Raw genomic sequence first — 56875 nt, 5'->3', positions numbered from 1 at the left:
GGCCAAGAACCCGCATCGTCCACTGAGCGTCGCCGAGATGCAGCGGCGTACAGCACTTGCCGCGTTCCTGGACACGTGCAGCGAGGATGCACTCATTGAGGAAGTGCTGCTGCCCCTCTTCCGGCAGCTGGGCTTTCACCGGATCACGGCGGCCGGGCACAGGGACAAGGCGCTGGAGTACGGCAAGGACATCTGGATGCGGTACACCCTGCCGACCCAGCACTTCCTGTACTTCGGCATCCAGGTGAAGCGCGGAAAGCTGGACGCCACGGGAAAGTCCAGGGCGGGCAATGCCAACATCGCCGAGATCCACAACCAGGCCCTGATGATGCTGGCGCACGAGATCTTCGACCCCGAGACCAACCGGCGCGTCCTCGTCGACCATGCGTTCATCGTGGCCGGCGGGGAGATAACCAAGGCTGCACGCAACTGGCTGGGCAACGCGTTGGACGCGGCGAAACGGAGCCAGATCATGTTCATGGATCGCGACGACATCCTGAACCAGTTCGTGGTGACCAACCTGCCGCTTCCCGTGGGTGTACCGCCAAATGTGATGCCCTCCGCAGGTCCAGCGGAAGCGCCATTCTGATGCGCTGATGCTGCGGCATCCGCCTGCCGGTCGGGCAGCGCTCTGGCCGGAAAGCGAGCGTGAGTCGCCGCGGAGCGGTTGTGAACGCGTCGCGCTGGTAAGGCCGTAGGAACGGGCTGCTATCCCGGATGGACCGACACTACCGAGAAGAGCCGCGGTTGCACGTCCGACGCGATCTTGGCGGCCTGGTCCATGTGGACGCGGGCCTCGGGGTTGTCGAGCATCGCCCTGTAGTGTCCCTCGCTCTCCCACTGGGCGTAGTTGACCACCCGCTCGCCGTCGAGGGAGGCGTGGAAGTTGGCGCAGACGAAGCCGGGTTGGTGCTTCATGGTCTCCTCCGTCGCGCGGGCGAGCAGCTCGATCAGCTCCTCCTGGCGGTCGGGGGAGACCGTGAACACGTTGATGAGGGTGGCCACAGAGCGGGTGGTGTCGACCTGAACGGTAACAGTCATGCAGTTACTACTCCCCTTACGGCTGTGGGGGTTGTCGCATTCGGCTGCGCATTCGCTCGAACGGAGGCGAGCCGCAAGACCGCAGTGGTAGGCGAGAGTTGCCGTTCCGGACTCTTGGACGTGCCGCGTACGGGCCGCCGCTTCGGGCCAGTTGCGCCGATCCGCCGCCCTTGCCGTTCAGGAGCCGCTTGACCAGTCGCGCGGTGTGTAGTGCCGCGCCAGCGGTGATGGCGGCCACCAGGCTCGCCTTGCCGTCGGAGTCTGTTCCGATCGCCAAGACACCAGGGCACTCGGCACGGCGGGCTCCGGGGACTACAGGGGCTGGTCGGCCAGGGCTCGGGCGGGATGGTGCGGGCCGAGGAAGACCGCGATGCCGTGGCCGTCGGGGGAGGGGTGGGTGGCCTGGGTCCAGCCCTGGCGACGGTAGAAGGCCATGGCCCGTGTCGACTTGAGGGAGGTGAGCAGCCAGGCGCGGCCGTCCGGCGCGTCCTCGGTCACCGCTCGCAGGAGGCCGGCCGCGATTCCGGTGCCACGGACGGTGGAACGGACGGCGAGTTCATCGATCTCACGGGCACCGCACAGCCACTCCTCGGTGCGACTCGGGCCCAGACCGGCGGCCGCTTGCGGATGGCAACGGTCGACCGGGAAGGGGGTGGGAGTGGCCCAGGCGGTCGCGAAACCCACGACGTCCGGCCCGTCGAAGGCGAGCGCTGCGGTGAACCCCGGACGCCGTACGTCCGAGCCGAGCCGTGCGACGAAGGCGTCCGCCCTTTCCTCGTCCTCGATCCAGGGCGGCGCGCAGAACGCGTCGGCGTAGACGGAGCGCAGGGCCGCGCTGTGTGGCAGGAGGGCGTCGTAAGGGACGACACGGATGTCCGTCACGCCGCCACCGCTCCGGCCGCGACTGGATGCAGGGCCGCGTACTCCAGCGGTGCCGACGGGTCGATCGACACGTCCAGCGGGGCCGGCTCGGCCCCGGCCCGTACGAGGAGGTCGCCGACGGCGGCGATCATCGCGCCGCTGTCCGTGCACAGGCTGAGCGGCGGCACCCGCAGCGTGATGCCGGCCGCCCGGCAGCGCTCCTCGGCCAGTGACCGCACCCTGGAGTTCGCGGCGACCCCGCCGACTACGACCAGCGTGCCGACCCCGTGCGCCCCACAGGCGGCGACGGCCTTGCGGGTCAGGACGTCGGCGACCGCCTCCTGCAGCGACGCGGCCCCGTCGTGGACGGGCAGCTCGCGGCCGGCGTGGGACTCGGCCCAGCGGGCCGCCGCCGTCTTCAGCCCGGAGAAGGAGAAGTCGTACGGCCCCGGGAGCGGGCGAGGGAAGGGGACGGCGCCAGGGTCGCCCTCGCGGGCGGCCCGGTCGATGGCCGGACCGCCGGGGTACGGCAGACCGAAGACCCGCGCGACCTTGTCGAAGCACTCTCCGGCGGCGTCGTCGAGGGTGTCGCCTAGGTGGGCGATCGGGTCGTGGGCCAGGTCGCGCACGAGGAGCAGCGAGGTGTGGCCCCCGGAGACGATCAGCACCATGCACGGGTCGGGCAGCGGCCCGTGCTCCAGTGTGTCGGCGGCGACATGACCGGCCAGGTGGTGCACGCCGTGGAGCGGGACGCCGAGTGCGTAGGCGATGCCCTTCGCCCCCGCGAGGCCCACTTGAAGGGCGCCGGACAGCCCCGGGCCCGTGGTCACGGCGACCGCCCCGATGTCGGAGAGCCGCAGCCCCGCCTGGTCCAGTGCCTGACGCACCACCGGGCGCAGGGCGTGCAGGTGGGCGCGGGAGGCGATCTCGGGCACCACTCCGCCGAAGCGGGCGTGCTCGTCCATGCTCGACGCCACGGCGTGCCCGAGCAGGCGCCCGTCCCGGACGAGCCCCGCCCCGGTCTCGTCACACGACGACTCGATCCCGAGCACGATCGGAGAGCCCATGCCCTCCCCTTCCTGCGACATCTACGTTATTGCGAACAGTGTGCAATAAGATCCGACCGGATGTGAACCCGGACTCGGTTGCACGGGTGATCGCTTAGTAGAGTGCGCCCCTGTCGCACCCCTGAACTTCGAGGTAGCCAGCAGTGATCCCCGCCCGACAAGGCCCGCCCTCCGTCGTCACGGTCGTCGGGACAGGAGCCGACGGCTGGTCGGGTCTGGCCGAACCCTCCCGAGCGGAACTGCGCCGTGCCGATGTTCTCATCGGGGGTCCGCGCCAGCTGGACCTGCTGCCCACCGAGTGCGCCGGCGAGCGCGTCGCCTGGCCCTCACCCCTGCGCCCCGCCGTCTCCCGCCTGCTCGCCGCTCACGCAGGCCGCCGTATCGCCGTCCTGGCCAGCGGTGACCCGATGTTCTACGGCATCGGACGCACGCTCGCCGAAGAGGTCGACGCACTGCGCGTCCTTCCTCACCCGTCGTCCGTGTCCTATGCCTCCGCCCGGCTGGGCTGGCCGCTGGAGGACGTCGAGGTCGTCACCCTGGTGGGTCGCCCCACCGCCCGCCTCGCCGCCGCCCTGCACGACGGCCGGCGACTCCTCGTCCTCAGCGCCGACGCGACCACTCCCGGGGAGGTCGCCGAGCTCCTGAGCGACCGTGGCTTCGGGCCCAGCCGGATGCGGGTCCTGGAACAACTCGGTGGCGACCGGGAGCGTGTGACCGCCGAGACCACTGCCGACGACTGGGCGCGGACCCAGCGGTCCGGCGATCCCCTCAACATCGTGGCCGTCGAATGCCGCCGGGCACCGGACGCCCTGCGACTCGGTGCGGTGCCGGGCCTGCCCGACGAGGCGTACGAGCACGACGGGCAGCTCACCAAGAGACACATCCGGGCCGCCACGCTCGGCGCGCTCGCCCCCGCTCCCGGCGAACTCCTGTGGGACGTCGGTGGCGGGTCGGGCTCGATCGCCATCGAGTGGATGCGCACCCACCCGTCGTGCCGGGCCGTCACCGTCGAACGCGACCCGGTACGTGCCGAACGCATCCTCCGTAACGCAGAGCGGCTCGGCGTGCCGGGACTTCGGGTGGTCACCGGTGCCGCTCCGGGCGCGCTGCCCGAACTCCCCGCGCCTCACGCCGTGTTCGTGGGCGGGGGACTTACCGCCCGCGGTCTCCTCGACGCCTGCTGGGCGGCCCTGCCGCCCGGCGGGCGGCTCGTCGCCAACACGGTCACGCTGGAGTCCGAGGCGCTGCTCGCCGACGCTCACCGCCGCCACGGTGGTGAGTTGGTGCGGCTCGCGGTGGCGCATGCCGTGCCCGTGGGCGGCTTCACCGGCTGGCGGCAGGCCATGCCGGTCACCCAGTGGTCCGTGCAGAAGACCCCCAACCCTCCTCCAGGAGCAGACAGATGACCGTGTACTTCATCGGCGCCGGCCCCGGCGCCGCCGACCTGATCACAGTGCGCGGCGCCCGGACGCTCGCCGCCTGCCAGGTCTGCCTGTACGCGGGCAGCCTCGTCCCGCGCGAACTGCTGGCCGAGTGCCCGCCGGACGCACGCCTGGTGGACACCGCCCAGCTCGACCTGGACGAGATCACCGCCGAGTTGCTCCGCGCCCACCAGGAGGGGCACGACGTGGCCCGGCTGCACTCGGGCGACCCGTCCGTGTTCAGCGCGGTCGCCGAGCAGATGCGACGGCTCGACGCGGCCGGGATCCCCTACGAGGTCGTCCCCGGCGTCCCCGCCTTCGCCGCCGCGGCCGCCTCCCTCAAGCGGGAGCTGACCGTGCCCACCGTCGGCCAGACCGTCATCCTCACCCGTCTCGCCAACCGCGCCACCGCCATGCCGGAAGGCGAGGACCTGGCCACTCTGGGCCGCAGCGGCGCGCTGATCGTGCTGCACCTGGCCGCCAAGTACGTGGACCGCGTGGTGGAGGAACTCCTCCCGCACTACGGCGCCGACTGCCCTGCCGCGGTCGTGGCCTACGCCTCCCGCCCCGACGAGCTCGTCATCCGGGGCATCCTGGAGGAGATCGCCCAGAAGGTGAAGGAGGCTGGTGTCCTGCGTACCGCGGTCATCATGGTGGGGCGGACGCTCGGAGCGGAACAGTTCCGTGACAGCCACCTGTACTCGCCGGAGCGGGAGCGTCATGGCTGCTGAGGAGGTGACCCCCGTCCTGTGGGGGAGGGACGCCGCCGAAACTGTCAGGTGATACGCACGTCTGGGCTTCACTCAGCAGTGGGAGCACCGCTTCGAGCCGGGACTCCCCGCTCCCACCGAGGTCGCCCGAGGCCGGATACGCGTCTTCCTCTCGGAGCACGAAGGCGACGCGCGGCCGGACACCTTGGTGTACCTGAGGGTCGCCGATATGGACGCCGTGGCCGCCGAGTTCGGGGTCCGTATCGAGGAGGCGCCGAGGGGGCGCGAGCTGGAACTCCGCGACCCCGACGGGAACCGCATCAGGGTGGGGCCGGCCGACGAGTGACCGGCGGGCCCGGTGCCTCGGCGCGGGTGAATCAGGCCACCGTACTGCGGCCCACGACCGTCCCCGCACGGTCGATGCAGATGACGTCCACCGCGACGGGCGCGCCGCGCAGCACGGCCAGCGCCTCATCGCGGGCCGCCCTCGCCACCAGGTCGCCGAGCGGTACCCCGGCGGCCTGGCACAGCTGGAGCGCGGCGAGCCCTGTGTTCGCGTCGGCCACGACGGCAGCCAGCGTCTCGTCCGCGCCGCCCCGCCCGGCCAGTTCGGCCAGGAAGCCCTTGTCGACCTGCGAGCGGCCGGAGTGCAGGTCCAGGTGCCCTGCCGCGAGCTTGGACAGCTTGGCGAAGCCACCGCAGATCGTGAGGCGGTCCACCGGGTGCCGGCGGATGTACTTCAGCACCGCGCCCGCGAAGTCCCCCATGTCGAGCAGGGCGTCCTCGGGCAGGCCGTACTCCGCAACGACCGTCTTCTCGGACGTCGACCCAGTGCACCCGGCGACATGGGTCCGTCCGGCCGCGCGGGCCACGTCCACGCCCCGCCGGATGGAGTCGATCCAGGCCGAGCAGGAGTACGGCACGACGATGCCCGTGGTGCCGAGGATGGACAGGCCGCCCAGGATGCCGAGCCGTGGGTTCCAGGTGGAGCGGGCTATCTCCTCGCCGTGGTCGACGGAGACGCTGATCTCCACATCTCCGCTGCCGCCGTGCCGGGCGGCCACTTCGGCGACGTGCTCGCTCATCATGCGACGGGGCACGGGATTGACCGCCGCCTCACCGACGGGCAGTGGAAGGCCGGGCCTGGTGATCGTCCCCACGCCGGGTCCGGCCTTGAAGACGACGCCGCTGCCTGTGGGCAGCCGTCGGACCGTCGCCCGGACCAGTGCGCCGTGCGTGACGTCGGGATCGTCTCCCGCGTCCTTCACGATCCCCGCCATGGCGGAACCTTCGGTCAGCTCCTCCGCGGCCAGCGCGAAGGACGGTGTCTGCCCCCTGGGCAGCGTGATCGTCACCGGGTCGGGAAACTCACCGGTCAGCAGGGCGGTGTACGCGGCCGTCGTGGCCGCCGTCGCACAGGCCCCCGTGGTCCAGCCGTGCCTCAGCCCCGTGTGCTCCAGCTGGGCGCGGCGACCGCCCTTCACCGGACCGGAACCATGCGCCCCGCCCGCCTGCACCAAGTCTCGACCCTCACTGCCACTCATGAACGGACCCACACCCTCATGCACGTACTGATCCTCGGCGGAACCACGGAAGCCCGCCGCCTTGCCGAACTCCTCCACGGCACTCCGGGGCTGAAGTTGACCAACTCCCTTGCCGGACGCGTCGCCAATCCCAGGCTGCCCCCGGGCGAGACCCGCGTCGGAGGCTTCGGCGGGGCCGAAGGGCTGGCGGCGTGGCTGAGCGAGCAGACGGTCGACGTGATCGTCGACGCCACCCATCCCTTCGCCGGGAAGATCAGCTTCAACGCGGCACAGGCCGCTGCCGCAACCCATGTTCCCCTGCTCGCCCTGCGCCGGCCCGGCTGGGTCCCCGTCGAGGGCGACCGGTGGTACGAAGTGGGTTCACTGGAGGAAGCGGCACGGGCGCTGCCCGCACTCGGCCGTCGTATCTTCCTCACCACCGGGCGCATGGGCCTGGCCGCCTTCGCGGACCTTGACGACCTGTGGTTTCTCGTACGATCCGTCGACGCCCCCGAGCCACCCCATCCGGCCCGCATGGAGGTACTGCTCGACCGTGGCCCCTTCACCCTTGACGGGGAGCGAGAGCTGCTGCGGCGCCACCGCATCGACGTCGTGGTCACGAAGGACAGCGGCGGGGCGGCCACGGCGCCGAAACTGACGGCTGCCCGCGAGGCGAGGTTGCCTGTCTTCGTGGTCCGCAGACCACCCGTTCCCAAGGGAGTGACCGTCTTCCCGGATCCCGAGAAGGCGGCCCAGTGGGTCCGCGAGCACCTTGAGCAGGGAGTTTTTCCGGCCATTGACTGAAACCTGGCGCCGTCTTTACTGCGGCTGTCTTGTAGCTGCAACCAAGTCGCAGAAACCTGGAAGGCGCGGCTGAAAACAGCCGCTCGCCGAGAAGTAAGGGTCACGCTCCATGACCACCGCTCCTGATTCCGCTTCCGCCAGGCCGGCCGCTCCGGCCACCGGCCGCGGCATCTCGTGGCACCGCATCCGCACGTCAATGACCCGCAAGGAATGGGTGAGCGTCGGCGGAATGGCCGCGTTCATCCTGGTGCTGCATGTCATCGGCTGGTTCACGCTCGTGGCGATCGTCGCCCCGGAGCACTACAGCCTCGGCACGAAGACCTTCGGCATAGGCATCGGAGTCACCGCGTACACCCTGGGCATGCGGCACGCCTTCGACGCCGACCACATCGCCGCCATCGACAACACGACCCGCAAGCTGATGAACGAGGGCCAGCGCCCGATGTCGGTCGGCTTCTGGTTCTCCCTGGGGCACTCGTCGATCGTCTTCGCGCTCGCTTTCCTGCTGTCTCTCGGAGTCAAAGCGCTGGCAGGCCCGGTCGAGAACGACAACTCCACGCTGCACAGCATCACCGGCTGGATCGGTACGACCGTCTCGGGCACCTTCCTCTACGTCATCGCGATCATCAATCTGGTGATCATGGTGGGCATCTGGAAGGTGTTCCGGCAGATGCGCACCGGCCACTTCGACGAGGCGGCCCTGGAGGAGCAGCTCAACAACCGCGGCTTCATGAACCGCCTCCTTGGCCGCCTGATGAAGTCGATCACCAAGCCCTGGCAGATGTACCCCCTGGGCCTGCTTTTCGGTCTCGGCTTCGACACCGCCACCGAGATCGCGCTCCTCGTCCTCGCCGGCTCGGGCGCCGCCTCCGGCCTGCCCTGGTACGCCATCCTGTGCCTGCCGATCCTGTTCGCGGCCGGCATGTCCCTGCTGGACACCATCGACGGCTCGTTCATGAACTTCGCCTACGGCTGGGCGTTCTCCAAGCCGGTCCGCAAGGTCTACTACAACCTCACCATCACCGGCCTGTCCGTCGCCGTCGCCCTGATCATCGGCACCGTCGAACTTCTCGGTCTGGTAGCCGAGAAGGCGGACCTGCACGGCGCGTTCTGGGACTGGATCTCCGGACTCGACCTCAACATCATCGGCTACGTCATCGTCGGCCTGTTCTTCGCCACCTGGGCCGTCGCCCTGGTGGTGTGGAAGGTCGGCCGCATAGAGGAGAAGTGGACGGCGGGGCTGGCCCAGCCGGCCACGGCTCAGGAGCACGGCGAGTAGAGCAGGAGGCTGTGCCGCCCGCACGGCGCGGCACCGCTCACCTCACGCCTCCGGATACCGGCGCGGCGTCCAGACGATCTCCTCGCCGTCTCCGCGCCGCACCACCTGGGTCTGCGAGGAACCGACCAGCAGGATGGTGCGCATGTCGATCTCGGCGGGATCCAGCTCACCCAGCCGCACGATCCGCACCCGCTCACCCGGGCCGCCGACGTCCCGGGCTACCACCACCGGAGTGCCGGGCGCCCGGTACTCCAGCAGCAGCTCCTGCGCCTTGCCCACCTGCCAGGTCCGGCTGCGCGAGCCCGGGTTGTACAGGGCGAGCACCAGGTCCGCCGAGGCCGCTGCCCGCAGTCGCTCCGCAATGACCTCCCACGGCTTGAGCCGGTCGGAGAGGGAGAGGGCGGCGTAGTCGTGTCCGAGCGGGGCGCCGGCCCGTGCCGCGGCAGCGTTGGCGGCGGTCACGCCCGGCAGTACGCGCACCGGCACATCCAGGTACTCGGGCTGCGACGCCACCTCCAGCACGGCGGTGGCCATCGCGAACACCCCCGGGTCGCCACCGGAGACCACGGCCACCCGCCGGCCCTTCCGCGCCAGTTGCAGCGCGAACTCGGCGCGCTCGGCCTCGACGCGGTTGTCCGAGCCGTGCCGGGCCTGGCCCGCCCGCTCGGGCACCCGGTCCAGGTAGGTGGCGTAGCCGACCAGATCGTCGGCGGCGGCCAGCGCGCCCCGCGTCTCGGGTGTCAGCCACAGCGGACCGGCCGGCCCCGTCCCGACCACCACCACCTCGCCCCGCTCACGTACAGGCCGCTCGGCGTCCACCTGACTGGGCAGCACGGCCACCGAGAAGTACGGCACCGACTCGGCGTCCACGTCGGCCAGTTCGGAGACGCGCTCCTTGCTCATGGTGGCCCGTTCCACATAACGGGCCTCGGCCAGGCGTCCCGAAGTCTGCAGCGCGCGGCGCACCTTGGGGAAGGTGCGGCCGAGCTTCATCACCACCGCGGCGTCCGTCGTGGCCAGGCGGGCGGTCAGCTCCTCCTCGGGCAGGGTGCCCGGCAGGATCGTCAGCACCTCCTCGCCCTCGGCGAGCGGTGCGCCCAGGCGGGCCGCGGCGGCCGACACGGAGGTGACGCCGGGGATGACCTCGGTGTCGTAGCGGTCGACGAGCCGCTTGTGCATGTGCATGTAGGAGCCGTAGAAGAGCGGATCGCCCTCGGCGAGTACGGCCACGGTGCGCCCGGCGTCGAGGTGGGCTGCGAGTCTGGCCGATGCCTCGGCGTAGAACTCTTCCATGGCGCCCTTGTAGCCGCCGGGGTGATCGGTGGTCTCCGTCGTGACCGGGTAGACCAGTGCTTCCTCGATGTGGTCTTCGCGGATGTGCTTGGCCGCGATCGACCGGGCGATGGACCGCCCGTGCCGGGCGCTGTGGTACGCGACCACGTCCGCCCCTGCGATGACCTCGACGGCCCGTACGGTCATCAGGGAGGGATCACCGGGGCCCAGGCCGACCCCGTACAGCTTGCCGCTCACTCTTCCTCGCTCGCGATCGCGTTGAGTGCGGCGGCCGCGATGGCGCTGCCACCGCGCCGGCCGCGGACCACCAGGTACTCCAGCCCGGAAGGATGCGCGGCCAGGGCGTCCTTGGACTCGGCCGCGCCGACGAAGCCGACCGGGACGCCGATGACGGCGGCGGGCCGGGGCGCGCCCTCCTTGATCATCTCCAGGAGGCGGAAGAGGGCGGTGGGGGCGTTGCCGACGGCGACGACCGCGCCCTCCAGCCGGTCCCGCCACAGCTCCAGCGCCGCGGCGCTGCGCGTGGTGCCCAGCTGCGCGGCCAGCTCCGGGACGGCCGGGTCGGACAGGGTGCACAGCACGTCGTTCCCGGCGGGCAGCCGTTTGCGGGTCACGCCGCTGGCCACCATCTGCACGTCGCAGAGGATCGGGGCCCCGGCACGCAGGGCCTCGCGGGCCCGGTCCACCACCGCTGGCGCGTAGGCCAGATCCTCGACCAGGTCGACCATCCCGCAGGCGTGGATCATGCGTACCGCGACCTGGCTGACATCGGCGGGCAGACCCGCGAGATCCGCCTCGGCCCGGATGGTGGCGAAGGACTGGCGGTAGATCGCCGCACCGTCCTTCTCGTAGACGTGGGTGGTCACGGTGCTCTTCTCACTGCTCTCGGTCGTCGTGCGGGTCATGAGGTGATCGCCGCCAGGGCGGCGCCTATCCGGGAAGGGTCTGCTGCGAAGGCGGTTCGCGTCTCCCTGCCCGCCGGGGCGACCGACAGGCGGTAACCGCCATCCGGGGTCGCGAGCACGTCGACGTGCTCACCACTCGGGTGTCCGCAGCGCCGTGCACACCCGGAGTAGTACAGGGGGAGGGCGGGGCGGCCCGTCGCTTCGAGTGTGCGCGCCGCGTCAGCCCGGACGTCGGCGTGTGCCTTGGCGCATCTGGGACGGCCGATGCAGGCGCCGACGCGGAGCCAGGGGGACGCGGGGTCGGTGACCAGGCCGGCTGCACGGAGACGCTCGAGCGACTCGGAGACTCGTGCAGCGGTGGCGCCCACGGTGGGGACGACGACGCCACGCCAGGGGGTCAGCCGCAGCTCAATGTCCGCGACCATCGTCAATGCCTCCCACTGGAGGGCCGAGAGCCGCCCCAAGGGAACGTGCGCGGACAGGGCTTCGCCCACGACTCCCGGGGGCGGCCCGTCGGCCGAACCGACCGGCTCGGGACCTTCATCGTGCGCGATGCCCGCGGCCGTCAGCCGATCACGTATCAGGCGGTCCAGCTCGCCTTCCGGCAGGGGGAGTTCTGAGACCCTCCAGGTGCGTGCCGTGTGCGACCGCGCGGCCTGAAGGAAGGTCTCGGCCGCCACCAGTGCTGCGAGCGGCGCGTCATCGACGGCCACGCGGACCGACCCGGGGGTGAGCCACGCCGCGCCGTCCCCTATCGCGCGCACCGTGACGTCGGCGCCGAGGCCGGCCACGTCACCGCGTCCGTCGTCCAGAGCGAACAGGAACCGACCCGACAGACGCCGGGCGGCATCGCTTCCGCACAACGCGGCGTCCAGGGCCGTCAGCCAGGGCCGCACGTCCCGCACGCCTTCGCCGTCCAGGCCGGACAGGGGCGAGGCGACGATGTTGCGCACCCGCTCGTGCTCCCGTGAGGGAAGCAGACCGGCCGCGTCCAACGCCTCCGCCAACTCCCCGCCACACCCGGCTGCCAGGCCGCGCAGCTGCACGTTGCCACGCGACGTCAGGTGCAGGTCGCCGTCGCCCAGCCGCCGGGCGACGCGGCCGAGTGCCGCCGCCTGCCCGAGCGTCAGGACTCCACCGGGAAGCCGGACACGGGCAAGGGCCCCGTCGTCCGCCGTGTGCAGGCGCAGCGCTCCGGGGCAGGCGTCACCGCGCTCCCGTGAGGCCGTGGTGGCCTGGGGCGTTGGAGGAAGGGCTGCCGTGGGCATGGCGGTGAGCATACCTACGATCATGGGCGATGTATGCCCCGCGCTGTTCCAGTGACCCTTACTATGCTTCCCAGTGGATCACCCGGTCCACGAACCGCCATCACGGCGACAGGAGAGGAAGCCGGTGCGAATCCGGCGCGGTCCCGCCACTGTGATCTCGGCCTCCCCAGGCCGGGTGAGCCAGGAACTCCCTTCCCCCGTCCTCGGCTTGGTCCGAGGGGGAGACCCATTCCGACACCGCCCGGGGCGCGGACCCCGAGGAAGGCCAGGCGACGCATGCCCACTCCGTCCGGGGAGCGAGTCCCACCCGCCCACGAGATCCTGCTCCTGTCGACGTCCGACACGGACCTGCTCAGCGCCCGCGCGGCCGACGGCCCGGTCGGCTACCGCTTCGCCAACCCCGCCCGCCTTCTCCTGGACGACCTCCCGGCCCTCCTCGACGGCGCGGACCTGGTCGTCGTACGCCTCCTCGGCGGTATCCGCGCATGGCAGGACGGCATCGACCTGCTGCTCGCCGACGGCCGCCCGCTGATCGTCCTGACCGGTGAACAAGCCCCCGACGCCCAGCTGATGGCCGCCTCCACCGTCCCGGTCGGCATCGCCGCGGAAGCCCATGCCTATCTCGCCCATGGCGGCCCCGCCAACCTCGAACAGCTCGCTCGGTTCCTGTCGGACACCGTCCTTCTCACCGGCCACGGCTTCGACGCGCCGGCACCCGCTCCGACCTGGGGCCCACTGGAGCGCCCAGACCGGACGGCCGAGGGCCCGACCATCGCCGTGCTCTACTACCGCGCCCACCACATGAGCGGCAACACCGCCTTCATCCATGCACTCTGCGACGCCATCGAGGACGCGGGCGGCCGACCGCTCCCGCTGTACGTCGCCTCCCTGCGCGCCCCCGAGCCGGAGCTGATCGCCGAACTTGGGGCCGCCGACGCCCTCGTCACGACGGTCCTGGCTGCGGGAGGCACCAAGCCGGCCGAGGCATCGGCCGGCGGCGACGACGAGTCCTGGGACGCGGGCGCGCTCACCTCGCTCGACGTCCCCATCCTCCAGGCCCTGTGCCTGACCGGGTCCCGCACCACCTGGGAGGAGAACGACGAGGGCGTCTCCCCGCTGGACGCGGCCAGCCAGATCGCGGTCCCCGAGTTCGACGGCCGCCTGATCACCGTGCCGTTCTCCTTCAAGGAGATCGACGCCGACGGCCTGCCGGCCTACGTCGCCGATCCCGAACGTGCGGCCCGGGTCGCCGGAACCGCCGTACGCCACGCGCGCCTGCGCCACATTCCGCCGGCCCGGAAGCGGCTGGCCCTCGTCCTGTCGGCGTACCCGACCAAGCACTCCCGGATCGGCAACGCCGTCGGCCTGGACACTCCCGCCAGCGCCGTCGCCCTGCTCAGGCGCCTTCGCGAGGAGGGTTACGACTTCGGCTCCGACCCGGACATTCCCGGCCTGGCTTCCGGTGACGGCGACGAACTCATCCGCGCGCTGATCGAGGCGGGCGGCCACGACCAGGACTGGCTCACCGAGGAGCAGCTGGCCCGCAACCCGATCAGGATCCCGGCCGCCGACTACCGGCGCTGGTTCGCCACGCTCCCCGAAGAGCTGCGGACGGCGGTGGAGGAGTACTGGGGCCCGGCGCCCGGCGAGATGTTCGTCGACCACAGCCGCAACAAGGAGGGCGACATCGTCCTCGCGGCACTGCGCTTCGGCAACCTGCTCATCCTCATCCAGCCCCCGCGCGGCTTCGGCGAGAACCCCATCGCCATCTACCACGACCCGGACCTCCCGCCGTCCCACCACTACCTGGCCGCCTACCGCTGGATCGCCGCTCCGCAGACGGAGGGTGGCTTCGGCGCCGACGCGATGATCCACCTCGGCAAGCACGGAAACCTGGAGTGGCTGCCCGGCAAGAACGCCGGCCTGTCCGCCGCCTGCGCACCGGACGCAGCCCTCGGAGACCTGCCCCTGATCTATCCCTTCCTGGTCAACGACCCCGGCGAGGGCACCCAGGCCAAGCGCCGCGTCCACGCCACCCTCGTCGACCACCTCGTCCCGCCGATGGCCCGGGCCGACTCCTACGGCGACATCGCGCGCCTGGAGCAACTCCTCGACGAGTACGCGCAGATCTCCTCGATGGACCCGGCCAAGCTGCCCGCCATCCGAGCCCAGATCTGGACCCTCATCCAGGCGGCGAAGCTGGACCACGACCTCGGCTTGGACGACCGCCCCGACGACGACGGCTTCGACGACTTCCTCCTCCACGTCGACGGCTGGCTCTGCGAGGTCAAGGACGCCCAGATCCGCGACGGCCTCCACGTCCTCGGTACCCCGCCCACCGGCGCCGACCGCGTCAACCTCATCCTCGCCATTCTCCGCGCCCGCCAGATCTGGGGCGGCGCCAAGGCCCTTCCCGGCCTGCGCGAAGCCCTCGGCCTGGACGAGTCCGCCGCGACCCGCACGAGCGCAGACGCCGCCGAAGAGCAGGCCCGCGCCCTGGTCCAGGCAATGGAGGACGCGGACTGGGACCCAGCCGCCGTACCCACCGAGCACGGCGAACAGGTCCGCGCCGTACTGGACTTCGCAGCCCGCGAAGTCGTCCCGCGCCTGGCGGCGACCACCGCCGAACTCGACCACACCGTCCACGCGCTGGCCGGCGGCTTCGTCCCGGCGGGTCCGTCCGGCTCACCGTTGCGCGGCCTGGTAAACGTCCTGCCGACGGGGCGCAACTTCTACTCCGTCGACCCCAAGGCCGTCCCCTCCCGCCTCGCCTGGGAGACCGGCCAGGCCCTCGCCGAGTCCCTCCTGCAGCGCTACCGCGCGGACAACGGCGACTGGCCCACCTCCGTCGGCCTGTCCCTGTGGGGCACCAGCGCCATGCGCACCGCGGGCGACGACGTGGCCGAAGCCCTCGCCCTGCTCGGCATCCGCCCCGTCTGGGACGACGCCTCTCGCCGTGTGACCGGCTTGGAGCCCATCCCGTACGAGGAGCTGGGCCGCCCTCGTATCGACGTCACCCTGCGCATCTCGGGCTTCTTCCGCGACGCCTTCCCGCACACCATCGGCCTCCTGGACGACGCCGTGCGCCTGGCCGCCGCCCTGGATGAACCGGGCGAGACCAACCACGTCCGCACCCACGTACAGGCCGATCTGGCGGCCCACGGTGACGAACGCCGCGCCACCACCCGCATCTTCGGCTCCCGCCCCGGAACGTACGGTGCCGGCCTGCTGCAGCTCATCGACTCCCGCGACTGGCGCACCGACGCCGACCTCGCCGAGGTCTACACCGTCTGGGGCGGCTACGCCTACGGCCGCGAACTCGACGGCCGCCCGGCCCGCAAGGAGATGGAGACGGCCTACAAGCGGATCGCAGTCGCGGCCAAGAACACCGACACCCGCGAGCACGACATCGCCGACTCCGACGACTACTTCCAGTACCACGGCGGCATGGTGGCCACCGTCCGGGCCCTGCGCGGCGCGGCCCCCGAGGCGTACATCGGGGACTCCACCCGCCCCGAGACGGTCCGCACCCGCACGCTGGTGGAGGAGACTTCCCGCGTCTTCCGCGCCCGCGTCGTCAACCCGAAGTGGATCGACGCCATGCGCCGCCACGGCTACAAGGGCGCCTTCGAACTCGCCGCGACGGTCGACTACTTGTTCGGCTATGACGCCACGACCGGCGTCGTCGCCGACTGGATGTACGACAAGCTCACCGAGACGTACGTCCTGGACCCGGTCAACCGGGAATTCCTCCAACAGGCGAATCCCTGGGCCCTGCACGGCATCGCGGAGCGGCTGCTGGAGGCGGAGTCGCGGGGGATGTGGGCGAAACCCGACCCGGCGGTCCTGGACGAACTCCGGCAGGTGTACCTGGAGACGGAGGGCAACCTGGAGGGCGACGCATGAGCCCGCCCCTTATTGCGAACGACTCGCAATAAGGGCTAGATTCGATGAAGGTCGGCCGGCTGGGGTGCTGAAGCGGTACCCCGCCATCGGCCGGGTGCGGGACGTCGTCATGCCTTGACAGCGTCCGTTCCGACGGCGGCGTCCCGTACCCGTGACGGAAACACGCTTACGCGCTGCATCGCGAACACCGGCCGTACAGCAGCAGCGAGCCTCCTGCACCGGCATGCAGTCCGGTCAGTTCGGTGATCCGTTCCACGGCTTCACTCATCTGAGCGATCGCAACATCCTGTACGCGGCCACACTCCTCACACACGACGTGATGGTGCGGGACGGAACTGACGCCGTAGCGCTTGGGGCCCGGGCCGAGCACGGCGTGCGCCAGGCCCACCTCCGTGAAGATCTCCAGGGTCCGATAGACGGTCGCCTGATCGAACGGCAGACCCATCTCCTGCAGTTGAGCGCAGACTTCGGCGGTGGACACATGCTGCCCGGACGCGGACAGCAGCCTCAAGGTGCACAGCCTGCTCGCGGTGCAGCGCAGGCCGTGGCGTCGCAGCAGTGCCGAGTGGTCCGGTGTCGCCGCGCCGTGCTGTGCCGACGGCGGGGTCATGGTCACGTGTCTGCCTTCCTTGCCGCCGTCGAGAAGTCCGGATCACCGGCTGCCGCCCCCGGTCGGCGGCGCGACATGGGGGAGGGGGTCCTAGGTCCAACGCATGATCGCAAGGTACCGTTCTTACTGCTAGCGTGCACTTGCATACGACTCGCAATAACGTCGGAGGACGTTGGACATGGCGCTTTACACGCTCCCGGAACTTCCGTACGACTACTCGGCGCTCGCCCCGGTCATCAGCCCGGAGATCATCGAGCTGCACCACGACAAGCACCACGCGGCGTACGTGAAGGGTGCGAACGACACCCTGGAGCAGCTGGCCGAGGCGCGGGACAAGGAGTCGTGGGGCTCGATCAACGGCCTGGAGAAGAACCTGGCCTTCCACCTCTCCGGCCACATCCTGCACAGCATCTACTGGCAGAACATGACCGGCCCGAAGGACGGCGGCGGCGAGCCGCTGGCCCAGGACGGTGTGGGTGACCTGGCTGACGCGATCACCGAGTCCTTCGGCTCCTTCGCCGGCTTCAAGGCCCAGCTGACCAAGGCCGCCGCCACCACGCAGGGCTCCGGCTGGGGCGTCCTCGCCTACGAGCCGCTCAGCGGCCGCCTGATCGTCGAGCAGGTCTACGACCACCAGGGCAACGTCGGCCAGGGCTCCACCCCGATCCTGGTCTTCGACGCCTGGGAGCACGCCTTCTACCTCCAGTACAAGAACCAGAAGGTCGACTTCATCGACGCGATGTGGGCCGTCGTCAACTGGCAGGACGTTGCCCGGCGTTACGCCGCCGCCAAGGAGCGCGGCGACAGCCTGCTGCTCAAGCCGTGACGCCGTAGCCGCGTCGCACAGACGTCCTGCTCGTGATCGTCTTCTCACCCTTCACGGCGGGCGGTACAAGGGAAGGCTCCCGCAGGCCCGATGCCTGCGGGAGCCTTCCTGTTGCTGAGGCCGTGGGGGGCTGTGGTGCGGGCTCAGGCGGTGGTGAACCGCAGCTCGGGCCGTTCCCAGGGGACCACCCGCACCTCGGTCAGGCCGGCGGCCCGGGCCTTGCGGATCATGTGCTCGATGAGGAGCCGGCGGACGCCTCTGCCCTGAACGTCGTCGGCCACGAACGCCAGCTCCAGCTCCGGGGGCTGTTCCAGCAGGGCGTAGAAGCCCTGGAGGCGTTCGGCCGTGTCGACGGCCATGAAAACCCGGTGTCTGGCGATGTAGTCGGGGGTGACCCGGTAGCCGGAGATGATCGATGCGTACGGTCCCCGGTAGGCGCCGGAGTTCTGGATCAGGCTGGTGAGGCGGTCTGCGTCCTGCGCGACGGCGCGCTTGATGGTCGTGGACTGCATCCGTTTACTCCTGGACCTCTGCGGCGGTCAGTTTCTTCCAGTGGACGGTGCGATCGCACCAGCGGTCCAGGAGCACCTGGTCGTGGCCGACGGCCAGCAGTCCGGCGCCGGTGGCGGTGCGGTACTCCTCGACTGCTGCCACCAGCGCGGCGGCGGTGGAGGCATCCAGCATCGCGGTCATCTCGTCGCAGATCAGCCAGCGCGGACGCAGGACGAGAGCGCGGGCGAGGCAGGCGCGTTGGAGTTGGCCGTCGCTGACCTCGTGGGGGCGGCGGTCCATAAGGTCGGGTGTGAGGCCGACGGCCGGAGCCAAATCGGCCAGGCGCTCTGGTATTTCGTCGCGGCGGCCGGTGGCGCGCAGGGGCTCGGCGATCAGGTCGGTGAGCCGCAGCCGGGGGTCGGCGGAGAGACGGGGCTGCTGGAAGACCACGCCGATGGCGGTGCGCTGGGTGCGTGGGGCACGGTAGCGCCAGCCGCGTACGGGTTCACCGTCGAGGGTTACGGTGCCGGCCTCGGGGCGGTGGAGCAGAGCCGCGACCCGGGCGAGGGTGGACTTGCCGCAGCCGCTGGGCCCCAGCAGGCCGACGCTCTCGCCGGGGGCGAGGGCCAGGGTGGCGTTGCGGACGACGGGGGCTTCTCTGCCGTATCCGGCGGTGATGTCGTGCAGTTCAAGCACGGAGGTCCTCCGGTACGTGCGGGTGGTGGCAGGCGATGCCGTCGGCCTGCTGGGGCAGTGTGGTGCAGGCGTGGGTGGCCTGCTCGCAGCGTGGGGCGAAGGCGCAGCCGTCGGGAAGATTGCCGAGTTCGGGCGGCATGCCGGGGATCGGGGTGAAGGCGCGGTGGGGGAGGGCCTGGAGGAGACCGCGGCTGTAGGGGTGGCGGGGACCCGGGATGCCGAAGAAGGCTTTTGCTTCGGTGAGTTCGACGATCCGGCCCGCGTACATCACGGCCACGCGATCGGCGATGCGCTCGGCGGCGGCCAGGTCGTGGGTGATCACGAGCAGGCCCCGATGGCCGGTGTCGGCGTGGCGGCGCAGTTCGTCCACGGTGTGGTCGACCAGGTCGCGGTCGAGGCCGGTGGTGGGTTCGTCGGCCAGGAGCAGGGGTGCGTCGCCGACGAGGGCGAGGGCGGTGGCGGCGCGCTGGGCCAGGCCGCCGGAGAGTTCGTGCGGATGGCGGTCGAGGTGGCCGGCAGGAAAGGCGGCACGTTCTGCGGCTGCCTCGGCCGCGGATCGTACGGCTGCCCGTCCTCGCGCGTCGGTCAACGCGGCCACGGTTTCTTCCAGTTGGGAGCGGACGGTGCGCACGGGCGTGAGGTGCGCGGCGGGGCTCTGCGGGATGAGGCCGATCAGGCGGCCCCGTACCGTCCGCGCCAGCGTGCGTTCGTCGGCGGCGAGCAGGTCCAGGTCGCCGAGGCGGGCCTGGCCCGCGGCCTGGGCGTTGGCGGGCAGCAGACCGAGCAGGGCGGAGGCCAGGACCGACTTGCCGCAGCCGCTCTCGCCGATCAGGACGAGACACTCGCCGGCCGCCACGTCGAAGTGCGCGTCGGTGACGGCGGCGATCCGCCGTCCGCCCGGCATGAGGAAGCGCACGGACAGCCCTCGTACCGAGAGGACCGGGGTTCGGGCGGTCACAGCATCAGCTCCGATCGGCGGCGGGGGTTGATCCGTTCCCGCCAGGCTCCGGCGAGCCCGGCGATGGCGAGGGTGGGGATGATGATGAACAGGCCGGGGAAGAGGGTCGGCCACCACTGCCCGGCGAGCAGCGAGCCCCGCGCGCCCTGGATGAGGTTGCCCAGGCTGGCCATGTGGGTGGGCAGGCCGAGGCCGAGGAAGGACAGCGCGGACTCGTGCCACATGGCGTGCGGCACCATCAGGACGGCGGCCAGCGCGGCCTGGGGCAGCACGGCGGGCAGCAGATGCCGTACCGCCACCCGCCACCGGGAGGCGCCACCGGAGACGGCTGCGTCGATGTAGGGGCGGGCGCGCAGGGACAGCACCTCGGCGCGGACGATCCGGGCGGTGGACAGCCAGTGGGTGAGCGCCACCGACACGACCACCGGCCACACCCCGGGCCGGAACATGGCCACGATGAAGATGCCCAGCAGCAGGTGCGGTACGGAGGAGAACGTGTCGACGACCCGCATGAGACCGCGGTCGGCCCAGCCGCCCAGCGCCCCGGCGATCGCCCCGACGGCCGTGCCGATCACCGTCGCCGTGAGCGCCGCCGCGACCCCGACCAGGAGGGACACCCGCAGGCCGTAGACACAGCGCAGGAGCAGATCCCGGCCGAGATCGTCGGTACCGAAGGGGTGCGACCAACTCGGCGGCAGCAGTTTCGAGGACAGGTCGACGGCCTGCTGGTCGAGGTGGACCAGAGGCGGGACGAGGAGCACGGCCAGTACGATTCCGGCCACCAAGACGACGGAGACGCGTACGCGCACCGCCCGAGTGGAGCGGCGACTGGTGCCGTAGGACCGCCAGGCGGGATCCGCCGTGGCCGTGGGTTCACATGTCACTGAACTTCACCCTCGGGTCGAACAGGCCGTACAGCAGGTCGGCGAGGAGGTTGCCGACGAGCACCGCGGCGGTGGCGAGCGTGGTGAGCGCGGCGAGCAGCGGGAAGTCGACGGCGGTGGCCGCCTCCACGGTGGCCGCCGCGATGCCCGGCCAGCTGAAGACGCTCTCCACCAGCAGGGCACCGGTGATGAGTTCGGGCACCCGGGAGCCGACCAGGGTGAGGACCGGCAGCAGGCCGGAACGCAGGGCATGGCCGAGCAGGACCGTTCGCTCGCTCAACCCCCGTGCGCGGGCGCCGCGTACAGGGTCCTCGGCGAGTGCGTCGCCGACGCCCTGACGGACGTACAGGGTGAACCAGGGCAGCTGGGAGACGGCGAGCACCCCGGCCGGCAGCACGAGGTGACTGGCTACCTGATGGGCTGTGACCTGCTCGCTCGCGGTGTCGGTCAGACCGCCGGCCGGGAGCACTCCAAGTTGGAGGGCGAACAGCCAGACGGCCAGGAGGGCCAGCCAGAAGACCGGCGCCGCCTCCAGCGAGTAAGCCACCGAGGTGATCATCCGGTCGAGCGCGGATCCGGGACGGCGGGCGGCCAGCACACCCAGCACCGTGCCCGCCAGCACGGCCACCACGAACGCGACCGCGCACAACAGCGAGGACCACACGAGGCGTTCGCCGATGACGTCGGCCACCGGCTGTCTCAGCACGCTGGACTGGCCGAGGTCGCCCGTGAGGGCCGCGGTCAGCCAGTGCCACCAGCGGGAGGTGAACGGCTGGTCCACGCCCAGGTTCTCGCGCAGCCGCTCCAGCGTTTCGGCGTCGGCGCCGAGGGCGGCCGTGCCGGCGTATGCCTTGACCGGGTCGAAGGGGGAGGCGGCGGCGATCGCGAAGACGCCGAAGGTCACGACGAGCAGGATCGGGACGGCAAACAGCAGCCGCCGCCCCGCCAGTCGTGCCATCGCTCCCCAGGGAAGGGAGGGCCTCACTTCTTCGGCTGCCAGGCTTCGAGGTTCCACCACGGGCCGGAGGCGAAGCCGTGCTCGTGCGGCTCGACCTGCGTGGTCAGGCCCTCCCAGCGGTCGGCGAGGACGTACACGTGGTCGATGTGGGTGAGGAAGGTGTAGCCGGGGTTCTTCACCAGTTCGCGCTGCAGGCTGTCGTAGGCGGCCTTGCGGGCCGTCGTGTCCGAGCTGTGGCGGCCAGTGTCGAGAGCCTTGTCCACGACCGGGTCGTCGTAGCGGGCCATGTTGTTGAATCCGTCGCCGGCGAGGGAGGAGTGCAGCAGCGTGTAGAGGCCGTAGTCCGGGTCGCCGCTGCTGCCGAAGCCGGCCAGGACCGCGTCCGTCTTCATCCGCGGCTCGATCACCTCCCAGGTGGCGCTCTCCACCTTCACCTCGATACCGGCCTTCTTGGCGTCGGAGGCGTAGGCGAGGGCGTGGTCCTGGCGGACCTTGTCACCGGAGGGGTAGAGGAGGGTGAACGAGGCCCGCTGTCCGTCCTTGGCACGGATGCCGCCCTCGCCGCTCTTCCAGCCCGCCTCATCCAGGATGCGCCTGGCCTTGGTGAGGTCCTGCTTGCGCTCGATGCCCTTGGCGAACCAGGGGTCGTCGACCGGCAGCGGCCCGTACGCCGGACGCCCGGCGCCGTCGAGGATCTTGTCGACCATGGCCTGCCGGTCCACGGCCGCGTCCAGGGCCTGGCGGATGGCGCGGTCGCCGGTGACCTGGTTCTCCTGAGGAAGGGTGACCGTGCGGAAGTCGTACGTCTTCGCGTCGTACGTCTTCTTCGACTTGTCGTTCTTGAAGGTGGCGGCGAGGTTGGGCGGCAGGATCGCGCCGTCGAGGTCGCCGGACCGCAGCCGGGTGGCCCGCACGTCGTCGTCCTCGATGATCGCCATGGTCACTTTCTTCACCTTCGGTGCACCGCCCCAGTAGTTGGGGTTGGCCTTGAAGGTGAGCTTCTCGCCCCTGCTCCAGGAGGCGAGCAGATAGGGGCCGGTGCCGATCGGCTTGGTGTTGAAGGAGCCGGTGTTGGGGTCCTGCTTGCCCGCGACGTGTTCGGGGACGATGGGCAGCACCGTACGCCCGGCGAAGGGGGCGTACGGGTACTTGAGGGTGAAGACCACCTTGTCGTCACCCGCTGCCCGCACGTCCTTGATGGCGTCCAGTTCGCTGCGGTTGGTGTTGTTGGTCTTCGCGTCGAGGATCGTGTCGTACGTGAAGACGACGTCGGCGGAGGTCAGCGGCTTGCCGTCGGAGAACTTCACGCCGTCGCGCAGGGTGTAGGTGTAGGTGAGGCCGTCGGCGGTGACACCGGGCAGGGCTTTCGCCAGCGCCGGTCTCAACTTCAAGCCGGCGTCCCGGGCCAGCAGACCGTCGAAAATCTTCGAGTTGCCGTCCTTGCCGTAACCGAGCAGCGGGCTGAGCGTGTCCGGCTCGGAGGCCACGCCGATCACGACGGAGTCGGCCGCCTCGCCGCCTCCCGTGCCGTTGCCGGGGGCCGAGCAGGCGGCGACACCCGTGAGTATCGCCGCAGCGGCGGCTGTCCGTATCCGTCGGACCGTCATGGACCTCACACCCTTATTGCTGATCAATAGCTGTTGCATGCTAATCGCAATAAGGGCTACCCGGGTCGGTGGGCGGACAGTCCGCCGCGGTGTCAGGCCGTGGAGACCTCCTGGCGCACCTCTCGGTGGTGCATGCTCCGGATCCGGGCCGGGTGGGTCAGCACGGGCTGGAGCTGGTCATGGCCCTCTGCTCGCACTTCGAGGTGCACCGCGAGCCGGTCGGCAAGCGCGTGATGGCGGCGGTGATGCCGGCCGACGACGCCCTCGGAGACACGGCCGGCCGCCCGGGCTGACGACGCTGACCAGGAGGAGAGGGTGACGCGGCCGGTTGACGCTCCGGTGACCGATCGGTCCGGGCAACGTTGGGCTGGGCGGAGGACGGGCACCGGCGCTCCGAGGTCCCCGGCTTGCTTCCTGCTGTCGCGCCTGGGCCATGGCAGACGTCCCTTGGCCGTCACCGGCCCGGTAACCGGCCAAGGGCGTCGCAGATCAGGCGGCTTCGTCTGTGCCCCTGCATCTGGTGAATGGCCGCCAGGACGGCCGATCCGGATCGGCGATCGGTGATAGGCACGACGCGGAGGGCGCGGTGGGAGGATTGCTCGAGTGATGGCAAGAACCCCCGATATCGAGAAGGCCGTCGAGGTGCTGCGCACCGGCGGCCTGGTAGCCCTCCCGACCGAAACCGTCTACGGTCTGGGCGCCAACGCCGAAGATCCCGTCGCCGTTGCGCGCATCTTCCAGGTCAAAGGGCGGCCGCCGTCCCATCCGCTGATCGTCCACATCGACGGCGCGGAGCACCTGGACGACTGGGTCCAGGAGGTGCCCGCCACCGCGCGCCTGCTGGCCGAGCACTTCTGGCCGGGACCGCTGACGCTGGTCCTGCGGCGCGGCCGACGGGTGCCGCTCGAAGCGACCGGCGGATTGGAGACGGTGGCCGTGCGCGTCCCCGACCACCCCGTGGCCCTGGCGCTGCTGTCGGCCTTCGGTGGCGGTGTCACCGCTCCGTCCGCCAACCGCTTCGGCTCGGTCAGCCCCACCACCGCGAACCACGTCCGGGCGGAGCTCGGTGATGCCGTCGACTTCGTGCTGGACGGCGGCCCCTGCGAGGTGGGTGTCGAGTCGACCATCGTCGACGCCACGGGCGACATCCCGAGCATCCTGCGGCCCGGCGGGGTGACCCGCGAGGACCTCGAAGCGGTGCTGAAGTGCCCGATCACGGTCCCTTCGACGAGCCAGGTCCGGGTGCCGGGCCAGCATCCGTCGCACTACGCGCCCCGGGCGCGGGTCGTCCTCGTCGAACCGGAGAAGGTCGTCGCTGAAGCGGAGCTCGCCCAAGAGCTGGGCCACCAGGTCGGCGTCTTCCTTCCGCCCTCCCTCACCGACGCCCCCGTGAAGGTGCACGCCGTGGTGGCCCTTCCCGCCTCGACGGCAGCCTACGCGCGCGGGCTGTACGGGTTCCTGCGCGAACTCGACCAGCGAGGGTGCGACCTCATCATCGCGTCCTTGCCGACGGAGGAGGGGCTGGGACTGGCGATCGCCAACCGGCTGCGCCGCGCCGCCGGGCCCCGGCCCACGGTGTGACCAGCACCCACGCCGCTCGGTGTTCCCGTCGGCGCGACCAATCCTGACGGCGCCCGTGGAGTCCCTTCCGGCCGCGGCACATTCCCGGGCAGCCGCGGCCGGGTGGTCAGGAAGCGGTGGCGACGTGCGTGTCGAGGCCGCGGGCCGCGACGAGCTGCGCGCTGCCGTCGGCCAGCCGGTAGCACAGGCCCACCACGGCGGCCTGGCCGGCGGCCACCTTCTCGGCGAGGACGCGAGAGCGGTCGAGCAGCAGGTCGACGGTGTGCCTTACGTGCTCGGCGAGGACCTCCTGTGGCTCCACCCGTCCGGCGGCTCGCGCCGCCAGCACGCTGGGGGTCACCCGCTCGACCACATCCCGGATGTAGCCGGCCGGGGCCATGCCGTCCTCCAGCGCGGCGCACGCCGCGCCGACCGCCCCGCACGAGTCATGGCCGAGCACCACGACCAGCGGGCAGTCCAGCACGTCAACGCCGTACTCGATGCTGCCCAGCACTTCCGCCCCCACCACGTGGCCGGCGGTGCGCACCACGAACAGGTCGCCCAGGCCGCGGTCGAAGATGATTTCTGCGGCCAGCCGGGAGTCGGAACACCCGAACAGCACGGCAAAGGGCTGCTGGCCCGGGGCGATCTCGGCGCGGCGGGTGGCGTCCTGGTTCGGGTGCTCGGGGGCGTTGGTGACGAAGCGCTGGTTACCGGCCAGCAGCAGTTCGAACGCTTCCGAGGGCGTCGGAGTGGGGATATCGCTCATGGCCCGCAGCCTACGAGACGGCACCAGCCGTCGCACCGCCTGATCGCCTCGGTCGTCGCCGGGGCGGCCGATCCCGGCGCCTTGGGCATCATCCCCGGCCGCGACGCCAGGGCGGCCTCGGCCCGGGTCCCCGGCACCACCCAGTCGCCACGCCTCCTGCGGCCAGCTGCCGCAACGCCTGGTTCGACTGCCGGCTGGCTTCACCGGACGAGTTCGCTGCGACCATGGACCGTTCAGGACTGCCCTGAGTTCGTGCCATGGCCGACGAAGGACAGCCGGTAAGGCGGGGGCAATGACTGGCCGTCAATGCCGGTCACTAGTGGGCGACTAGCCAAACCATCGTCAGCCTGCCCAGGCCAGGTTGAGCGCTGGTTCGGAAGAAGCCATCCGACAGTGATCGAGTCATGCCGTTGTGCCGAGATCAATGGGACGGTTACGCAGTGCCGTCCCGCACGGGGGTCTGACTCATGAGATCTATGACCGAAGTGTCCAGTCACGGACCTGTCGACTGCCGTTGCGGGATGCTGCCTGCCACCGAGCCACAGGGCGTGTCCCTATAGGGGCCTTGCCGAGTTTCAGGCGCCATCACGGTTCAGACCGCCCGAGCAGGCCGGTGCCATTCACCCAGCACGTCACCACGCGGGAGGCGAACCACCATGACGACCAGACAACGCAGCATCCCCTCCAGTACGGATCCTCCCGTGCGGAGCGAGGTCGTGCTGGGCGTGGACACGCACGGTGAGGTGCACGTCGCCGCCGTGATGTCCCCGCTGGGGAAGATTCTGGGCACCGAGACCTTTCCGGCCACGGCGGCTGGCTACTGTCGGCTCCTCGTGTGGGCCCGCAGGCGGGGGACCGTGCGCCGGGCCGGCGTGGAGGGCACCGGCACCTTCGGCGCGGGCCTGTCCCGCTACCTGCTGGCGCAGCAGGTCGAGGTGTACGAAGTGAACCGCCCCGACCGCTCGGCCCGCCGGCTGCTGGGGAAGTCGGACCCGCTCGATGCCCAGGCCGCAGCGCGAGCCGTGCTCAGCGGTCGCGCCCGGGCCCGGGCCAAGTCCGGCGACGGTCCGGTGCACAGCGCCCGGCTGTTGAAACTCGCCAAGGACTCCGCAGTCAAAGCCCGTACCCAGGCGATCAACCAGCTCAAAGCTGTCCTGGTCATCGCCGATCCCGCACTGCGGGAACGACTGTCCAGCCTGGGCAACCGCGAGCTGTTCCGCACCTGCGCACGCCTCGGCCTACCCGCCGGTGGGGGAGACGAGGACGCGGTGGCCCAGGCCACCCACCTGACGTTGCGCATGCTCGCCGAGCGCATCGAACAGCTCACCGAGCAGATCAATGAGCTGAACCAACGCCTGACCCGGCTCGTCGAACACCACGCCCCACAACTGCTCGTACCCGTGGGCATCGGCCCGGACAGCGCCGTCACCCTGCTGATCACCATGGGAGACAACCCCGAGCGACTGAACACCGAGGCATCCTTTGCTGCCCTTTGCGGAGTCAGCCCCATCGAGTACTCCTCCGGCCGTCGGAGCACGCGCCGGCTCAACTACGGCGGCGACCGACAGGCCAACGCCGCCCTGCACCGCATCGTCTTCACCCGCCTGCGCCACGACCCGCGCACCCAGGCGTACTTCGAACGCCGCACCCAGGAGGGCAAGACCCGACGCGAGATCATCCGATGCCTGAAGCGATACGCCGCCCGCGAGGTCTTCAACCTGGTCAGACCGGTATCCAGCGTCCCCCTGTTATAGGGGCGTCCGTGAGACGTGAGAGGGTCTGGGGCGTGAGTGAGACACCACCGAACACCCTGCAATACCGCTTTGACGGGCCAGAAGACGCTCCGGTCCTGATCTTGGGTCCCTCACTGGGTACCACATGGCACATGTGGGACCGCCAGGTGCCCGAACTGGCCGAGCAATGGCGCATCTTCCGCTTCGACCTGCCCGGTCACGGCGGCGCCCCGGCCCACCCGGCGGGCTCCGTCGCCGACCTGGCCGCGCGGCTGCTGGCCACCCTCGACGCGCTCGGCGTGCAGCGTTTCGGCTACGCGGGCTGCGCGCTCGGCGGCGCGGTCGGCGTGGAGCTGGCCCTGCGCCACCCCGAGCGGGTCGCCTCGCTCGCGCTGATCGCGGCCTCGCCGCGGTTCGGCACGGCGGACGAGTTCCGGCAGCGAGGCGTCATCGTCCGCACCAACGGCCTCGACCCCATCGCCCGCACCTCGCCCGACCGCTGGTTCACCACCGGCTTCGCGGCGGCCCAGCCCGCGATCACCGACTGGGCCGTGCAGATGGTGCGCACCACCGACCCCGGCTGCTACATCGCGGCCTGCGAGGCGCTCGCCTCGTTCGACGTGCGCGCCGAACTCGGCCAGGTCGGCGTGCCGACCCTGGTCCTCGTCGGCTCGGACGACCAGGTCACCGGACCGGCCGAGGCACGCACCCTGGTGGCCGGCATCCCGGACGCCCGCCTCGCCGTCGTCCCCGGCGCCTCCCACCTGGTGCCCGTGGAGCAGCCCGCCGCCGTCACCGACCTGCTGGTCCGGCACTTCTCCACCGCCTGGCAGCCCGCCTACGACCACAGCACGGGCCAGACCGCCGTCCCCGGCGTCTCCCTCCGGCAGATCCCGGCGGCGCCCCCGCAGGCCGCGCCCATCGCCGAGATCGCGCCCGCGCCCGTGGTGGCGCCCCCGCAGGAGACGGGCCGCCCCGACCCCTACGACGCGGGGCTGAAGGTGCGCCGCGAGGTGCTCGGCGACGCCCACGTGGACCGGGCCCTCTCGCAGGCCGACGACTTCTCGGGCGACTTCCAGGAGTTCATCACCCGCTACGCCTGGGGCGAGATCTGGGACCGCCCCGGCCTCGACCGGCGGTACCGCTCCTGCGTCACGCTCACCGCGCTGGTCGCCGGCGGCCACCTGGACGAGCTGGCCTTCCACATCCGCGCCGCGCTGCGCAACGGCCTCACCCCCGACGAGATCAAGGAGGTCCTGCTCCAGGCGGCGGTCTACTGCGGCGTACCGGCGGCGAACAGCGCCTTCCGGGTGGCGCAGCAGGTCATCCGCGAGGAGACGACGCCCACCGAATGAGCGCCGGGTCCGCCGGAGGCAGGATGGACCCATGACGCCCACGACGCCCATGAAGCTCACCAAGAAGTCGCACGCCTGCGTCCGCCTGGAGAAGGACGGACGCACGCTCGTCATCGACCCGGGCGCCTTCACCGAGGAGGACGCCGCGCTCGGCGCGGACGTCCTCCTCGTCACGCACGAGCACCCCGACCACTTCGACGAGGCCCGGCTGCGGGCGGCCATGGAGGCCGGCCCGGGCACCGAGATCTGGACCCTGAGGTCCGTCGCGGAGAAGCTCGCGGCCGCCTTCCCGGGCCGCGTCCACACCGTCGGCCACGGCGACACCTTCACCGCCGCCGGCTTCGACGTCCAGGTCCACGGCGAACTGCACGCCGTGATCCACCCGGACCTCCCGCGGGTCACCAACGTCGGCTACCTGATCGACGGCGGCCGCGTCTTCCACCCCGGAGACGCGCTCACCGTCCCCGGCCACCGGGTGGAGACCCTCCTGGCCCCGGTCCAGGCCCCCTGGAACAAGATCTCCGAGGTCATCGAGTACGTCCGCGAGGTGGGGCCGCGGCGGGTCTACGACATCCACGACGCCCTCCTCACCGACCTCGCCCGCCCCCTCTACGACACCCACCTCGGCAACCTGGGCGGCGCGCCGCACGGCCGGCTGGCGTCCGGGGCCTCCGCGGAGCTCTGAGGACGGCGTTGTCACAGGCTCCGGGTAGGTTGTGAGGCATGCGCATCGCGACCTGGAACGTCAACTCGATCACCGCCCGCCTGCCGAGGCTCCTGGCCTGGCTGGAGAGCAGCGGCACCGACGTGCTCTGCCTCCAGGAGGCCAAGGTCGCCGAGGAGCAGTTCCCGGTCGACCAGCTGCGCGAGCTGGGCTACGAGGCGGCGGTCCACGCCACCGGCCGGTGGAACGGCGTGGCGGTGCTCTCCCGCGTCGGCCTGGAGGACGTCGTCAAGGGCCTGCCCGGCGACCCCGGCTACGAGGGCGCCCCGGAGCCCCGCGCGATCTCCGCGACCTGCGGCCCGGTCCGCGTCTGGTCGGTCTACGTGCCGAACGGCCGCGAGGTGGACCACCCCCACTACGCCTACAAGCTCCAGTGGTTCGAGGCCCTCAAGGCCGCCGTCGCCGGTGACGCGGCGGGCAGCCGCCCGTTCGCCGTGCTGGGCGACTACAACGTGGCGCCGACGGACGACGACGTCTTCGACCCGGCCGCCTTCGAGGGGGCCACCCACGTCACCCCCGCCGAGCGCGCCGCCCTCGCCTCCCTGCGCGAGGCGGGCCTGGCGGACGTGGTCCCGCGCCCCCTGAAGTACGAGCACCCCTTCACCTACTGGGACTACCGCCAGCTCTGCTTCCCCAAGAACCGCGGCATGCGCATCGACCTGGTGTACGGCAACGCGCCCTTCGCCAAGGCCGTGCAGGACGCCTACGTCGACCGTGAGGAGCGCAAGGGCAAGGGCGCCTCGGACCACGCGCCGGTCGTCGTCGACCTGGAGGTGTAGTCCGTACGTCCGTACTCCCGGCGGGGCCCCGCCCGTTGACGTGCGGACCGCCGCGGCGGCCCGCGCGCCTGTGGTGTGCGTGGCGGTACGAATGTCAGGCTGGTGCCATGGAGATCCCCTTTCTTGGCAAATGGCGCAAGAGGCGTGACCCTGCCGTCGGTGTGGCGGTGTTCCCCGAGGACGGGGACGGACCGGGCGGCTACGGCGATCTCCTGGCCGAATGCGAGCTGCTGCGCTCCCTGGCGGGACGGGAGGGCGCGGCGCTCGACGACACCGCCGCCTCCCTGGAGACGCTCGACCAACTGGTGCCGCGCTGGCGCGACGACGACGAACTCCTGCCCTGGCTCGGCAACGACGCCGGGCTGTACCTCGGCACGGTCGTGGTGCGCACCGTGCCCGGCGCCGGCTGGCGGATCCGCCCCGACGGCCGCCCGGTGGTCCGTCTCGCCTCCGGCCGCGAGATCGACGTCGTCTCCGACGGCCAGGCCTGGGCCGCCCACGGCGTCCCCGAACTGTCCCAGGTGTACGCCGAGGTCGCCGAGGCCTGACCGCCTGACCGTCTGCCCCCCGTCCCGGACCGGCGGTGCGCCCACGGCCCGCATGCGGCAGGCGCGGACCGGGTGAGGCCCGTTCACGGTGCGGCTCCCCGGCCCGGCACATCCTCGCGCCCCCGACGACCGCCCCGGTGACCGCCACCGCCCCCGGACGGCTGCCGCCTGGCACCCACCACCCCGGACGGCTGCCGCGGTCCCCGTTCGCCGGCCGTTCCCTTGCCAGGAACCTCGGCTAGCATGGTCCGTTCATCCCCGCGGTCGGACGCGCGCCGCACCGCACCGGGGATGTGCAGGGCGCTCACCTCGGCCGTGGCCGCGGCGGGGGTGCTGCCGCCGGGTGGGAGCCCCCACGGCCCTTCGGCCGCGGGGGCAGTGGTCCACAGAGCTCCATCCGTCCGGCCGCGCGGCCGGAGATCACTGCTCGCGCAGGGGAACGACCCGATGGACGGGGCGTTCCCGGCGGGGAGAAGGTCAGCCGTGCGCCGGACGGGTCGTGCTCGAAGAGCACGGGCCGACGACCGGCGATCCGGCGAACCGGAGGATTCAGGACGCCCGGTGGGACGGCCGTGCGGCGGTCGCCTGGGGCGGTAGTGGTGTCTGGGCCGGCCGTGTCACGTCCGCGACCAGTTCGACCACGTCCGGGCCGTACGCCTGCGAGTTGACGACCTTCAGCAGCAGCACGAAGGAGCTGTCGCCGTGCTTGCGGTGCAGCCGCTCGTGGTGGCGGGCGAGGTAGCGGGTCGCGGCCTGGTTGGTGATCGCGCGCTGCCCGCAGAACAGGAACACCGGCCGTGTCTCGTGCCGCTGGCCCACGGTGAGCCGGGCCAGCAGCACGTACTCGGTGACGCCCGGCTCCATGCGGTAGCGCTCGCCGCCGATCTGGAACGCGCCCCGGTCGGGACCCGGTTCGGGATCGACGTTGACCCGTACGCCGGGCAGCATCGCCGCCATGTGCGCCGTCATCCGCCGGTTGGAGCCGGGACCGCCCACACAGAACTCGGTGCGCTCACCGAAGCCCTGATGGACCGTGTCCTGCGTGACCACCTGGACGTTCGCGCCGCAGTCCTTGACCAGCGCGGAGAGTTCCAGGAGGGCGAAGACGTCGAAGCGGTGGACCGCCGGTTCGGCGGTGGCCGGATCCCGGTTGACGACCAGCAGCGACTCCGAGTTGTCCGGCAGCCCGAAGAACGCCTGCTTGCGCCGCAGCTTCCGCTTCCACAGGTAGGTACGGGCCACCCAGCCGAGCGCGGCGCTGATACCGGCCGCGACCACACCGAGGACGATGTTGCGCACGTCGTCATTCATGGGCGCGCATGCTAGCGGGCGAACGCAAACCCGTGTTCGACACGTGCTGCCACGCGCTCCTGACGGGGCGTCGGTGGGTGGCATAGGCTGCGCGGACGGACCCGGACTGGAGGTACGGATGCGTCGCCCTGTCGCGCGGAAGCTGTCGGTCCTGGCGGTCTCTGCCGCCGTCGTGTCGGTGGGGGCGACCGCCCCACCGACCGCACCGGACACGCCGGTCGAGAAGACCCCGGTCGCCGTCGGCTACGGCGGCGCCGTCGCCAGCGTCGACGCGGACGCCTCCGCGGCCGGCATCGAGGTACTGCGCAAGGGCGGCAACGCCGTCGACGCGGCCGTCGCCACCGCCGCCGCCCTCGGTGTCACCGAGCCGTACTCCGCCGGCATCGGCGGAGGCGGCTACTTCGTCTACTACGACGCCAAGTCCCGTACGGTGCACACGATCGACGGCCGGGAGACCGCCCCGCTCACCGCCGACGCGGACCTCTTCCTGGAGAACGGCAAGCCCCTCGCCTTCGCCGACGCCGTCAGCAGCGGCCTGGGCGTGGGCACCCCTGGCACGCCCGCCACCTGGGCGACCGCCCTCGACAAGTGGGGCAGCAGGAAGCTCGGCACGGTGCTGGCGCCCGCCGAGCGCCTCGCCCGCGACGGCTTCACCGTCGACGACACCTTCCGCACCCAGACCGCCGCCAACGAGACCCGCTTCCGCTACTTCCCGGACACCGCCGACCTCTTCCTGCCCGACGGACAGCTTCCGGTCGTCGGCTCGACGTTCAAGAACCCCGACCTCGCCCGTACCTACGCGGAGCTGGCGAAGAAGGGCGTGGGCGCCCTGTACCGGGGGGACATCGCCGACGACATCGTCGACACCGTCAACCACCCGCCGGTCGACCCGGCCTCCGGCTGGAACGCCCGCCCCGGCGCGCTGTCGGAGAAGGACCTCGCCGCCTACCGCGCCAAGCTCCAGGCGCCCACCAGGACCACCTACCGCGGCCTCGGCGTCTACTCCATCGCGCCCTCCTCCTCCGGCGGCACGACCGTCGGCGAGGCACTCAACATCCTGGAGCGGACGGACCTGTCGAAGGCCAGCGAGACCCAGTACCTGCACCGCTTCATCGAGGCCAGCCGCATCGCGTTCGCCGACCGCGGGCGCTGGGTCGGCGACCCCGCCTTCGAGGACGTACCGACGAAGGAACTGCTGTCGCAGCGCTACGCCGACTCGCGGGCCTGCCTGATCCGCGACGACGCGGTCCTCACCAGCCCGGTCGCACCCGGCGACCCGCGCGACCCGGCGGCCTGCACCACCGGCGGGACGGCCGCGCCGACGACGTACGAGGGCGAGAACACCACCCATCTGACGGTGGCCGACAAGTGGGGGAACGTCGTCTCCTACACCCTGACCATCGAGCAGACCGGCGGCAGCGGCATCACCGTCCCCGGGCGCGGCTTCCTCCTCAACAACGAGCTCACGGACTTCTCCTTCGCCCCGGCCAACCCGGCCGTCCACGACCCGAACCTGCCCGGCCCGGGCAAGCGGCCGCGGTCGTCGATCTCACCGACGATCGTCCTCGACCGGAACGACAGGCCGGTGGTGGCGCTCGGCTCGCCCGGCGGCGCGACCATCATCACCACCGTGCTCCAGACCCTCACCGGGTTCCTCGACCGGGGCCTGCCGCTCGTCGACGCCATCGCCGCGCCCCGCGCCAGCCAGCGCAACGCGGCCCAGACCGAACTCGAACCGGGCCTGTACGGGAGCGGGACGGCGCAAGCCCTCGAGGCGCTCGGGCACTCCTTCAAGCCGAACGCGGAGATCGGCGCGGCCACCGGCGTGCAGCGGCTGCCCGACGGCAGGTGGCTGGCGGCCGCCGAGACGGTACGGCGCGGTGGCGGCTCGGCGCAGGTGGTGCGCCCCGCCTCATAGCGCGCCCCGCCTCGTAGCGCCCCCCGCCTCACAGCTCCGGCGGGGGGACGTCCGCCGTGGGGACGGGCGGCGGCGGGGTGCGGAACGCCAGCCGTCCGCCCTCGACGTCCACGCTCACCCGGTCGCCCTCCCGCACCCGCCCGTCGAGCAGCAGCCGGGACAGCTCGTTGTCGACCTCGCGCTGGATGGTGCGGCGCAGCGGACGAGCGCCGTACTCGGGCTGGTAGCCGCGCTCGGCGAGCCAGTCGACGGCCGCGTCCGTGAACTCGACCGTGATGCCCTGCGCGCGCAGCAGCCGGCGGGTCTGCCCCAGCAGCAGATCCGTGATCTCCCTCAGCTGATCACCGGTCAGCTGGCGGAAGACGACGATCTCGTCGATGCGGTTGAGGAACTCCGGCCGGAAGTGCTCGCGCAGCGGCCGCAGGATCTGCTCCCGCCGCGCCACCTCGTCGGCGTCCGTGCCGCCCGACCCGAAACCGATGCCGGCACCGCGCCGGGTGATGACCTCCGACCCCAGGTTGCTGGTCATCACGATGACCGTGTTGGCGAAGTCGACCGTGCGGCCCTGGGAGTCGGTGAGCCGGCCGTCGTCGAGCACCTGGAGCAGGATGTTGAAGACGTCCGGGTGCGCCTTCTCCACCTCGTCGAGCAGCAGCAGCGAGTACGGGTGCCGGCGCACGACCTCGGTGAGCTGGCCCGCCTCCTCGTGGCCGACGTAGCCGGGCGGGGCGCCGACCAGCCGGCTGACGGTGTGCCGCTCCTGGTACTCGCTCATGTCGAGGCGCACCATGCGCTCCTCGCTGCCGAACAGCGCCTCGGCGAGGGCGCGGGCCAGCTCCGTCTTGCCGACGCCGGTCGGGCCGAGGAAGAGGAAGCTGCCGATCGGCCGGTCCGGGCTCGCGAGACCGGCGCGGGAGCGCAGCACCGCGTCGGAGACGACCCGCACGGCCTGGTCCTGGCCGACGACCCGCTCGTGCAGATGCTCCTCCAGACCCAGCAGCCGCTCCTTCTCCTCCTGGGTGAGGCTGGCGACGGGGATGCCGGTCTGCCGGGACACCACCTCGGCGACGGCCCCCGCGGTGACCTCCAGGTCCAGTCCCTCGTCCGCCTCGCCGCCGCCGGCCGCGTCCTCGATCCGCTGCCTCAGCTCGACGATCCGGTCCCGCAACTGGGTGGCCTGCTCGTACTGCTCGTCCGTGACCGCCTGGTCCTTGTCCCGGACGAGCTGCTCGACCTCGCGCTCCATGGCGCGCACGTCCGTGCCCTTCGTCCGGGCGCCGAGACGGACCCGGGCGCCGGCCTGGTCGATCAGGTCGATGGCCTTGTCCGGCAGCCGCCGGTCGGTGAGGTACCGGTCGGACAGCTCCACGGCCGCGACCAGCGCCTCGTCGGTGTAGCGGACCTGGTGGTGGGCCTCGTAGCGGTCCCGCAGCCCGCGCAGGATCTCGATCGTGTCCGGCACCGACGGTTCGGGCACCAGGATCGGCTGGAAGCGGCGGGCCAGCGCCGCGTCCTTCTCGATCCGCCGGAACTCCTCCAGCGTCGTCGCGCCCACGATGTGCAGCTCGCCGCGGGCCAGCGGCGGCTTGAGGATGTTGCCCGCGTCCAGGGAACCGCCCTCCCCGCCTCCGCCGGCGCCGACGACGGTGTGCAGTTCGTCGATGAAGACGATCAGCCGGTCGGAGTGGGTGCGGATCTCGTCGACGATGGTGTTCAGGCGTTCCTCGAAGTCGCCCCGGTAGCGGGTGCCGGCGACCACGCCGGTCAGGTCCAGGGCGACGACCCGGCGCGCGGTGAGGACGTCGGGCACGTCGCCGTCGGCGATGCGCTGGGCGAGCCCCTCCACGACGGCGGTCTTGCCGACACCCGCGTCGCCGATCAGCACCGGGTTGTTCTTGCCGCGCCGGGAGAGCACCTCGATGGTCTGCTCGATCTCGTCGTCGCGTCCGATCACCGGGTCGATACGGCCCTGGCGGGCCAGGTCGGTGAGGTCACGCCCGTACTTGTCCAGCGTGGGCGTGCCGGTGGGCCGGGGCCGCTCCGCCCGGTCCTGCGGGGCGTCGGGGGCCTCCGTCGCACCGCCCGAGGGCGCGAACCGGGCCGCGTTGAGGATGTGGCCGGCCGCGGAGTCCGGGTTCGCCGCGAGGGCGCTCAGCACGTGCTCCGGACCGATGTGGCCCGCGCCGCGCGACCGGGCCAGGTCGTGGGCGTCCAGCAGGGCGCGCTTGGCGGCCGGGGTGAGGGACAGCGAGGTGAGCGCCGGCGACTCGCCCGGCGGGTGCTGGGCCGGGCCCGACCGCTCGTCGATCTCCGTCGCGAGGGAGTCGGGGTCGGCGCCGGCCCGGCTCAGCAGCGTGCGCGTCGGCTCCGTCACGAGGGCCGCGCGCAGCAGGTGCTCGGTGTCCAGATCGCGGCTGCCGTGCTCGGCGGCGTACTGCGCCGCGCCGCGGACCAGGTCCCTGGCCGGCTGGCTGAGGAGCTGGCCGATGTTGATCTGGCGGGGGCCGGGGCGGGGCCCGCCGAAGAAGCGGGCCAGGAATTCACCGAAGGGGTCGTTGTAGCCCTCCGGGCTGGTGAAGCCGCTGGTCATGGCGTTCCGTTCCATCGACTGCACTGCCGGTGCGACGGGTGCCCCTGCCGTGCGGTGCTAACCCTGCGAGGTGGGTGGGGACACCGTGTCCACCTTGTCACGGTCGTTGGTGGGCAGCACGTTGTGCCGGGTGGTCCGGGTGGTCGCCCCCAGTCCCCCCGGCGCCCTTCCAGGGCGCCGTCCTACCGCCGCTCGGTGAGGACGCGCGGGCCCGACTCCGTGATCGCCACCGTGTGTTCCGCGTGGGCCGCCCTCGAACCGTCGTTCGTCCTGAGGGTCCAGCCGTCGGGGGCCTCGTGGTAGCCGTCCGTGCCGCCGGCGATGACCATGGGCTCGATCGCCAGGACCAGGCCGGGGCGCAGCCGGAAGCCCCGGCCCGGCCGGCCCTCGTTGGGCACCGGCGGGTCCTCGTGCATCCGGCGGCCGATGCCGTGCCCGCCGAAGCCGTCCGGGATGCCGTAGCCGGCGGCCCGGCAGACCGCGCCGACGGCATGGGCGATGTCGCCGATGCGGTGGCCCACGACGGCCGCCTCGATGCCGGCCGCGAGGGCCCGTTCGGCGGTCTCGATCAGCCGCAGGTCCGCCGGACGCGGCCGGCCCACGGTGAAGCTGATCGCCGAGTCGCCGGCCCAGCCGCCGAGCTGTGCGCCGCAGTCGATCGAGACCAGGTCGCCGTCGCGCAGCCGGTAGCCGTCGGGGATGCCGTGGACGATCGCCTCGTTCACGGACGCGCAGATCACCGCCGGGAACGGGGTGGGAGCGAAGGACGGCCGGTAGCCGAGGAACGGTGAGGCCGCCCCCGCGGCGCGCAGCACGTCGCGCGCCACCTCGTCCAGCTCCAGCAGGGAGACCCCCACGTCGGCGGCGTCCCGCACGGCCGTCAGCGCACGCGCGACCACCTGTCCCGCCTCGTACATGGCATCGATCGATGTGTCCGTCTTCAGCTCCACCATGCCAATTACTATACCGGTATTAGAATGACGGCATGGTGCGCACCCCGTTGACCCCCGAAGAGCGCGAACGCGGCGAGCGGCTCGGCGGCCTCCTCCGTGAGGCCCGAGGCGGCCGCAGCATGACCGAGATCGCGGCGGTCGCCGGCATCTCCGCCGAGACCCTCCGCAAGATCGAGACCGGCCGGGCCCCGACCCCGGCCTTCTTCACGGTCGCCGCCCTGGCCCGGGCCCTCGGGCTGTCCCTGGACGAGCTGGCGGAGCGGTGCGCGCTCGTGCCGGTGTGAGGCGGGAGGGAGGGGAGTCCCGCCCCTCCCGCGTCGTCCCGGAAAACTCCCCGTAGCCGCGCCGTAACACAACTGGTGTTTTCTACGGACCGTGATGTTGCGGTCGCACGGGAGGTGGACGATGGCTCCGGATCGGCTCCCGGCCCCGGTGCGGGAGTTCGCGGACTACCTGGACGGCCTCCTGGGGCGCCTGGACCAGGGCGCCGGCTGGTGCGCGGTGTTCTGGCAGCGCGACCCGGACGGCATGCGAGCCTGTCTCGACGGGCACGAGGTGCCGCCGTGGGACGTCGTCGAGGCGCTGCTCCAGGACCTGGCCGCGGAGTACGGCACACCGGCCGCCGCCCAGGACGCGGAACGGGCCCGGCCTCTGCACCTCGCCGCCCTCGTCGCCCACGACGACCGGCCCGGAGGCCGCGACGCCCTGGAGGGCCGGCTCGACGTCATGCTGCGCGAACAGCGCCACGCGGTCGAGCACCAGGCCGAACTGGGCCGTCTGCTGGCCGCCGCGGCCGACCGCGACGAGGCCGACGCCCTCCGCCTCGACCTCGCCTGGGCCCACGACGACCACGAGCGGGCCACCGCCCGCTGCGCCGAACTGCGGTACCGGATCGCGGAGGCCGACCGGCGAGCGGAGGACGGACGGCGCGCGGAGGACGCGCGGACGCCGCACCCGCACCCGGCGCGCCGGACCGCCGCCGGCCCCGCCCCGAGCGCCACGGCGTCCGCGTACGCCGATGCCCCGATCGGTACGGCGCCGACGTACGCCGATGCCGTGAGCGCCACGGCGCCCACGTACACCGACGTCCTGACCGCCACGCCGTCCGCGTACGCCGACTCCCCGGGCGCCCCGGCGCCCACCACGTACACCGACGGCCCGACCGCCTCCGCCGCACCCGCACCCGCCCCCGATCCCGTCCCCGCGCCCACCCCCAAGCAGCGCAAGCGCAGGCGGGGCAGTGCCCGTTTCGCCGGTCTGGTGGAGGAGGAGACCGCCGGTCCCGTCGTCGTACCGCCCGCCGCCGAACCCGCGCCGTCCGCGTTCGCCACGTCCCCGTCCGCCGTGCCGGCCGCGTCCCCGTACGCCGCGCGCCGCGCCCCACGCGGGGCGCGCTTCGCCGGGGCCGCCGGGGCCGCCGAGGCCGTGGCGGAGCGGCCGGAGCCGGGGGGCGAGGCGTGGGCCGAGCCGGGGGACGCGGTGGCGCGGCGGGAGAGCGCCGAGGCGGTGGACCGGCTGGTGCGGCTGCGCGCCGAGAGCCGCAGCGGAGAGGCCCACGCGCTGCTCGCGGAACTCGCGTACTGGCCCGCCGCCCGGATCCCGCTGCTCGCCGCCGACCTCCGCCGCGCCGGGCTCGACGCCGACTGGACGACCCTGCTGTGGGAGGCCGCCTCGCTGCCCGCCGACCGGCTGGTCGCCGCCGCGGACGCCCTGGCCGGGGCGGGGCACACGGCCGACGGGGAGCGGATCCTGCGGCAGGGCGTCGTCCGTCCGGCCGACGAGATCGGGGAGGCCGCCCGCGGTCTGCTCGCCCAGGGCCGCCGCCCCGCGGCACGGGCGCTGCTCGACGCCTACGTCCGGGTGCGCACCCCCGAGGAGGCGGCCCGCAGCGCCGCCCCGGACCCGAGGGTCCTCGCCCCGCTGCTGCTGGAGGCGGCCCGGGACGTGTCCGACGAGCGGCACCGGTACCTGGCGCACGCCCTGCGGGCCGCCGGTCTCACGGTCTGACCGGTGCCCGCCGGGTACGCCGTACGGCCGTGGCTCACCCACCGGAGTGTGAAACGCGATCGACACCGCGGGTTGACGACGATGGTCTTGGCAAGCCCGTCCGGGAGGCTTACGTTCGTCCCTCTACGGCCGTCGTCTACGGGCGTAGAGGCTCTGGCGTTCCCCGTCGAAGGAGCAGCTCATGGCCAACGTCGTCCGTGCCGCCCTGGTCCAGGCCACCTGGACCGGCGACACCGAGTCCATGGTGGCGAAACACGAGGAGCACGCCCGTGAGGCGGCCCGGCAGGGGGCGAGGATCATCGGGTTCCAGGAGGTGTTCAACGCCCCCTACTTCTGCCAGGTCCAGGAGCCGGAGCACTACCGCTGGGCCGAGCCGGTCCCCGACGGGCCGACCGTCCGGCGCATGCGGGACCTGGCCCGCGAGACGGGCATGGTGATCGTCGTCCCCGTCTTCGAGATCGAGCAGTCCGGCTTCTACTACAACACCGCGGCCGTGATCGACGCCGACGGCTCGTACCTCGGCAAGTACCGCAAGCACCACATCCCCCAGGTCAAGGGCTTCTGGGAGAAGTACTACTTCAAGCCGGGCAACCTGGGCTGGCCCGTCTTCGACACCGCCGTCGGCAAGGTCGGCGTCTACATCTGCTACGACCGGCACTTCCCCGAGGGGTGGCGGCAACTCGGCCTCAACGGAGCCCAGTTGGTCTACAACCCGTCGGCGACCCACCGCGGCCTCTCCGCCCACCTGTGGCGGCTGGAGCAGCCCGCGGCCGCCGTCGCCAACGAGTACTTCGTCGCCGCCATCAACCGGGTGGGCGTGGAGGAGTACGGCGACAACGACTTCTACGGGACCTCCTACTTCGTCGACCCGCGCGGCCAGTTCGTCGGCGAGCCGGCCGGCGACAAGGACGAGGAACTCGTCGTCCGCGACCTCGACTTCGACCTGGTCGAGCAGGTGCGGCAGACCTGGGCCTTCTACCGCGACCGCCGCCCCGACGCCTACGAGGGGCTGGTGCGGCCGTGAGCGACGACCTGTACGCCCGCCACCGCAGGGTCCTCCCGGACTGGCTCGCCCTCTACTACGACGAACCGCTGGAGATCACCCACGGCGAGGGCCGGCACGTCTGGGACGCGCGGGGCGCCCGGTACCTCGACTTCTTCGGCGGCATCCTCACCACGATGACCGCCCACGCGCTGCCCGAGGTCGCGAAGGCGGTCGGTGAACAGGCCGGACGGATCGTCCACTCGTCCACGCTCTACCTCAACCGGCCGATGGTGGAACTCGCCGAACGCATCGCCCGGGTGAGCGCCGTCCCCGACGCCCGCGTCTTCTTCACCACCTCCGGCACCGAGGCCAACGACACGGCCCTGCTGCTGGCGACGGCGTACCGGCGCAGCAACACCGTGCTGGCGATGCGCAACAGCTACCACGGCCGCTCCTTCAGCGCGGTCGGCGTCACCGGCAACCGCGGCTGGTCCCCGACCTCCCTGTCCCCCCTCCAGACGCTGTACGTCCACGGCGGCGTACGCACCCGCGGCCCCTACGCCACGCTCGACGACCGCGCGTTCATCGCGGCCTGCGTGGAGGACCTGAAGGACATCCTCGGCCACACCCGCCCGCCCGCCGCGCTGATCGCCGAGCCGATCCAGGGCGTCGGCGGCTTCACCTCGCCCCCGGACGGGCTCTACGCGGCGTTCCGCGAGGTGCTGCACGAGCGCGGGATCCTCTGGATCGCCGACGAGGTGCAGACCGGCTGGGGCCGCACCGGCGACCACTTCTGGGGCTGGCAGGCACACGGCCGCAACGGCCCGCCGGACATCGTCACCTTCGCCAAGGGCATCGGCAACGGCATGTCCGTCGGCGGTGTCATCGCCCGCGCCGAGATCATGAACTGTCTGGACGCCAACAGCATCTCGACCTTCGGCGGCACCCAGATCACCATGGCGGCCGCCCTCGCCAACCTCGCCCACCTGCTGGAGCACGACCTCCAGGGCAACGCCCGGCGGGTCGGCGGACTGCTCATCGAACGGCTGCGGGCCGTCACCGCGCACGACCCGGGCGTACGGGAGGTGCGCGGGCGCGGACTGATGATCGGCGTCGAGCTCGTCCGGCCCGGCACCGACGAGGCCGACCCGGACCGGGCGGCCGCCGTCCTGGAGGCGGCCCGCGCGGACGGCCTGCTGATCGGCAAGGGCGGCGGCCACAGCACCAGCGCCCTGCGCATCGCACCGCCGCTGTCCCTGACCGTCGCGGAGGCCGAGGAGGGCGCCGCGATCCTCGACGGCGCACTGAGGAGCACGCAGCGCTGAGGAGCACGCGGCACCGAGGAGCACGCGGCACCGAGGAGCACGCGGCACCGAGGAGCACGCAGCAGCACCACCGTGAGCGAGGGAACAACGCCATGACCAGCACCTGGGAGTACCGGGGGCCCGCGGAGGCCCTGGAACCCGCCCTGTCGGTCCGTCAGGTCCTCGCCCTGGACCGCGTGCTGGCCGGCGAGCCGGAGGTCGTGGCCGGCGCCGCCCAGCTCGACCGGCCCGTGCGCTGGGTGCACGTAGCCGAGGCCGCCGACGTCGGCGTGATGCTCAGCGGCGGCGAGATGGTGCTCACCACTGGGGTGCTGCTCGCCGGCGACGAGAACGGACAGGCCGAGTACGTCCGCTCCCTGCACCGCGCGGAGGCCGCCGCCGTCGTCCTGGGCCTCGGACGGGCCTTCCCCGCGCCGCCGGACGTGATGCGGCGCACGGCCGAGCGGTGCGGGCTGCCCATGGTCGTCCTGCACCGGCCGTTCCCGTTCGCCGAGCTGACGGAGGAGGTCCAGTCCCGGCTGGTACGGCGGAAGTTCGCCGCCGTCAGCCTCTCCGAGGCCGTACGGACCGCGCTGACCGGGCTCATCACCGCCGGCGCGCCGCTGCAACGCCTGCTCGACGAGGTCGCCCGGCACAGCGGCTGCCCCGTCGTCGTCACCAACCTCGCCCACCGGGTGCTGGCCACCGCGGGGGAGCGGCCGGCCGTCGACGACGTGCTGCGCGACTGGGAGCGCATCGCCCGGCAGGCCGGCGGCAGCGAGGGCGACGGCTGGATCCGCGCCGAACTGGGCGGCCGGGGCGAACGCTGGGGGCAGCTCACCCTGTGCGGCCACCGCGGCCCCGCCGCGGGCGGACGGCTGCTCGCCGACCGGGCCGCCGAGGCCCTCGTCCTGCACCGCATGCTCGGCGGCACCGCCGCCCGCACCTGGGAGGAGCAGTCCGCGCAGGGCCTCTTCACCGACCTGGTCTCCGGCGTCGTACCGGCCCGGCAGCTGCTGCCCCGCGCGCGGGCCGCCGGGCTCCCCGTCAACCGGCGCACCTTCGTCCCGCTCGCCGTCCGCGACGCCGAGCCCGCCCGCCTCGACCGCGTCCTGCGGCTGCTGGGACTGCCCGGCCTGGTCGCCGCGCTCACCGGCGGGGCCACCGCCGTCCTGCTCAGCCTCGCCCGCGACCAGGACGCCGAGGCGCTCACCGCGCACTTCGCGGCCCGGCTGCGCGCCGAGTCGGACGAGGACCGTACCGTCGTCGCCGCGGCCGCCGCGCGGACCGCCTGGGACGACGTGCCCGCCGGGCTGCGCGAGGCGCAGCACGTCGCGGACGCCGTCGCCGACGCCCCGGCCGCCCTCGGCCTCCCGCCCGTCGTCCGCCTCAAGGACGTCCGGCTGCGCGGCCTGGTCCGGCTGCTGCGGGACGACCCGCACGTGCAGTCCTTCGCCGAGCGCGAGCTGGACGGCCTGCTGTGCGCGGCCGGTGACGACCTGCTCGCCGTCCTGCGCACCTATCTCGCCACCGGCCGCAACAAGTCCCGCACCGCACAGCTCCACCACGTCTCCCGGCCCGCGCTGTACCGCCGGCTGGAGGCGATACAGACCCGGCTCGGGGTCGACCTCGACGACTTCGAGCAGGCCGCGTCCGTGCACATCGCGCTCCTCGCGCACGACGCCCAACAGGGATGACCGCGCGCGACCCGCACGCCCGCGCGACAGGGACGACCACGCGCGGCCCGCACGCCCCGCGCAACAGGAGTGAAACATGCGACGACCTGCGAAAACGGCGGTGAAACATGGGCCGGCGGCAACGTGACACGGTGGTACGCGCCACCCCCGCGGACGTGACACGGTGCACCTCCAAGCGGCCCCGTGGACTTCCTACGCTCCCGGTGCGGACGACGGCACGGCCGGCGCCCGCCCCAGCACACCGAGCGACCGGAGGTCCCGATGAGCCGAGTGATCCGCGCCGCCCTCTTCCAGACCGCGTGGACCGGCGACAAGGAGTCGATGATCCGGGTGCACGAGCAGGCGGTGCGCGACGCGGCCGCCCAGGGCGCCGGCATCCTGTGCTTCCAGGAGCTGTTCTACGGGCCGTACTTCTGCCAGGTCCAGGACCCGGCCTTCTACGAGTACGCCGAGCGCGTCCCCGACGGGCCGGTGGTCCGGCGCTTCCAGGCACTCGCCCGGGAACACGGCATCGTCCTCGTGCTGCCGGTGTACGAGGAGGAGCAGCCGGGCGTCCTCTACAACACCGCCGCCGTGATCGACGCGGACGGCTCGTACCTCGGCAAGTACCGCAAGCACCACATCCCGCAGGTCGAGGGCTTCTGGGAGAAGTTCTACTTCCGCCCCGGGAACGCCGGCTGGCCGGTGTTCGACACCGCCGTCGGCAAGATCGGCGTGTACATCTGCTACGACCGCCACTTCCCGGAGGGCTGGCGCGCCCTGGGCCTGGCCGGCGCCGAGATCGTCTTCAACCCGTCGGCCACCTCGCGCGGCCTGTCCGCCTACCTGTGGCAGCTGGAGCAGCCGGCGGCGGCCGTCGCCAACGAGTACTTCGTCGGCGCGATCAACCGGGTCGGCGTCGAGGAACTCGGCGCCAACGACTTCTACGGCACCTCCTACTTCGTGGACCCGGCGGCCCAGTTCGTCGGCGAGGTGGCGAGCGACAAGGAGACCGAACTCGTCGTCCGCGACCTCGACCTGGCCAAGCTGCGCGAGGTCCGCGACCGCTGGCAGTTCTACCGCGACCGCCGCACCGACGCGTACGCGCCGCTGACGGCGCCCTGACGGCCTGCCCGCGGACCGCTGCCGCCGCCCCTGACGGCCGGCGGACCGCTGCCGCCGCCCCTGAGGCCTGCGGACCCCTGCCCGCGCCCCGGACGGTCTCCGGACCGCCGTTCGTGCCCCGGACGGTCTCCGGACCGCCGTCCGTGCCTCGGCCGGACGTCGGACCACGGCCGACGCCCCGTCCGGAGCGCGGGACCCCGCCGGTCCGCGGCAGCGCCGCGGGGGCGCGACCGGCCCCGCACGACCCGCACTGTCCGACCACGACCCAGCGGAGCGTCCACGCATGAGCAGCCGTACCGTCATCCGGGGTGGCCTCGTCGTCACCGCGTCCGACGAGATCCACGCCGACGTCCTGATCGAGGACGGCCGTGTCGCCGCCCTCGCCGCCTCCGGCACCACGGCCGCCGAGGCCTGGACGGCCGAGCGGACCATCGACGCGACCGGGAAGTACGTGATCCCGGGCGGCGTCGACGCCCACACCCACATGGAGCTGCCGTTCGGCGGCACCTTCGCCTCCGACACCTTCGAGACCGGCACCCGGGCCGCCGCCTGGGGCGGCACGACCACGATCATCGACTTCGCGGTGCAGAGCGTCGGCCACACCCTCCGGCAGGGGCTCGACACCTGGCACGCCAAGGCCGAGGGCAACTGCGCCGTCGACTACGGCTTCCACATGATCGTCTCCGATGTGAACCAGGAGACGCTCAAGGAGATGGACCTGCTCGTGGAGGAGGGCGTGACCTCCTTCAAGCAGTTCATGGCCTACCCCGGCGTCTTCTACAGCGACGACGGCCAGATCCTGCGCGCCATGCAGCGTTCCGCCGAGAACGGCGGCCTGATCATGATGCACGCCGAGAACGGCATCGCCATCGACGTCCTCGTCGAGCAGGCGCTGGCGCGCGGCGAGACCGACCCGCGGTACCACGGCGAGGTGCGCAAGGCCCTCCTGGAGGCCGAGGCCACCCATCGCGCCATCCGGCTCGCCCAGGTCGCGGGCGCCCCGCTGTACGTCGTGCACGTCTCGGCGACGGAGGCGGTCGCCGAACTGACCCGGGCACGGGACGCGGGGCTGAACGTCTTCGGCGAGACCTGTCCGCAGTACCTGTTCCTGTCCACCGACAACCTCGCCGAGCCCGGCTTCGAGGGCGCCAAGTACGTGTGCAGCACACCGCTGCGGCCCAGGGAGCACCAGGCGAGCCTGTGGCGGGGGCTGCGGACGAACGACCTCCAGGTGGTGTCGACGGACCACTGCCCGTTCTGCTTCACGGGCCAGAAGGAGCTCGGCCGGGGCGACTTCTCGAAGATCCCCAACGGTCTGCCCGGCGTGGAGAACCGTATGGACCTCCTCCACCAGGCCGTCGTCGACGGGCACATCTCGCGCCGCCGCTGGATCGAGATCGCCTGCGCCGCCCCGGCCCGCATGTTCGGCCTGTACCCGCAGAAGGGCACCATCGCCCCGGGCTCGGACGCGGACGTCGTCGTCTACGACCCGCACGCCGAGCAGACGCTCTCCGCCGCGACGCACCACATGAACGTCGACTACTCGGCGTACGAGGGCCGGCGGATCACCGGCCGCGTCGAGACGGTCCTGTCACGGGGCGAACCCGTCATCACCGAGCGGGAGTACACCGGTCGCGCCGGTCACGGCGTCTACCTCCCGCGCTCCACCTGTCAGTACCTCAGTTAGGGAGTGGCGCCATGGACTTCGGACTCGTCCTGCAGACCGACCCGCCGGCCTCGAAGGTCGTCGGCCTCATGAAGCGCGCCGAGCGCAACGGCTTCACGCACGGCTGGACCTTCGACTCCGCGGTGCTCTGGCAGGAACCGTTCGTGATCTACAGCCAGATCCTGTCGAACACGACGAACCTGAAGGTCGGCCCGATGGTGACGAACCCGGGCACCCGCACCTGGGAGGTCACCGCCTCCACCTTCGCCACCCTCAACGACATGTTCGGCAACCGCACGGTGTGCGGCATCGGCCGCGGCGACTCCGCGATGCGCGTCGCGGGCCGCAAGCCCAACACCCTGGCCCGCATCAGCGAGGCGATGAAGGTGATCCGGGCGCTGGGGAGGGGCGAGGAGGCCGACCTCGGCGGCACCGTCGTCCGCTTCCCGTGGATCGGGCCGGGTGCCGAACTCCCGGTGTGGATGGCGGCCTACGGGCCGAAGGCGCTGAAGATGACGGGAGAGGAGGCGGACGGCTTCATCCTCCAGCTCGCCGACCTGTACCTCACCGAGTACATGGTGAAGGCGGTCAAGGACGCGGCGGCCGCCGCCGGCCGCGACCCCGCCGAGGTGACGATCTGCGTCGCCGCCCCCGCGTACGTCACCGACGACGACTCGCCCGAGGCGCTCGCCCACGCGCGCGAGCAGTGCCGCTGGTTCGGCGGGATGGTCGGCAACCACGTCGCCGACCTGGTCGCCAAGTACGGCGAGCACTCCGCCGCCGTCCCCGACGCACTCACCGACTACATCAAGGCGCGCGAGGGCTACGACTACTCCCACCACGGGCGCAGCGGCAACCCCGACACCCGGTTCGTGCCCGACGAGATCGTCGACCGGTTCTGCGTCGTCGGACCGGTCGAGAAGCACATCGAGAAGCTGAACGCGCTGCGCGAGCTGGGCGTGGACCAGTTCGCCGTCTACGACATGCACGACGCGCAGGAGAAGGTCATCGACGCGTACGGCGCCCAGGTGATCCCGGCCGTCAACGGCTGACCCGCCGCCCGTCCGCTCCCCGGCCGACCCGCCCCCGAGCGTCCGCTCCCCCTCCCCTCCCCACCCCCCACTCCTGTCCTCCCCTCCTCCGCCGTCCCGGGGGAGGGGGCCGGAGACCCGCACGGCCTTTCCGGACCCGTCCCTCGTTTGATTGGCCTGCCCATGACCGACACCGCTCCCGCGGACATACCGCCGACCTCGCACATCACCCGCGCCGACGGCCGGGTGGAGATCGCCCCCGGTGCGCCGCCGCCCAGCGGCCCCTACGCCAACGAGGACCTGCTGCCGGTCCCCGTCGACCGGCGCACCTGGACCACGTACAACTTCTCCGCGCTCTGGGTCGGCATGGCCCACAACACGGCCTCCTGGACGCTGGCCTCCGGTCTGATCGCCGTCGGCATGGACTGGAAGCAGGCCGTGCTCACCATCGCGCTGGCCAATGTGATCGTGCTGGTCCCGATGCTGCTCACCGGGCACGCGGGACCCAAGTACGGCATCCCCTTCCCGGTCTTCGCACGCGCCTCCTTCGGCGTCCGCGGCGCCAACCTGCCCGCCGTCGTCCGGGCGTTGGTGGCGTGCGGCTGGTTCGGCATCCAGACCTGGATCGGCGGCGAGGCGATCTACTTCCTCGCCGGGAAGCTGATCGGCAACGGCTGGAGCGAGGCCGGGACGATCGGCGGCCGGCCCTGGACCATGTGGCTGTCGTTCGCGGTCTTCTGGGCGATCCAGGTCGCGATCGTCCACCGGGGCATGGAGACGATCCGCCGCTTCGAGAACTGGGCCGCGCCCTTCGTGCTCGTCGGCGCGCTGGTGATGCTGGTCTGGATGAGCGACAAGGCGGGCGGCTTCGGCCCGCTGCTCGACCAGCCCTCGCGGCTCGGCTGGGGCGGCGACTTCTGGAAACTGTTCTGGCCCTCCCTGATGGGCATGATCGGCTTCTGGTCCACCCTGTCCCTGAACATCCCGGACTTCACCCGCTACGGCCGCAGCCAGAAGGCGCAGACGTGGGGCCAGGCCCTCGGCCTCCCCACGACGATGACGTTGTTCGCGCTGCTGTCCGTGCTGGTCACCTCGGGTTCGCAGGCCGTGTACGGGGAGGCGGTCTGGGACCCGGTCCAGCTGGCCGCCAAGACCGACAACGTGGTGGGTCTGCTCTTCGCGCTGGTGACGGTCCTGGTGGCGACCCTGTCGGTGAACATCGCGGCCAACCTGGTCTCCCCGGCCTTCGACTTCTCCAACATCGCGCCCCGCAGGATCGGTTTCCGCACCGGCGCGCTCGCCACCTGCGTCCTCGGCGTGCTCATCTTCCCGTGGAAGCTGTACTCCGACCCGCAGGGCTACATCTTCACCTGGCTCGGCCTGGTCGGCGGTCTGCTCGGCACGGTCGCCGGCATCCTCATCGCCGACTACTGGATCCTGCGCCGCGCCGACCTCGACCTGACCGACCTGTACCGCGCCGGCGGGCGCTACTGGTACACGGGCGGCTGGAACTGGCGGGCCGTCGTCGCCTTCGTGGCCGGCGGTGTCCTCGCCGTCGGCGGCGCCGGGTTCGAGCCGCTGATCGACGGCCGGCCCATCCCGGCCCTGGAGCCGCTGGCCGACTACGGCTGGGCGGTGGGGCTGGGCACCTCGATGGCGCTGTACCTGGCGCTGATGCTCCTCGCGGGGCGCGGGCGGCGCCCCGTGTGACCGCGCCCGCTTCACCCTCCGGGCGGCGCCGGCGTCACCTTGTCGACCGCGCCGGCGTCGCCCTCCGGGCCGCGGTCAGTTCACCGAGGCCTGCAAGGAGGCGACCGCTTCCTTCGCCGCCTTGATCGCGCCCTCGTTGATCTCGTCCGTGCTCGGCGCCTTCTTCGTCTCGAAGTCGCTGCCGTTGTAGGTGATGATCACCAGCGCGTTGGAGACCCGGGCGATCACCACGCCCTCACGGGTCTGCTGCTTGTCCTCGGTGGTGAGGTTGACCACGGAGTAGCCCTCCTCCCCGAGTCCCGGCACCGCCCCGCCGCCGCTCTTCTCCGCGATCCGCTCCTTGTACGACGTCCCGGCCGCGTCGTCCGAGTCCATCAGCTCGAAGGAGACGTCCAGCCAGCGGTAGTCGTAGCCCTTGAGCGCGTTCCAGGAGCAGGTGCGGCGGGCGTCGGTGTCCGTCGAGGGGATCTCCTTGCCCGCCGTCTTGGCGCCCGGCACCAGGGAGGAGACCGTCTTCGTCGCCACGCTCGTGCAGGGCGCGGGCGCGGTGGTGAACGTCTTGGCCACGGCGGTGGAGGAGGGCGCGGACGACGACGACTCGGACGGGCTTCTCGACGTGTCCGCGGCCGCCTCGTCCTGGGTCGGGGTGAGCGGCCCGGACGACAGCGCCCAGCCCGCGCAGGCGAGCACGGCCACCGGGGTCAGGCGGGCGGTGAGGGCGAGCGGCAGGGGAAGAGAGCGCACGGCGCACTTTCGTGGGGGAGGGTGCGGACGGAGTCCACGATGCGGACAGGGACGCCAGTGTCACACGACTCCCTGTGGGGCGGAAGGGTGAACTCGCTCCGTACTGACGCGGTGACGGGACGGCTGTCCGGGCCCGGGTGACGGGGTGCCCGTCCGGGCGCGGTGGGGCGGCCGCACGGGCATGGCGGGGGGCTGCGCGGACCGTGACGGCGGGCCGTGCGGGGGCATGGTGGCGGGCTGTGCGGGTCGCGCGGGGCGGGGTGGCGGGCTGTGCGGGTCGCGCGGGGCAGGGTGGGGGGCGCTGCGGGCGTGTGCTCATCGGTCGGCCGCCGTCGACCGTGAGGAACTCCGTGCTCACCGCCCGACGTTCACCACCCGGTCCACGCTCCGGGGCACCTTCGGCAGGGAGCCCCGGGGCCGGGACGGTCGCCGTCGAGTCCGGCGGCCCAGGCGCCCGTCGCGGATCTCGCCGTCCAGCACGGGGGACGTGTTCACGGCAGGCTCAGCTGCATCCTGGCCGTGGTGGCCGCGAACGCCAGTTCCCGGCATACGAGGTGGGCGCGGGTGCCCTCGGGGACGGGCGCCCAGGAGCCCGGGATCCGGGCAGCGGCGAGCAGCGGGCCGGCCAGGGCGGTGGTCTCGCGCGGGGCGGGCTGCGTGGGCACGTACCGGGTGACGGGCAGCACACCGAGAAGCCTGTGCCGCCGCGTCCGCAGCAGGCCCGCCCCGGTGAGGCGCGCGGTCGTCGCGGCCAGGACCGGCTCCGCCTCGACCCGCATCCAGTGGTGGGCGCGGCGAGCCTGCGGGGCGAGCACGAGGCGTTCGAGCAGGTGGTCGCAGACGGGGTCGGCGGCGCGGGACGCGTCGGTGACCTGGACGCTGTGCGGGCCGACCGCGACCCGCCCGGCGGCGTGCAGGTCGAGCAGGGCGGCCGCGACCAGGCACAGGCCCAGTTCAGCGCGCCAGCCGCGTACGCCGGAAGGGCCGAGCCGGTCGTACGCGGTGAGCAGCAGCGTCTCGTGGAGCGGCGCGGGCACCGCTCTCGCGTCCGCGGCCTCCGTGGCCTCCGCGCGCTCCTCGTCAGGTGTCGCCACGGGCCACCGGGTCCAGGGCATCGAGGAGTCGTCCGGGCGCCCAACTGCCGTAGGCACCCCGCCGGTGAAGGAGCGCCTCCCGGTCCACGGCCGCCGCGCCGCCCGCTACGCGCGCGAGGAAGAGGACGTGGTCGCCCGCTGGGACGGTGCGCTCCACGAGGCACTCGGCGTGGGCGAGGACGCCGTCCGTGAGGACGGGGGCGCCCTTCGCGCCGTCGGCGGACCGCCACGGCACCCGCGCGAACTTGTTCCGTCCCTTGCCCGCGAAAAGCCGTGACATGGCGGCACCCGACGCGTCGAGGACGTTCACCACGAACGCCCCCGACGACACGATCGCGGGCAGCGTCTGTGCGCCCCGGTCCACGCAGACCAGCAGCAGCGGCGGGCTCGCGGACACGGCGGTGAGCGCGTTGCAGGTGAAGCCACGGGGCTCGCCGTCGGCGCCCAGCGCGGTGACCACGTACACCGGGGTCGGGAAGGATCCGAAGAACTCCTTGAAGAAGCCGGATGCGGGATCGGTGGGGCTCACAGCAGCTCGTGCTCGATCTCGCGGAGCGCCTTGTAGCCGCGCTCGATCTCGGACGGATCGCGGTGGACGAGGAAGACGACGCCGGGTGAGGAGTTGAGATCGACCGTGGGCCGGGTCACGGTGCCCTCCGCCTTGCGGAAGCGGCTGCTCTGGAAGGCGGGCAGACGGCTGAGCGCCGCCTCGAGTTCCGTCGTGGGCAGGGGGAGTGCGCGGTGGGCGACGAGGTTGATGCAGCGGGCGTGCTCGCGGCGCTCGTAGCGCGGGGGACGCGCCGTGAGGAGCGGCGCGTCGGCGGTGTGGCAGTCGAGGGTGAGACCGACCTGGTCGGCGCCGGTGCAGCGGGTGAGGGCGACCGGGTTGGCGAGGCCGGAGACGCGGGCGCCGGTCTCCAGGAGCCGGGGGCCCGCCGGGGTGAGGATCAGCTCGGTGTGGCCGGGCCCGTCGGTGACGGCGAGAGCGTCGAGGACCCGTTCCACGTACGGGAACAGGGCGTGCGCCGCCGGGGTGTCGGGATCGAGCAGGTCCTCGTAGTCGTAGATGAGGCGCTTGTCGCCGGTGACGGCCGGGCGTTTGCGGCTGATCCACGCGTCGGTGATCCAGTGCCGGCCGTCGCGGCTGACGGTGTTGACGACGTACTCGTCGCCCTCCAGGTACTCCTGGACGAGTACCGCTTCGTTCGGGCACAGCATCAGGTTCGTCTTGCCGATGGCCGCCTCGTACGCGGCACGGATCTCGTCGTCGGTGTCGCAGGCGTAGACGTCCTCGGAACCCGCGCTGTCCAGGGGCTTCACGACGACCCGGTGCAGGCCCCGTTCGCGCCGCCACGAGAGGAGGTCGCCGAGGTCGGAGGAGCTGTGCTGGCGCGGTGCCGGCACGCCCGCGCGGACGAGGGCCGCCATCATCAGGTCCTTGTCGCGGCGGGCCGCCGACAGGGCCGGGTCGTTGCCGCGCAGACCGAACCGGGCGGCGAGCCGGTCCGCGGTCTCCACGCCGAACTCGCTGGCGGCGATCACGGCGACCGGCTCCAGGGCCGCCAGCCGAGCCGTCACACCCTCCGGGTCCGCCGGGTACGTCAGGTCCGCGGCGAAGACCTCGACCGGCAGGCTCGCCGCGAACGTCTCGGGCAGGCCGGCTCGTGAACGGATGTGCACGATGCGGTGGTCGGCAGCCGCCTGGCGGGCCAGCAGGGCGCCGGTGGTGAGTGCGTCCACGAGGGCCAGGACGGGACGGCCGGCGGAGTCGGTCGCGCCCATCAGACCAGAACCGAGCCGTTGTCCGCACGGTGGGCGCGGCTGCGTCGGCGGTCGAGGTGCACGAAGGTGCGGTGCAGCCAGCGGTCCTTGCCGTCGTAGCGCGGCTCGAAGTCGGTACGGCCGTGCACGACGAGACGGTTGTCGACGAAGACCAGCTCGCCGGGGGCGAGGACCAGCGAGGTGGCGGCGCCCATCATCGTGGTGCGCAGCCGGGCCAGGGCGTCGGCGGCCCGCTCGTCGAGCGGTTTCGTGGCGTTGAAGTCGACCCGGAGGTCGGGGTCGTCGGGCGCGCCGACCAGCACCGGGTGGGGCGCGGTCAGCTCGGCCGAGCGGAACGACGGGGGTGCCTCGGTCACGTAGCGGGGCGACTGAAGGATCTTCAGGTCCGTCTCGTCGATGAGCGGCAGCACACGCCGCACCGAGCAGACCTCCGTGCCCGCGGTGCCCTCGTGATCGCTGCGCAGGCACATCAGTCCCACGTAGTCGGGGCGGTACGGATGGAAGGCGTTCTCTATGTGGAACTCGAGGGGAACGGAGCCGCCGTTGGACTGCGTGGCGGCGAGCGAGGGGACGGGCACCACGTTCTGCACGAGCGCGCCGTGCTTCTCGTCGCGGTAGGCGATGACCTCGCCGAGGTTCTGCCCGATCAGCATGGTGACGGCGGCGGGTATGGTCGCGGCGCGCTCCACCGAATCGACGACCGTGGGCGTGTCGGGCAGCATGGACTCGTCGACGGGCAGGTTCGCGACGGTGAGCGTGCCGTCGCGGCCCGGGTCGGCGCGGAAGGCACGCACCACCTCGCTCAGGCGCAGCGGCAGGCGGCAGCTGAGGCGGCGGGCGTGCCGCCCCCATGCGGGGTCGTCGACGCGGCGCGGCTCCTGGGCGGCCAGCTCGGCGGCCAGCTCGGCGAGCTCGGCGCGCTCGGCATCGGTCAGGGTGAAGCGAAACTCGTTCCGGTCGTACGGAAGGTGGGTGTCGGTCACGGTCTGCCTCTCAGTACGGCGGCTCGGGGCGGGCCGGGGCCCGCCCGATGGCGGGAGCGGTCGCGGGTGTCGTCGGAAGCCGCGGTTGCCGGTGGCGCACGCGGGGCCGGACGGTTGTGGCGCCGTCGGCGTGCGCGGTGCCGCCCGCGGTCAGGTGCCTGGTTCCAGCAGACCCCGCAGTGCGCGCGTGTCGACCTTGCCGTTGGCGGTCAGCGGCACGTGTCCGATGGCCACGAAGTGGGTGGGAACCATGTAGTCCGGCAGGGCGGCGCCCAGGTGCGCGGTGAGGATCGCGGCATCCACGCCGTGCCCCTCCGCGGGGACGACGTACGCGGCGAGGGAGCGGGAGCGGGCGGCGCCGACGGCGATGACGACGGTCTCGGCAACCGACGCATGTGTGCGCAACCGCGCTTGGATCTCGCCGAGTTCGATGCGAAAGCCGCGGATCTTCACCTGGTGGTCGGCACGCCCGAGGAATTCGAGGTCCCCGTCGGGCAACCACCGCGCGAGGTCGCCGGTGCGGTACAGGCGGGCACCGGGCGGACCGAACGGGTCGGGCAGGAAGCGCTCCTCGGTCAGGTCGGGGCGGCCCAGGTAACCCCGGGCGACACCCGCGCCACCGATGAACACCTCACCGGGCACGCCGGTCGGCACCGGTTCGAGCCGGTCGGTGAGCACGTACATGGTGGTGTTGGGGATGGGCGCGCCCAGCGGGATCAGTTCGGTGCCGGGCGGCTCGGCGATGACCTGCCCGGAGTTGCCGATGGTGATCTCGGTCGGCCCGTACTCGGTGGCTACGGCGGTGCCTCCGGGCCCTGCGGAATCGATCCATCTGTGTGCGAGGTCGGCCGTGAAGGCGTCCCCGGCGGCGATGACGAGCCCGGCCAGTCCGCGGATCTCGTCAGGGGCCAGGTCGACGCTGAGCAGGTCCAGGTGGCCCGGCGTCATCTTGATGAAGCTGTACGGGGCGCCGGCCGCGAGCAGGTCGCCCAGGTCGGCGATGTCCAGCGGGTCGGGCAGCAGATGCACGGGCTGCCCGGTGATCAGCGGGGTGAACAGGCTGGGTATGCCGAGGTCGAAGGAGATCGAGGAGAAGACGGGCGCCCCTCCGGTGCCGCGCGCCGCGTACGCGTCCGCCGTCCACCGGAGGTAGTTGGCGAGCCCGCTGTGCTCGATCATCACCCCCTTGGGGCTGCCCGTGGAGCCCGACGTGTAGATGACGTACGCGAGGGCGTCCGGATCGGCGGGGACGCCGGTGGGCGCGGTGGACAGCGCGTCGAGGGCGCGGCGCTCCGCGTCGTCGTCGAGGAGGACGGCGGTGTACGTGTCCGGGCCCGGCTCGCCGAGCGCGGACACCTGCTGGGAGTCGGTGACGACGAGGTCGCATCCGGCGGCGTCGATCATGTGCCGGAGGCGTCCGGCCGGCAGCGCCGGGTCGAGTGGCAGATAGCCCGCCCCCGCCTTCCAGACGGCCAGCAGCGCGGGCAGCAGCTCGGGTCCACGACGCAGCGAGACGCCGACGAGCCGGTCGCGCGTCGCTCCCAACCTGCGTAAGCGATGGGCGAGTTGATTGGCCCGCTCGTCGATCTGCCGGTACGTGAGGACGGTGCCGCCCGTCTTCACGGCGGGCGCGTCCGGGGTGCGGGCGGCCTGCGCCTCGATGAGCTCCGGCACGGTGGCGCGGCCGCGGTCGACGGTGCCGCCCCGGCTCCAGGTGCCGAGCAGTCGCTCGCGCTCGTCGCCGGGCAGGTACGCGGCGAGGGCGTCCCCGTCGGGGTCGGTGGCCATCGCGGTGAGGACCGCGCGGTAGAGGCCGGGCAGCAGGGCGGCGAAGGAGGGGGAGAGGACGCCGGGGGAGATCGTGAGGGTGAGGGCCGTGGGGGTCAGGGCCGTGGGGGTGGTGGCGACGTGGAGGGCGTACGCCCCTCCGGGGACGGCGCCCTCGTCGGCGAAGAGCACGCGTGGGTGCCGGCCCGTTGACTGCGCACCGGTTCCCGCCTCGTGGAAGGGCGCGAGCCGCTTTCCGACGCTCAGTGCCAACTCCCGCCATGTGACGGGCACGTCGTCCATCACGGCGAGAAGGCGACGGCCGTTGCGTACGGTCTCCGTACGGAACGACGGCTCGGGCGTGAGCATCGCCAGCACCTTCAGGTGTGCGGCGAGCAGCACGTCGTCCAGGCCGTCGTGGCCGCAGACCGCGGCGAGCGCCCGGAGCCCGTCGGCGAGGTCGCCGCAGGGGACGGTGGCCGTGGTGCCCGGCTCGCCCTCGGTCCCGCGCCAGGCGGACGGCAGCGTGAACAGCGGCCCGGCGGCCGTGGTGGTGTCCGTGCCCATCAGTCGTCCTGTCCCCGGTCCGCGAACAGGTTGTACACGCTGGTGCCCCGGTACTCGGCGGGCTGCTCCACGCTCACGCGCATACCGTGCTTCTCGAACAGGGACCTGACAGCGACGAGTTCGCCGTGGTCGTCCTCGACTTCGACGGCGGCACGGGCGATCTTCGGCCACAGCTCCTCGCCGATGCCTTCGAGGACCTTGACCTCGAAGCCCTCGACGTCGATCTTGAGGAAGTCGATGCGGTCGATGCCGAGCCGCTCGGCGACGGAATCCAGCCGTTCGACGGTGCACGGCACCTTCTGCTGCCCTTCGAAGCGCCCTTCGAGGAGTTCGTCGGCCTCCTCGACGAAAACCTCGGCGCGCACCGCGTCCAGGGTCGACGCGACGTTTTCGATGTACGACTTCACCAACGCCTTGTCGACGGCCGGATCGGCGTCGAAACCGGACATCATCGTGTACTGCGGGTAGAACGTGAGCTCGCGGGTCTCTGCCGTGTCACCGAGCGCCATATTGAGCGGCGTGACGTGGGGCAGGGACGCCACGTTCTTGCAGAGCGCCTCGAAGGTCTGCGGGACCGGCTCGAAGGAGAACACCCGGGCGTCCGGAAAACGCTCGGACATGAAGAGGGCGAACATGCCGATATTGGCGCCCACGTCGAACACCACGGCATTTTCGGGGAGCTGGAGACCGCCGGGCGGGACGTACGACTCCTCCTCGAATATCTCCTTGTAGAGGTAGTCGGTCTCGTTGCGGTTGATGCCGTGCACCAACAGACCGTTGCCCAAGATCTTCTGACTGCTCAAGAGGTGCTTCCCCCGGTTGAGGCGGTCGAAACGTCGATTTTCGGTCAGGGTGTCAGGCTGGCGGCGAGGAGCGCCGGTGTGGGGTTGCGGAAAACGGCGGAGCTGCGGAAGTTCACCCCCCGTTTCCGGGCCTCGATCACCACCTCGACGACCTTCAGTGAATCGCCGCCGAGGTCGAAAAAGTTGTCGTCGCGGCCGACTTCGGCTCCTAGCAACTTCCCCCAGATGTCGCGTAGTTCCTGTTCTATCGAGTCACGCGAGAGGCTGCTGTTGATCACGTCG

General features: G+C 72.1%; 50 protein-coding genes, 1 pseudogene and 1 riboswitch (1 of these 52 cut by a window edge). Of the genes and pseudogenes, 25 read left to right on the top strand and 26 right to left on the bottom strand.

Translation table 11 applies throughout. From position 1 onward, the window contains the following. Positions 1 to 589, top strand: the 3' portion of a protein-coding gene (locus tag ACFYWQ_RS10760; protein ID WP_389514868.1) for a hypothetical protein. Its footprint begins 431 nt before the window's first position; 589 of the gene's 1020 nt are visible here — the last part of the coding sequence; its start codon lies beyond the left edge, outside the window; it ends in the stop codon at positions 587 to 589. 119 nt (positions 590 to 708) lie between these two features. On the opposite strand, the gene ACFYWQ_RS10755 is transcribed toward ACFYWQ_RS10760, so the two are convergent. The 3 genes from ACFYWQ_RS10755 to tsaD form a co-directional block, all read right to left on the bottom strand. Further along, on the bottom strand, positions 709 to 1041 hold the full coding sequence (locus tag ACFYWQ_RS10755; RefSeq protein WP_389514866.1) for an antibiotic biosynthesis monooxygenase family protein: 333 nt from the start codon (positions 1039 to 1041) through the stop codon (positions 709 to 711). A 312-nt stretch (positions 1042 to 1353) separates the two neighbouring features. After that, positions 1354 to 1923, bottom strand: coding sequence for a GNAT family N-acetyltransferase (locus tag ACFYWQ_RS10750; protein ID WP_389514864.1), 570 nt, complete (start codon positions 1921 to 1923; stop codon positions 1354 to 1356). Next, positions 1920 to 2969, bottom strand: a complete 1050-nt coding sequence (gene tsaD / locus ACFYWQ_RS10745) for a tRNA (adenosine(37)-N6)-threonylcarbamoyltransferase complex transferase subunit TsaD (protein ID WP_389514862.1) — start codon at positions 2967 to 2969, stop codon at positions 1920 to 1922. The genes ACFYWQ_RS10750 and tsaD overlap by 4 nt, the downstream gene beginning before the upstream one ends. Before the next feature lie 143 nt (positions 2970 to 3112). Between tsaD and cbiE the strand changes: the two genes are divergently transcribed. The 3 genes and pseudogenes from cbiE (at position 3113) to ACFYWQ_RS10730 (ending at position 5446) form a co-directional block, all read left to right on the top strand. After that, positions 3113 to 4375, top strand: coding sequence for a precorrin-6y C5,15-methyltransferase (decarboxylating) subunit CbiE (gene cbiE / locus ACFYWQ_RS10740; protein ID WP_389514860.1), 1263 nt, complete (start codon positions 3113 to 3115; stop codon positions 4373 to 4375). Further along, on the top strand, positions 4372 to 5121 hold the full coding sequence (gene cobM / locus ACFYWQ_RS10735; RefSeq protein WP_389514858.1) for a precorrin-4 C(11)-methyltransferase: 750 nt from the start codon (positions 4372 to 4374) through the stop codon (positions 5119 to 5121). The genes cbiE and cobM overlap by 4 nt, the downstream gene beginning before the upstream one ends. Further along, positions 5111 to 5446: pseudogene (locus ACFYWQ_RS10730) on the top strand (glyoxalase superfamily protein). Before cobM ends, ACFYWQ_RS10730 begins: the two are co-directional and overlap by 11 nt. Positions 5447 to 5477: 31 nt before the next feature. On the opposite strand, the gene ACFYWQ_RS10725 reads toward ACFYWQ_RS10730, so the two are convergent. Next, positions 5478 to 6644 carry a cobalt-precorrin-5B (C(1))-methyltransferase gene (locus ACFYWQ_RS10725; protein ID WP_389514856.1) on the bottom strand — a complete coding sequence of 389 codons (1167 nt, stop codon included), beginning with the start codon at positions 6642 to 6644 and terminating at the stop codon, positions 5478 to 5480. 18 nt (positions 6645 to 6662) lie between these two features. On the opposite strand from ACFYWQ_RS10725, the gene ACFYWQ_RS10720 reads away from it, so the two are divergent. Further along, positions 6663 to 7427: a cobalt-precorrin-6A reductase gene (locus tag ACFYWQ_RS10720; RefSeq protein ID WP_389514853.1), complete on the top strand. Its 765-nt coding sequence runs from the start codon at positions 6663 to 6665 to the stop codon at positions 7425 to 7427. Between the two features lie 109 nt (positions 7428 to 7536). After that, positions 7537 to 8706, top strand: coding sequence for a HoxN/HupN/NixA family nickel/cobalt transporter (locus ACFYWQ_RS10715; RefSeq protein ID WP_389514851.1), 1170 nt, complete (start codon positions 7537 to 7539; stop codon positions 8704 to 8706). 42 nt (positions 8707 to 8748) lie between these two features. On the opposite strand, the gene ACFYWQ_RS10710 is transcribed toward ACFYWQ_RS10715, so the two are convergent. The 3 genes from ACFYWQ_RS10710 to ACFYWQ_RS10700 are packed head-to-tail and all read right to left on the bottom strand — an operon-like array spanning position 8749 to position 12196. After that, on the bottom strand, positions 8749 to 10236 hold the full coding sequence (locus tag ACFYWQ_RS10710) for a precorrin-2 C(20)-methyltransferase (protein WP_389514849.1): 1488 nt from the start codon (positions 10234 to 10236) through the stop codon (positions 8749 to 8751). Continuing rightward, on the bottom strand, positions 10233 to 10904 hold the full coding sequence (locus ACFYWQ_RS10705; RefSeq protein ID WP_389514847.1) for a precorrin-8X methylmutase: 672 nt from the start codon (positions 10902 to 10904) through the stop codon (positions 10233 to 10235). The genes ACFYWQ_RS10710 and ACFYWQ_RS10705 overlap by 4 nt, the downstream gene beginning before the upstream one ends. Then, entirely contained in the window at positions 10901 to 12196 is a 1296-nt protein-coding gene (locus tag ACFYWQ_RS10700) for a cobalamin biosynthesis protein CobG (protein WP_389514845.1), read from the bottom strand. Before ACFYWQ_RS10700 ends, ACFYWQ_RS10705 begins: the two co-directional genes overlap by 4 nt. A gap of 89 nt (positions 12197 to 12285) precedes the next feature. Further along, positions 12286 to 12362, top strand: a riboswitch (cobalamin riboswitch). Positions 12363 to 12448: 86 nt separating this feature from the next. Between ACFYWQ_RS10700 and cobN the strand changes: the two genes are divergently transcribed. After that, positions 12449 to 16078 carry a cobaltochelatase subunit CobN gene (gene cobN / locus ACFYWQ_RS10695; RefSeq protein WP_389514842.1) on the top strand — a complete coding sequence of 1210 codons (3630 nt, stop codon included), beginning with the start codon at positions 12449 to 12451 and terminating at the stop codon, positions 16076 to 16078. A 166-nt stretch (positions 16079 to 16244) separates the two neighbouring features. Here cobN and ACFYWQ_RS10690 read toward each other — a convergent pair whose 3' ends face one another. Beyond that, positions 16245 to 16688: a Fur family transcriptional regulator gene (locus ACFYWQ_RS10690; RefSeq protein WP_385326527.1), complete on the bottom strand. Its 444-nt coding sequence runs from the start codon at positions 16686 to 16688 to the stop codon at positions 16245 to 16247. A gap of 178 nt (positions 16689 to 16866) precedes the next feature. Here ACFYWQ_RS10690 and ACFYWQ_RS10685 point away from each other — a divergent pair, with 178 nt between their 5' ends. Next, positions 16867 to 17514, top strand: coding sequence for a superoxide dismutase (locus tag ACFYWQ_RS10685; protein ID WP_385326438.1), 648 nt, complete (start codon positions 16867 to 16869; stop codon positions 17512 to 17514). Between the two features lie 143 nt (positions 17515 to 17657). On the opposite strand, the gene ACFYWQ_RS10680 is transcribed toward ACFYWQ_RS10685, so the two are convergent. From ACFYWQ_RS10680 to ACFYWQ_RS10655, 6 genes are read right to left on the bottom strand one after another with little or no spacing between them, the layout of a single operon-like run. Next, positions 17658 to 18026, bottom strand: coding sequence for a GNAT family N-acetyltransferase (locus tag ACFYWQ_RS10680; RefSeq protein ID WP_389514841.1), 369 nt, complete (start codon positions 18024 to 18026; stop codon positions 17658 to 17660). A gap of 4 nt (positions 18027 to 18030) precedes the next feature. Continuing rightward, entirely contained in the window at positions 18031 to 18702 is a 672-nt protein-coding gene (locus ACFYWQ_RS10675; RefSeq protein WP_389514839.1) for an ABC transporter ATP-binding protein, read from the bottom strand. Next, the gene (locus tag ACFYWQ_RS10670; protein WP_389514837.1) at positions 18695 to 19660 is read right to left on the bottom strand and encodes an ABC transporter ATP-binding protein; all 966 of its coding nucleotides are present in this window, start codon (positions 19658 to 19660) and stop codon (positions 18695 to 18697) included. The genes ACFYWQ_RS10675 and ACFYWQ_RS10670 overlap by 8 nt, the downstream gene beginning before the upstream one ends. Further along, the gene (locus tag ACFYWQ_RS10665; protein WP_389514835.1) at positions 19657 to 20544 is read right to left on the bottom strand and encodes an ABC transporter permease; all 888 of its coding nucleotides are present in this window, start codon (positions 20542 to 20544) and stop codon (positions 19657 to 19659) included. Before ACFYWQ_RS10665 ends, ACFYWQ_RS10670 begins: the two co-directional genes overlap by 4 nt. Continuing rightward, positions 20534 to 21502 carry an ABC transporter permease gene (locus tag ACFYWQ_RS10660; protein WP_389514833.1) on the bottom strand — a complete coding sequence of 323 codons (969 nt, stop codon included), beginning with the start codon at positions 21500 to 21502 and terminating at the stop codon, positions 20534 to 20536. The genes ACFYWQ_RS10665 and ACFYWQ_RS10660 overlap by 11 nt, the downstream gene beginning before the upstream one ends. A gap of 23 nt (positions 21503 to 21525) precedes the next feature. Beyond that, on the bottom strand, positions 21526 to 23109 hold the full coding sequence (locus ACFYWQ_RS10655; protein ID WP_389514831.1) for an ABC transporter substrate-binding protein: 1584 nt from the start codon (positions 23107 to 23109) through the stop codon (positions 21526 to 21528). Between the two features lie 89 nt (positions 23110 to 23198). Between ACFYWQ_RS10655 and ACFYWQ_RS10650 the strand changes: the two genes are divergently transcribed. Both ACFYWQ_RS10650 and ACFYWQ_RS10645 read left to right on the top strand, forming a co-directional pair. After that, on the top strand, positions 23199 to 23402 hold the full coding sequence (locus tag ACFYWQ_RS10650; protein WP_389514829.1) for a hypothetical protein: 204 nt from the start codon (positions 23199 to 23201) through the stop codon (positions 23400 to 23402). A gap of 313 nt (positions 23403 to 23715) precedes the next feature. Continuing rightward, positions 23716 to 24690, top strand: coding sequence for an L-threonylcarbamoyladenylate synthase (locus ACFYWQ_RS10645; RefSeq protein WP_389514827.1), 975 nt, complete (start codon positions 23716 to 23718; stop codon positions 24688 to 24690). 106 nt (positions 24691 to 24796) lie between these two features. Here ACFYWQ_RS10645 and ACFYWQ_RS10640 read toward each other — a convergent pair whose 3' ends face one another. After that, positions 24797 to 25438 carry a carbonic anhydrase gene (locus ACFYWQ_RS10640; protein ID WP_389302125.1) on the bottom strand — a complete coding sequence of 214 codons (642 nt, stop codon included), beginning with the start codon at positions 25436 to 25438 and terminating at the stop codon, positions 24797 to 24799. A 656-nt stretch (positions 25439 to 26094) separates the two neighbouring features. Here ACFYWQ_RS10640 and ACFYWQ_RS10635 point away from each other — a divergent pair. The 5 genes from ACFYWQ_RS10635 to ACFYWQ_RS10615 all read left to right on the top strand — a co-directional run bounded on the left by ACFYWQ_RS10635 (position 26095) and on the right by ACFYWQ_RS10615 (position 30577). Then, positions 26095 to 27192, top strand: a complete 1098-nt coding sequence (locus tag ACFYWQ_RS10635) for an IS110 family transposase (RefSeq protein WP_389514825.1) — start codon at positions 26095 to 26097, stop codon at positions 27190 to 27192. A 32-nt stretch (positions 27193 to 27224) separates the two neighbouring features. Then, complete coding sequence (gene pcaC / locus ACFYWQ_RS10630) at positions 27225 to 28526, top strand: 4-carboxymuconolactone decarboxylase (protein ID WP_389514823.1); 1302 nt, start codon at positions 27225 to 27227, stop codon at positions 28524 to 28526. Between the two features lie 49 nt (positions 28527 to 28575). Next, positions 28576 to 29211: an MBL fold metallo-hydrolase gene (locus tag ACFYWQ_RS10625; RefSeq protein WP_389515927.1), complete on the top strand. Its 636-nt coding sequence runs from the start codon at positions 28576 to 28578 to the stop codon at positions 29209 to 29211. Positions 29212 to 29249: 38 nt separating this feature from the next. Further along, on the top strand, positions 29250 to 30029 hold the full coding sequence (locus tag ACFYWQ_RS10620) for an exodeoxyribonuclease III (protein ID WP_389514822.1): 780 nt from the start codon (positions 29250 to 29252) through the stop codon (positions 30027 to 30029). Positions 30030 to 30136: 107 nt separating this feature from the next. Further along, a complete protein-coding gene (locus ACFYWQ_RS10615) occupies positions 30137 to 30577 on the top strand; it encodes a DUF6278 family protein (RefSeq protein ID WP_389514820.1) in 441 nt (146 codons plus the stop codon). A 549-nt stretch (positions 30578 to 31126) separates the two neighbouring features. Here ACFYWQ_RS10615 and ACFYWQ_RS10610 read toward each other — a convergent pair. Beyond that, on the bottom strand, positions 31127 to 31888 hold the full coding sequence (locus ACFYWQ_RS10610) for a hypothetical protein (protein ID WP_389514818.1): 762 nt from the start codon (positions 31886 to 31888) through the stop codon (positions 31127 to 31129). A 118-nt stretch (positions 31889 to 32006) separates the two neighbouring features. Here ACFYWQ_RS10610 and ggt point away from each other — a divergent pair, with 118 nt between their 5' ends. Then, the gene (gene ggt / locus ACFYWQ_RS10605) at positions 32007 to 33806 is read left to right on the top strand and encodes a gamma-glutamyltransferase (protein ID WP_389514816.1); all 1800 of its coding nucleotides are present in this window, start codon (positions 32007 to 32009) and stop codon (positions 33804 to 33806) included. Between the two features lie 28 nt (positions 33807 to 33834). Here the strand turns inward: ggt and ACFYWQ_RS10600 are convergent, their stop codons facing one another. Both ACFYWQ_RS10600 and map read right to left on the bottom strand, forming a co-directional pair. Next, positions 33835 to 36396 (bottom strand): ATP-dependent Clp protease ATP-binding subunit, encoded by a 2562-nt coding sequence (locus tag ACFYWQ_RS10600; RefSeq protein WP_389514814.1) that lies wholly within the window; start codon positions 36394 to 36396, stop codon positions 33835 to 33837. Between the two features lie 182 nt (positions 36397 to 36578). Then, complete coding sequence (map, locus tag ACFYWQ_RS10595) at positions 36579 to 37349, bottom strand: type I methionyl aminopeptidase (protein WP_389514812.1); 771 nt, start codon at positions 37347 to 37349, stop codon at positions 36579 to 36581. Positions 37350 to 37381: 32 nt separating this feature from the next. Here map and ACFYWQ_RS10590 point away from each other — a divergent pair, with 32 nt between their 5' ends. From ACFYWQ_RS10590 to ACFYWQ_RS10550, 9 genes are all read left to right on the top strand, one after another. After that, positions 37382 to 37633 (top strand): helix-turn-helix domain-containing protein, encoded by a 252-nt coding sequence (locus ACFYWQ_RS10590; RefSeq protein WP_389514810.1) that lies wholly within the window; start codon positions 37382 to 37384, stop codon positions 37631 to 37633. Between the two features lie 121 nt (positions 37634 to 37754). After that, a complete protein-coding gene (locus ACFYWQ_RS10585; protein WP_389514808.1) occupies positions 37755 to 39356 on the top strand; it encodes a hypothetical protein in 1602 nt (533 codons plus the stop codon). A gap of 181 nt (positions 39357 to 39537) precedes the next feature. Further along, the gene (locus ACFYWQ_RS10580) at positions 39538 to 40380 is read left to right on the top strand and encodes a nitrilase-related carbon-nitrogen hydrolase (protein WP_389514806.1); all 843 of its coding nucleotides are present in this window, start codon (positions 39538 to 39540) and stop codon (positions 40378 to 40380) included. Further along, positions 40377 to 41666, top strand: a complete 1290-nt coding sequence (locus ACFYWQ_RS10575; RefSeq protein ID WP_389514804.1) for an aspartate aminotransferase family protein — start codon at positions 40377 to 40379, stop codon at positions 41664 to 41666. The genes ACFYWQ_RS10580 and ACFYWQ_RS10575 overlap by 4 nt, the downstream gene beginning before the upstream one ends. Before the next feature lie 92 nt (positions 41667 to 41758). Further along, complete coding sequence (locus ACFYWQ_RS10570) at positions 41759 to 43342, top strand: PucR family transcriptional regulator (RefSeq protein WP_389514802.1); 1584 nt, start codon at positions 41759 to 41761, stop codon at positions 43340 to 43342. 261 nt (positions 43343 to 43603) lie between these two features. Beyond that, positions 43604 to 44446, top strand: coding sequence for a nitrilase-related carbon-nitrogen hydrolase (locus ACFYWQ_RS10565; protein WP_389514801.1), 843 nt, complete (start codon positions 43604 to 43606; stop codon positions 44444 to 44446). A gap of 283 nt (positions 44447 to 44729) precedes the next feature. Beyond that, positions 44730 to 46133, top strand: a complete 1404-nt coding sequence (gene hydA / locus ACFYWQ_RS10560) for a dihydropyrimidinase (RefSeq protein ID WP_389514799.1) — start codon at positions 44730 to 44732, stop codon at positions 46131 to 46133. An 11-nt stretch (positions 46134 to 46144) separates the two neighbouring features. Further along, entirely contained in the window at positions 46145 to 47164 is a 1020-nt protein-coding gene (locus ACFYWQ_RS10555; protein WP_389514797.1) for a TIGR03842 family LLM class F420-dependent oxidoreductase, read from the top strand. A 162-nt stretch (positions 47165 to 47326) separates the two neighbouring features. Beyond that, positions 47327 to 48853, top strand: coding sequence for an NCS1 family nucleobase:cation symporter-1 (locus ACFYWQ_RS10550; protein ID WP_389514795.1), 1527 nt, complete (start codon positions 47327 to 47329; stop codon positions 48851 to 48853). A 75-nt stretch (positions 48854 to 48928) separates the two neighbouring features. Here ACFYWQ_RS10550 and ACFYWQ_RS10545 read toward each other — a convergent pair whose 3' ends face one another. The 8 genes from ACFYWQ_RS10545 to ACFYWQ_RS10510 all read right to left on the bottom strand — a co-directional run bounded on the left by ACFYWQ_RS10545 (position 48929) and on the right by ACFYWQ_RS10510 (position 56871). Beyond that, a complete protein-coding gene (locus ACFYWQ_RS10545; protein ID WP_389514793.1) occupies positions 48929 to 49597 on the bottom strand; it encodes a hypothetical protein in 669 nt (222 codons plus the stop codon). A gap of 491 nt (positions 49598 to 50088) precedes the next feature. Beyond that, entirely contained in the window at positions 50089 to 50691 is a 603-nt protein-coding gene (locus tag ACFYWQ_RS10540; protein ID WP_389514792.1) for a GPP34 family phosphoprotein, read from the bottom strand. Continuing rightward, entirely contained in the window at positions 50678 to 51220 is a 543-nt protein-coding gene (locus ACFYWQ_RS10535) for a flavin reductase family protein (protein WP_389514790.1), read from the bottom strand. The genes ACFYWQ_RS10540 and ACFYWQ_RS10535 overlap by 14 nt, the downstream gene beginning before the upstream one ends. Beyond that, the gene (locus ACFYWQ_RS10530) at positions 51217 to 52473 is read right to left on the bottom strand and encodes an ATP-grasp domain-containing protein (RefSeq protein ID WP_389514788.1); all 1257 of its coding nucleotides are present in this window, start codon (positions 52471 to 52473) and stop codon (positions 51217 to 51219) included. Before ACFYWQ_RS10530 ends, ACFYWQ_RS10535 begins: the two co-directional genes overlap by 4 nt. Next, entirely contained in the window at positions 52473 to 53456 is a 984-nt protein-coding gene (locus ACFYWQ_RS10525; RefSeq protein WP_389514786.1) for a TauD/TfdA family dioxygenase, read from the bottom strand. The genes ACFYWQ_RS10530 and ACFYWQ_RS10525 overlap by 1 nt, the downstream gene beginning before the upstream one ends. Before the next feature lie 150 nt (positions 53457 to 53606). After that, positions 53607 to 55790 carry an amino acid adenylation domain-containing protein gene (locus ACFYWQ_RS10520; protein ID WP_389514784.1) on the bottom strand — a complete coding sequence of 728 codons (2184 nt, stop codon included), beginning with the start codon at positions 55788 to 55790 and terminating at the stop codon, positions 53607 to 53609. Further along, positions 55790 to 56593 (bottom strand): FkbM family methyltransferase, encoded by an 804-nt coding sequence (locus ACFYWQ_RS10515; protein WP_389514782.1) that lies wholly within the window; start codon positions 56591 to 56593, stop codon positions 55790 to 55792. The genes ACFYWQ_RS10520 and ACFYWQ_RS10515 overlap by 1 nt, the downstream gene beginning before the upstream one ends. A gap of 44 nt (positions 56594 to 56637) precedes the next feature. Continuing rightward, entirely contained in the window at positions 56638 to 56871 is a 234-nt protein-coding gene (locus ACFYWQ_RS10510; RefSeq protein ID WP_389514779.1) for a phosphopantetheine-binding protein, read from the bottom strand. Positions 56872 to 56875 lie beyond the last annotated feature (4 nt).

The sequence above is a fragment of the Streptomyces sp. NPDC003247 genome, assembly GCF_042888135.1.
Taxonomy (GTDB): Bacteria; Actinomycetota; Actinomycetes; order Streptomycetales; family Streptomycetaceae; genus Streptomyces.
Note: the sequence above shows the minus strand (reverse complement) of the source record. Positions and strands in the feature narration are given on the sequence as shown.

Bases quoted from the DNA above. Each gene is read 5' to 3' on its own strand.
- ACFYWQ_RS10705 (WP_389514847.1), bottom strand. From the start codon at position 10,904: ATGACCCGCACGACGACCGAGAGCAGTGAGAAGAGCACCGTGACCACC.
- ACFYWQ_RS10660 (WP_389514833.1), bottom strand. From the start codon at position 21,502: ATGGCACGACTGGCGGGGCGGCGGCTGCTGTTTGCCGTCCCGATCCTG.
- ACFYWQ_RS10530 (WP_389514788.1), bottom strand. From the start codon at position 52,473: ATGGGCGCGACCGACTCCGCCGGCCGTCCCGTCCTGGCCCTCGTGGAC.
- ACFYWQ_RS10585 (WP_389514808.1), top strand. From the start codon at position 37,755: ATGGCTCCGGATCGGCTCCCGGCCCCGGTGCGGGAGTTCGCGGACTAC.
- ACFYWQ_RS10655 (WP_389514831.1), bottom strand. From the start codon at position 23,109: ATGACGGTCCGACGGATACGGACAGCCGCCGCTGCGGCGATACTCACG.
- ACFYWQ_RS10635 (WP_389514825.1), top strand. From the start codon at position 26,095: ATGACGACCAGACAACGCAGCATCCCCTCCAGTACGGATCCTCCCGTG.
- ACFYWQ_RS10580 (WP_389514806.1), top strand. From the start codon at position 39,538: ATGGCCAACGTCGTCCGTGCCGCCCTGGTCCAGGCCACCTGGACCGGC.
- ACFYWQ_RS10550 (WP_389514795.1), top strand. From the start codon at position 47,327: ATGACCGACACCGCTCCCGCGGACATACCGCCGACCTCGCACATCACC.
- ACFYWQ_RS10520 (WP_389514784.1), bottom strand. From the start codon at position 55,790: ATGGGCACGGACACCACCACGGCCGCCGGGCCGCTGTTCACGCTGCCG.
- ACFYWQ_RS10615 (WP_389514820.1), top strand. From the start codon at position 30,137: ATGGAGATCCCCTTTCTTGGCAAATGGCGCAAGAGGCGTGACCCTGCC.
- ACFYWQ_RS10715 (WP_389514851.1), top strand. From the start codon at position 7,537: ATGACCACCGCTCCTGATTCCGCTTCCGCCAGGCCGGCCGCTCCGGCC.
- ACFYWQ_RS10645 (WP_389514827.1), top strand. From the start codon at position 23,716: ATGGCAAGAACCCCCGATATCGAGAAGGCCGTCGAGGTGCTGCGCACC.
- ACFYWQ_RS10700 (WP_389514845.1), bottom strand. From the start codon at position 12,196: ATGATCGTAGGTATGCTCACCGCCATGCCCACGGCAGCCCTTCCTCCA.
- ACFYWQ_RS10680 (WP_389514841.1), bottom strand. From the start codon at position 18,026: ATGCAGTCCACGACCATCAAGCGCGCCGTCGCGCAGGACGCAGACCGC.
- ACFYWQ_RS10640 (WP_389302125.1), bottom strand. From the start codon at position 25,438: ATGAGCGATATCCCCACTCCGACGCCCTCGGAAGCGTTCGAACTGCTG.
- ACFYWQ_RS10625 (WP_389515927.1), top strand. From the start codon at position 28,576: ATGAAGCTCACCAAGAAGTCGCACGCCTGCGTCCGCCTGGAGAAGGAC.
- ACFYWQ_RS10755 (WP_389514866.1), bottom strand. From the start codon at position 1,041: ATGACTGTTACCGTTCAGGTCGACACCACCCGCTCTGTGGCCACCCTC.
- ACFYWQ_RS10610 (WP_389514818.1), bottom strand. From the start codon at position 31,888: ATGAATGACGACGTGCGCAACATCGTCCTCGGTGTGGTCGCGGCCGGT.
- ACFYWQ_RS10600 (WP_389514814.1), bottom strand. From the start codon at position 36,396: ATGACCAGCGGCTTCACCAGCCCGGAGGGCTACAACGACCCCTTCGGT.
- ACFYWQ_RS10570 (WP_389514802.1), top strand. From the start codon at position 41,759: ATGACCAGCACCTGGGAGTACCGGGGGCCCGCGGAGGCCCTGGAACCC.
- ACFYWQ_RS10685 (WP_385326438.1), top strand. From the start codon at position 16,867: ATGGCGCTTTACACGCTCCCGGAACTTCCGTACGACTACTCGGCGCTC.
- ACFYWQ_RS10620 (WP_389514822.1), top strand. From the start codon at position 29,250: ATGCGCATCGCGACCTGGAACGTCAACTCGATCACCGCCCGCCTGCCG.
- ACFYWQ_RS10690 (WP_385326527.1), bottom strand. From the start codon at position 16,688: ATGACCCCGCCGTCGGCACAGCACGGCGCGGCGACACCGGACCACTCG.
- map (WP_389514812.1), bottom strand. From the start codon at position 37,349: ATGGTGGAGCTGAAGACGGACACATCGATCGATGCCATGTACGAGGCG.
- hydA (WP_389514799.1), top strand. From the start codon at position 44,730: ATGAGCAGCCGTACCGTCATCCGGGGTGGCCTCGTCGTCACCGCGTCC.
- ACFYWQ_RS10590 (WP_389514810.1), top strand. From the start codon at position 37,382: ATGGTGCGCACCCCGTTGACCCCCGAAGAGCGCGAACGCGGCGAGCGG.
- cobM (WP_389514858.1), top strand. From the start codon at position 4,372: ATGACCGTGTACTTCATCGGCGCCGGCCCCGGCGCCGCCGACCTGATC.
- cobN (WP_389514842.1), top strand. From the start codon at position 12,449: ATGCCCACTCCGTCCGGGGAGCGAGTCCCACCCGCCCACGAGATCCTG.
- ACFYWQ_RS10565 (WP_389514801.1), top strand. From the start codon at position 43,604: ATGAGCCGAGTGATCCGCGCCGCCCTCTTCCAGACCGCGTGGACCGGC.
- ggt (WP_389514816.1), top strand. From the start codon at position 32,007: ATGCGTCGCCCTGTCGCGCGGAAGCTGTCGGTCCTGGCGGTCTCTGCC.
- ACFYWQ_RS10720 (WP_389514853.1), top strand. From the start codon at position 6,663: ATGCACGTACTGATCCTCGGCGGAACCACGGAAGCCCGCCGCCTTGCC.
- ACFYWQ_RS10725 (WP_389514856.1), bottom strand. From the start codon at position 6,644: ATGAGTGGCAGTGAGGGTCGAGACTTGGTGCAGGCGGGCGGGGCGCAT.
- tsaD (WP_389514862.1), bottom strand. From the start codon at position 2,969: ATGGGCTCTCCGATCGTGCTCGGGATCGAGTCGTCGTGTGACGAGACC.
- ACFYWQ_RS10555 (WP_389514797.1), top strand. From the start codon at position 46,145: ATGGACTTCGGACTCGTCCTGCAGACCGACCCGCCGGCCTCGAAGGTC.